The 57671-nt window shown below is 60.4% G+C and carries 50 protein-coding genes, 2 tRNA genes and 4 pseudogenes; 26 read left to right on the top strand and 30 right to left on the bottom strand.

What is annotated here, in order from left to right; translation table 11 throughout:
* Positions 1-107 precede the first annotated feature (107 nt).
* Complete coding sequence (dauA, locus tag ACWNZ1_RS26200) at positions 108-1847, top strand: C4-dicarboxylic acid transporter DauA (protein ID WP_135847127.1); 1740 nt, start codon at positions 108-110, stop codon at positions 1845-1847.
* 74 nt (positions 1848-1921) lie between these two features.
* On the opposite strand, the gene ACWNZ1_RS26195 is transcribed toward dauA, so the two are convergent.
* Positions 1922-2395, bottom strand: coding sequence for a WbuC family cupin fold metalloprotein (locus tag ACWNZ1_RS26195; protein WP_135847128.1), 474 nt, complete (start codon positions 2393-2395; stop codon positions 1922-1924).
* Between the two features lie 3 nt (positions 2396-2398).
* Positions 2399-2956, bottom strand: coding sequence for a hypoxanthine-guanine phosphoribosyltransferase (locus tag ACWNZ1_RS26190; RefSeq protein ID WP_135847129.1), 558 nt, complete (start codon positions 2954-2956; stop codon positions 2399-2401).
* Positions 2957-3132: 176 nt separating this feature from the next.
* Here ACWNZ1_RS26190 and upp point away from each other — a divergent pair, with 176 nt between their 5' ends.
* Entirely contained in the window at positions 3133-3771 is a 639-nt protein-coding gene (gene upp, locus ACWNZ1_RS26185) for a uracil phosphoribosyltransferase (RefSeq protein ID WP_018606486.1), read from the top strand.
* 2 nt (positions 3772-3773) lie between these two features.
* Entirely contained in the window at positions 3774-5048 is a 1275-nt protein-coding gene (locus tag ACWNZ1_RS26180; RefSeq protein ID WP_135847130.1) for a uracil-xanthine permease family protein, read from the top strand.
* 118 nt (positions 5049-5166) lie between these two features.
* Here the strand turns inward: ACWNZ1_RS26180 and hemH are convergent, their stop codons facing one another.
* Positions 5167-6192 carry a ferrochelatase gene (gene hemH / locus ACWNZ1_RS26175; protein WP_256453727.1) on the bottom strand — a complete coding sequence of 342 codons (1026 nt, stop codon included), beginning with the start codon at positions 6190-6192 and terminating at the stop codon, positions 5167-5169.
* A 13-nt stretch (positions 6193-6205) separates the two neighbouring features.
* A complete protein-coding gene (locus tag ACWNZ1_RS26170) occupies positions 6206-7105 on the bottom strand; it encodes a TIGR01777 family oxidoreductase (protein WP_135847132.1) in 900 nt (299 codons plus the stop codon).
* Between the two features lie 196 nt (positions 7106-7301).
* Between ACWNZ1_RS26170 and ACWNZ1_RS26165 the strand changes: the two genes are divergently transcribed.
* The 6 genes from ACWNZ1_RS26165 (at position 7302) to ACWNZ1_RS26140 (ending at position 13031) form a co-directional block, all read left to right on the top strand.
* Complete coding sequence (locus ACWNZ1_RS26165) at positions 7302-8288, top strand: NAD(P)/FAD-dependent oxidoreductase (RefSeq protein ID WP_135847133.1); 987 nt, start codon at positions 7302-7304, stop codon at positions 8286-8288.
* Between the two features lie 176 nt (positions 8289-8464).
* Positions 8465-9427 carry a YbgA family protein gene (locus ACWNZ1_RS26160; RefSeq protein ID WP_256453728.1) on the top strand — a complete coding sequence of 321 codons (963 nt, stop codon included), beginning with the start codon at positions 8465-8467 and terminating at the stop codon, positions 9425-9427.
* Entirely contained in the window at positions 9427-10365 is a 939-nt protein-coding gene (locus ACWNZ1_RS26155) for a MerR family transcriptional regulator (RefSeq protein WP_256453729.1), read from the top strand. Before ACWNZ1_RS26160 ends, ACWNZ1_RS26155 begins: the two co-directional genes overlap by 1 nt.
* A 12-nt stretch (positions 10366-10377) precedes the next feature.
* On the top strand, positions 10378-11811 hold the full coding sequence (phrB, locus tag ACWNZ1_RS26150) for a deoxyribodipyrimidine photo-lyase (protein WP_256453730.1): 1434 nt from the start codon (positions 10378-10380) through the stop codon (positions 11809-11811).
* 112 nt (positions 11812-11923) lie between these two features.
* Positions 11924-12697 carry an SDR family NAD(P)-dependent oxidoreductase gene (locus ACWNZ1_RS26145; RefSeq protein WP_135847137.1) on the top strand — a complete coding sequence of 258 codons (774 nt, stop codon included), beginning with the start codon at positions 11924-11926 and terminating at the stop codon, positions 12695-12697.
* Positions 12698-12725: 28 nt separating this feature from the next.
* A complete protein-coding gene (locus ACWNZ1_RS26140) occupies positions 12726-13031 on the top strand; it encodes a YkgJ family cysteine cluster protein (protein WP_135847138.1) in 306 nt (101 codons plus the stop codon).
* A gap of 117 nt (positions 13032-13148) precedes the next feature.
* On the opposite strand, the gene ACWNZ1_RS26135 is transcribed toward ACWNZ1_RS26140, so the two are convergent.
* The 6 genes from ACWNZ1_RS26135 to hemA form a co-directional block, all read right to left on the bottom strand.
* Positions 13149-13667: an acyloxyacyl hydrolase gene (locus tag ACWNZ1_RS26135; RefSeq protein ID WP_135847139.1), complete on the bottom strand. Its 519-nt coding sequence runs from the start codon at positions 13665-13667 to the stop codon at positions 13149-13151.
* Positions 13668-13782: 115 nt separating this feature from the next.
* Positions 13783-14574: a glutamate racemase gene (murI, locus tag ACWNZ1_RS26130; protein WP_135847140.1), complete on the bottom strand. Its 792-nt coding sequence runs from the start codon at positions 14572-14574 to the stop codon at positions 13783-13785.
* The gene (locus ACWNZ1_RS26125; protein ID WP_135847141.1) at positions 14567-15322 is read right to left on the bottom strand and encodes a molybdopterin-synthase adenylyltransferase MoeB; all 756 of its coding nucleotides are present in this window, start codon (positions 15320-15322) and stop codon (positions 14567-14569) included. Before ACWNZ1_RS26125 ends, murI begins: the two co-directional genes overlap by 8 nt.
* Positions 15316-16146: a peptide chain release factor N(5)-glutamine methyltransferase gene (gene prmC, locus ACWNZ1_RS26120; RefSeq protein ID WP_135847142.1), complete on the bottom strand. Its 831-nt coding sequence runs from the start codon at positions 16144-16146 to the stop codon at positions 15316-15318. Before prmC ends, ACWNZ1_RS26125 begins: the two co-directional genes overlap by 7 nt.
* 14 nt (positions 16147-16160) lie before the next feature.
* Positions 16161-17243, bottom strand: coding sequence for a peptide chain release factor 1 (gene prfA / locus ACWNZ1_RS26115; protein WP_135847143.1), 1083 nt, complete (start codon positions 17241-17243; stop codon positions 16161-16163).
* Complete coding sequence (hemA, locus tag ACWNZ1_RS26110) at positions 17240-18529, bottom strand: glutamyl-tRNA reductase (protein ID WP_135847144.1); 1290 nt, start codon at positions 18527-18529, stop codon at positions 17240-17242. The genes prfA and hemA overlap by 4 nt, the downstream gene beginning before the upstream one ends.
* 173 nt (positions 18530-18702) lie before the next feature.
* Between hemA and ACWNZ1_RS26105 the strand changes: the two genes are divergently transcribed.
* The 8 genes from ACWNZ1_RS26105 (at position 18703) to ychF (ending at position 25624) form a co-directional block, all read left to right on the top strand.
* On the top strand, positions 18703-20427 hold the full coding sequence (locus ACWNZ1_RS26105; protein ID WP_256453731.1) for a tetratricopeptide repeat protein: 1725 nt from the start codon (positions 18703-18705) through the stop codon (positions 20425-20427).
* 4 nt (positions 20428-20431) lie between these two features.
* Positions 20432-21049: a lipoprotein insertase outer membrane protein LolB gene (gene lolB, locus ACWNZ1_RS26100; RefSeq protein ID WP_256453732.1), complete on the top strand. Its 618-nt coding sequence runs from the start codon at positions 20432-20434 to the stop codon at positions 21047-21049.
* Position 21050: 1 nt separating this feature from the next.
* The gene (ispE, locus tag ACWNZ1_RS26095) at positions 21051-21902 is read left to right on the top strand and encodes a 4-(cytidine 5'-diphospho)-2-C-methyl-D-erythritol kinase (protein WP_135847147.1); all 852 of its coding nucleotides are present in this window, start codon (positions 21051-21053) and stop codon (positions 21900-21902) included.
* 37 nt (positions 21903-21939) lie between these two features.
* Positions 21940-22014: transfer RNA gene (locus ACWNZ1_RS26090), tRNA-Gln, on the top strand.
* Positions 22015-22061: 47 nt separating this feature from the next.
* Complete coding sequence (locus ACWNZ1_RS26085; RefSeq protein ID WP_003171603.1) at positions 22062-23003, top strand: ribose-phosphate pyrophosphokinase; 942 nt, start codon at positions 22062-22064, stop codon at positions 23001-23003.
* Between the two features lie 144 nt (positions 23004-23147).
* Positions 23148-23750, top strand: a complete 603-nt coding sequence (locus tag ACWNZ1_RS26080; protein ID WP_135847148.1) for a 50S ribosomal protein L25/general stress protein Ctc — start codon at positions 23148-23150, stop codon at positions 23748-23750.
* A 166-nt stretch (positions 23751-23916) separates the two neighbouring features.
* Positions 23917-24501, top strand: coding sequence for an aminoacyl-tRNA hydrolase (gene pth / locus ACWNZ1_RS26075; RefSeq protein WP_122564708.1), 585 nt, complete (start codon positions 23917-23919; stop codon positions 24499-24501).
* Positions 24502-24523: 22 nt separating this feature from the next.
* Positions 24524-25624 carry a redox-regulated ATPase YchF gene (gene ychF / locus ACWNZ1_RS26070; protein WP_135847149.1) on the top strand — a complete coding sequence of 367 codons (1101 nt, stop codon included), beginning with the start codon at positions 24524-24526 and terminating at the stop codon, positions 25622-25624.
* 81 nt (positions 25625-25705) lie between these two features.
* Here ychF and ACWNZ1_RS26065 read toward each other — a convergent pair whose 3' ends face one another.
* From ACWNZ1_RS26065 to ACWNZ1_RS26020, 10 genes and pseudogenes are all read right to left on the bottom strand, one after another.
* On the bottom strand, positions 25706-26293 hold the full coding sequence (locus tag ACWNZ1_RS26065) for a hypothetical protein (RefSeq protein ID WP_135847150.1): 588 nt from the start codon (positions 26291-26293) through the stop codon (positions 25706-25708).
* Positions 26294-26297: 4 nt separating this feature from the next.
* Positions 26298-26741: a DUF3592 domain-containing protein gene (locus ACWNZ1_RS26060; RefSeq protein WP_135847151.1), complete on the bottom strand. Its 444-nt coding sequence runs from the start codon at positions 26739-26741 to the stop codon at positions 26298-26300.
* 146 nt (positions 26742-26887) lie between these two features.
* Positions 26888-28084: an enoyl-ACP reductase FabV gene (gene fabV / locus ACWNZ1_RS26055; RefSeq protein ID WP_135847152.1), complete on the bottom strand. Its 1197-nt coding sequence runs from the start codon at positions 28082-28084 to the stop codon at positions 26888-26890.
* A gap of 93 nt (positions 28085-28177) precedes the next feature.
* Positions 28178-29215 carry a sensor histidine kinase gene (locus ACWNZ1_RS26050; protein ID WP_265072380.1) on the bottom strand — a complete coding sequence of 346 codons (1038 nt, stop codon included), beginning with the start codon at positions 29213-29215 and terminating at the stop codon, positions 28178-28180.
* A 9-nt stretch (positions 29216-29224) separates the two neighbouring features.
* Positions 29225-30685 (bottom strand): annotated as a pseudogene (locus ACWNZ1_RS26045) (RAD55 family ATPase).
* Positions 30682-31116 (bottom strand): hypothetical protein, encoded by a 435-nt coding sequence (locus ACWNZ1_RS26040; protein WP_238346675.1) that lies wholly within the window; start codon positions 31114-31116, stop codon positions 30682-30684. Before ACWNZ1_RS26040 ends, ACWNZ1_RS26045 begins: the two are co-directional and overlap by 4 nt.
* Before the next feature lie 218 nt (positions 31117-31334).
* Positions 31335-32123, bottom strand: a complete 789-nt coding sequence (locus tag ACWNZ1_RS26035; RefSeq protein WP_456027973.1) for a methyl-accepting chemotaxis protein — start codon at positions 32121-32123, stop codon at positions 31335-31337.
* 111 nt (positions 32124-32234) lie between these two features.
* Positions 32235-33257 (bottom strand): annotated as a pseudogene (locus ACWNZ1_RS26030) (PDC sensor domain-containing protein); the annotation flags it as partial.
* A gap of 796 nt (positions 33258-34053) precedes the next feature.
* Positions 34054-35115 carry an ankyrin repeat domain-containing protein gene (locus tag ACWNZ1_RS26025; protein ID WP_456027971.1) on the bottom strand — a complete coding sequence of 354 codons (1062 nt, stop codon included), beginning with the start codon at positions 35113-35115 and terminating at the stop codon, positions 34054-34056.
* A gap of 79 nt (positions 35116-35194) precedes the next feature.
* Positions 35195-36412 carry an MFS transporter gene (locus ACWNZ1_RS26020; protein WP_135847157.1) on the bottom strand — a complete coding sequence of 406 codons (1218 nt, stop codon included), beginning with the start codon at positions 36410-36412 and terminating at the stop codon, positions 35195-35197.
* 195 nt (positions 36413-36607) lie between these two features.
* On the opposite strand from ACWNZ1_RS26020, the gene ACWNZ1_RS26015 reads away from it, so the two are divergent.
* The 3 genes from ACWNZ1_RS26015 (at position 36608) to ggt (ending at position 41100) form a co-directional block, all read left to right on the top strand.
* On the top strand, positions 36608-38800 hold the full coding sequence (locus ACWNZ1_RS26015) for a methyl-accepting chemotaxis protein (RefSeq protein WP_456027970.1): 2193 nt from the start codon (positions 36608-36610) through the stop codon (positions 38798-38800).
* A 103-nt stretch (positions 38801-38903) separates the two neighbouring features.
* Positions 38904-38980: transfer RNA gene (locus ACWNZ1_RS26010), tRNA-Met, on the top strand.
* A gap of 278 nt (positions 38981-39258) precedes the next feature.
* Complete coding sequence (gene ggt / locus ACWNZ1_RS26005) at positions 39259-41100, top strand: gamma-glutamyltransferase (RefSeq protein ID WP_256453745.1); 1842 nt, start codon at positions 39259-39261, stop codon at positions 41098-41100.
* Here ggt and ACWNZ1_RS26000 read toward each other — a convergent pair.
* The 4 genes and pseudogenes from ACWNZ1_RS26000 to ACWNZ1_RS25985 form a co-directional block, all read right to left on the bottom strand.
* Positions 41082-41315, bottom strand: coding sequence for a helix-turn-helix domain-containing protein (locus tag ACWNZ1_RS26000; RefSeq protein WP_135847167.1), 234 nt, complete (start codon positions 41313-41315; stop codon positions 41082-41084). The two genes, ggt and ACWNZ1_RS26000, sit on opposite strands and share 19 nt — an antisense overlap.
* Before the next feature lie 7 nt (positions 41316-41322).
* Positions 41323-41877 (bottom strand): DUF2975 domain-containing protein, encoded by a 555-nt coding sequence (locus ACWNZ1_RS25995; RefSeq protein ID WP_135847168.1) that lies wholly within the window; start codon positions 41875-41877, stop codon positions 41323-41325.
* An 86-nt stretch (positions 41878-41963) separates the two neighbouring features.
* Positions 41964-42392, bottom strand: a pseudogene (locus tag ACWNZ1_RS25990) (methyl-accepting chemotaxis protein); the annotation flags it as partial.
* Positions 42393-42503: 111 nt separating this feature from the next.
* Positions 42504-43190 (bottom strand): annotated as a pseudogene (locus ACWNZ1_RS25985) (PAS domain-containing protein); the annotation flags it as partial.
* Between the two features lie 316 nt (positions 43191-43506).
* Here ACWNZ1_RS25985 and ACWNZ1_RS25980 point away from each other — a divergent pair.
* Positions 43507-44925 (top strand): short-chain fatty acid transporter, encoded by a 1419-nt coding sequence (locus tag ACWNZ1_RS25980; RefSeq protein ID WP_135847170.1) that lies wholly within the window; start codon positions 43507-43509, stop codon positions 44923-44925.
* A gap of 112 nt (positions 44926-45037) precedes the next feature.
* Positions 45038-46198 (top strand): hypothetical protein, encoded by a 1161-nt coding sequence (locus tag ACWNZ1_RS25975; protein ID WP_135847171.1) that lies wholly within the window; start codon positions 45038-45040, stop codon positions 46196-46198.
* A gap of 67 nt (positions 46199-46265) precedes the next feature.
* On the opposite strand, the gene can is transcribed toward ACWNZ1_RS25975, so the two are convergent.
* Positions 46266-46910 carry a carbonate dehydratase gene (can, locus tag ACWNZ1_RS25970; protein WP_135847172.1) on the bottom strand — a complete coding sequence of 215 codons (645 nt, stop codon included), beginning with the start codon at positions 46908-46910 and terminating at the stop codon, positions 46266-46268.
* Positions 46911-47041: 131 nt separating this feature from the next.
* Between can and ACWNZ1_RS25965 the strand changes: the two genes are divergently transcribed.
* Positions 47042-47446, top strand: a complete 405-nt coding sequence (locus ACWNZ1_RS25965) for a serine kinase/phosphatase (protein ID WP_456027969.1) — start codon at positions 47042-47044, stop codon at positions 47444-47446.
* 55 nt (positions 47447-47501) lie between these two features.
* On the opposite strand, the gene rimI is transcribed toward ACWNZ1_RS25965, so the two are convergent.
* Both rimI and ACWNZ1_RS25955 read right to left on the bottom strand, forming a co-directional pair.
* On the bottom strand, positions 47502-47954 hold the full coding sequence (rimI, locus tag ACWNZ1_RS25960) for a ribosomal protein S18-alanine N-acetyltransferase (RefSeq protein WP_003205585.1): 453 nt from the start codon (positions 47952-47954) through the stop codon (positions 47502-47504).
* On the bottom strand, positions 47947-48726 hold the full coding sequence (locus ACWNZ1_RS25955) for an energy transducer TonB (protein ID WP_256453746.1): 780 nt from the start codon (positions 48724-48726) through the stop codon (positions 47947-47949). The genes rimI and ACWNZ1_RS25955 overlap by 8 nt, the downstream gene beginning before the upstream one ends.
* Positions 48727-48907: 181 nt before the next feature.
* Here ACWNZ1_RS25955 and mksB point away from each other — a divergent pair, with 181 nt between their 5' ends.
* The 3 genes from mksB to mksF are packed head-to-tail and all read left to right on the top strand — an operon-like array spanning position 48908 to position 53716.
* Positions 48908-50188: an Mks condensin complex protein MksB gene (mksB, locus tag ACWNZ1_RS25950; protein ID WP_135847175.1), complete on the top strand. Its 1281-nt coding sequence runs from the start codon at positions 48908-48910 to the stop codon at positions 50186-50188.
* The gene (gene mksE, locus ACWNZ1_RS25945) at positions 50178-50879 is read left to right on the top strand and encodes an Mks condensin complex protein MksE (RefSeq protein WP_135847176.1); all 702 of its coding nucleotides are present in this window, start codon (positions 50178-50180) and stop codon (positions 50877-50879) included. The genes mksB and mksE overlap by 11 nt, the downstream gene beginning before the upstream one ends.
* Positions 50876-53716, top strand: coding sequence for an Mks condensin complex protein MksF (mksF, locus tag ACWNZ1_RS25940; protein ID WP_210640920.1), 2841 nt, complete (start codon positions 50876-50878; stop codon positions 53714-53716). The genes mksE and mksF overlap by 4 nt, the downstream gene beginning before the upstream one ends.
* Before the next feature lie 214 nt (positions 53717-53930).
* On the opposite strand, the gene ACWNZ1_RS25935 is transcribed toward mksF, so the two are convergent.
* Genes ACWNZ1_RS25935 through ACWNZ1_RS25925 form a run of 3 tightly spaced genes read right to left on the bottom strand, consistent with a single transcriptional unit; the run spans position 53931 to position 57496 of the window.
* The gene (locus ACWNZ1_RS25935; protein ID WP_135847178.1) at positions 53931-56234 is read right to left on the bottom strand and encodes a PqiB family protein; all 2304 of its coding nucleotides are present in this window, start codon (positions 56232-56234) and stop codon (positions 53931-53933) included.
* Entirely contained in the window at positions 56227-56850 is a 624-nt protein-coding gene (locus ACWNZ1_RS25930) for a paraquat-inducible protein A (protein WP_135847179.1), read from the bottom strand. Before ACWNZ1_RS25930 ends, ACWNZ1_RS25935 begins: the two co-directional genes overlap by 8 nt.
* Entirely contained in the window at positions 56837-57496 is a 660-nt protein-coding gene (locus ACWNZ1_RS25925; RefSeq protein ID WP_265072383.1) for a paraquat-inducible protein A, read from the bottom strand. Before ACWNZ1_RS25925 ends, ACWNZ1_RS25930 begins: the two co-directional genes overlap by 14 nt.
* Positions 57497-57671: the final 175 nt, after the last annotated feature.

Below are 57671 nucleotides of genomic sequence, written 5' to 3'. Positions count from 1 at the left end.
TTGCACTCGACAGTTCCTACGGTCCTGCGGGAGCAAGCGTCCTTGCCACGGGTTCTGTGTTTGGCAAAGCTCAGGATGTATCCCTTTCTTTCGTGCGTGGAGTGCCCATGTCCTTCTCCGCCCCACCGTTATTCGCCGCTTGGCGCCAAACCTGGCGTGCCGGCTACACCCTTGAGCGCCTGCGCGGCGATCTTGTGGCCGGCCTGACCGTTGGCATTATCGCCATTCCACTGGCCATGGCCCTGGCCATTGCCGTCGGTGTCCCGCCGCAACACGGCTTGTACACGGTATTAGTGGCCGCCCCCTTGATCGCCCTTACCGGTGGCTCGCGCTTCAATGTCAGCGGGCCGACGGCGGCGTTCGTGGTGATCTTGCTGCCCATCACCCAACAATACGGCCTCGGCGGCCTGTTGTTGTGCACCATGCTCGCAGGCCTGATCCTGATCGCCTTGGGATTGATGCGCGCCGGACGGCTGATCCAATACATCCCCTATCCGGTGATCCTTGGTTTTACCGCCGGGATCGGCGTGGTCATCGCCACCTTGCAACTCAAGGATCTGCTGGGGCTGACCACCGTCGGGCAAGCCAAGCACTACATCGAGCAATTGGGCGAATTGATCGTGGCGCTGCCCAGTGCCCGACTCGGCGATGGCATCATCGGCGTCGCGTGCCTGGCGGTGCTGATTGCCTGGCCACGCTGGGTGCCGCGGGTTCCCGGGCATCTGGTGGCCTTGCTGGTCGGGGCGCTACTGGGACTGGCGCTGGAACGCAGCGGATGGCCGGTCGCGACATTGGGCGAGCGCTTCAGCTACGTGGTCGATGGCATCAGCTACCCCGGCATCCCGCCGTTTTTGCCAAGTTTTGACTGGCCATGGAACCTGCCTGACGGCCAGGGCCACCCCCTGGCGCTTTCCTATGACCTGATCCGCCAATTGCTGGGCCCGGCCTTCGCCATTGCCATGCTCGGCGCCATCGAGTCGCTGTTGTGCGCCGTGGTGGCGGACGGCATGACCGGCAGCAAGCACGATCCCAACGCCGAGCTGATCGGCCAAGGCCTGGGCAACGTCGTGGCGCCGCTGTTCGGCGGCATCACCGCCACGGCCGCCATTGCCCGCAGCGCGACCAATGTGCGCAGTGGCGCCTCGTCACCTCTGGCCGCAATCATTCATAGCCTCGTGGTGCTGCTGGCGATGGTGCTGCTGGCGCCATTGTTCAGCTACTTGCCAATGGCGGCCCTGGCGGCGCTACTGGTGATAGTGGCCTGGAACATGAGCGAAGCCGGACACGTGCTGCACACCCTGCGCATCGCCCCGCGCAGCGACGTGCTGGTGCTGCTGACCTGCCTGAGCCTGACTGTCTTGTTCGATATGGTCATGGCCGTCGCCGTCGGCCTGCTGCTGGCCGCCGGGCTGTTCATCAAACGCATGAGCGAGTTGACGGACAGCGCCGAACTGCCGCGCCACTTCCATCAAGCCTTGCTGGACATGCCCGAGCATGTGCGCTGCTACGGGATTCGTGGGCCGCTGTTCTTCGGGGCGGCAGAAAAAGCCCTTGATGTGTTGCGCAAGTTCGATCCGGGGGTGCGGGTGGTGGTGGTGGAAATGAGCGCTGTACCGATGCTGGACATGACCGCGCTGGCTGCTTTTGAAAATATCCTGAAGGATTACCGCAAACAGGGCATCGGCCTGATTCTGGTAGCGACCGCACCACGGGTGCGCCTGAAGTTGCGCCGCGCCGGTATTCATCGCGAGCAGCGCCAATTGGCGTATGTGCAAACCCTGGAGCAGGCGCGGATCAAAAGCGAGCAGTGGCTGGCCGCTAGCAGCGCTCACTCAAAACTGGCCTGATTGATTTGTGGCCACGGCGCTTTTTGTGGCGAGGAGCTTGCTCCCTCGCCACAAAAGCCCAACTGCCGCAGCGGTCAATCGAACTGCGCGCGCATCCAGGCTTGATATTGCGCCGCACCCGCCTCGCCTTCACGGGGCGCCCAGTGGGCCAGTTCACCCTCGCCCACGGGCCGGTAAGGGCCGGCCTTGCATTCGAACATCAGGCTGTCGGCCTCCAGCACCACCAGGCCGTGATACACACCGGCCGGCAGGTCGACACCGAGGCAATCGCCGCCGGCCTGCAGGACGCGCTTGTCCAGCACCGCACCGGCCTCATCAAAAATCAACACCCCGAGCCGGCCCTTGAGCACCAGCAAGGTTTCAGCCTTGTCGGCGCTCAGATGGCGATGCGGCGGGATGTAGGTCGAGGGTTGCAAGCCAACCGCCATGCGATGGCAAGGCTCGTCCATCTGATGAAAATTGTGGTGCTGGCGCCCGCGAGGACTGGCCGCGGCTTTCTCGGCCAATTCAGCGAACAGCACTTGATCCAGAAAGCCCGGCCGAGTCATCGATTACATTCCCTTGACGGCAAAAATACCATTGGCGTTGCGCCAGTAGCCCTTGTAATCCATACCGTAGCCGAAGATGTAGCGGTCAATGCACGGCAGGCCAACGAAGTCGGCTTTCAAGTCAGGACGGGCCTTGCGGTCGTGGTCCTTGTCGATCAGTACGGCAGTGTGCACGGCGCGAGCGCCGGCGTGTTTGCAGAAATCGATGATCGCGCCCAGGGTGTGACCTTCGTCGAGGATGTCGTCGATGATCAGCACGTCGCGGTCGATGAACGAGACTTCCGGCTTGGCTTTCCAGAACAGATCACCGCCGCTGGTTTCATTGCGATAACGGGTGGCGTGCAGGTAGGACGCTTCCAGCGGGAAGTTCAGATAGGTCAGCAGCTTGCCGGAGAAAATCAACCCGCCGTTCATGACGCAGAACACCACTGGGTTGGTCTCGGCCAGTTGGTCGTTGATTTGTGCACCGACACGGGCGATAGCCGCTTCGACTTCGGCTTCGGTGTACAGGCAGTCAGCCTCTCGCATGATTTGACGGATATGCTCGAGATCAGCAGACATGGCGCTCTCCAGGAGAGGTTAAGGGGAGGGAGGGGTTCGGAAAAGCCGGCAAAGGTACGCATCCCGCCCGGCCAGATCAAGCGTTTGTGGACTAACGTTCTGTATTGTCTATAGGACAACACCCTCGGATAGATTAATCTAGGCCGGTTTTTTTGCCCGCCGCCGGAGCCTTCCCCATGCCCATCCTCGAGATCCGCCATCCGCTGATCAGACACAAACTCGGCCTGATGCGCCGCGCCGACATTAGCACGAAGAACTTCCGCGAACTCGCCCAGGAAGTCGGTGCCCTGCTCACTTACGAAGCCACCAAGGACCTGCCGCTGGAGTCCTATGAAATCGACGGCTGGGCCGGTACGGTCCAGGTAGAGAAAATCGCCGGCAAGAAGATCACCGTGGTGCCGATCCTGCGCGCCGGCATCGGCATGCTCGAAGGCGTGCTGAGCCTGATCCCGGGCGCCAAGGTCAGCGCCGTGGGCGTGGCTCGCAACGAGCAGACCCTGCAGGCTCACACCTATCTGGAGAAACTGGTACCGGAAATCGACGAGCGCCTGGCCATGATCATCGACCCGATGCTCGCCACCGGCAGCTCCATGGTCGCCACCATCGACCTGTTGAAAAAAGCCGGCTGCCGGGACATCCGCGCCATGGTGCTGGTCGCCGCCCCCGAAGGCATCAAGGCCGTGCATGACGCTCACCCTGATGTGACCATCTACACCGCCTCCATCGACCAGAAACTCAACGAGCACGGCTACATCATCCCGGGCCTGGGCGACGCCGGCGACAAGATCTTCGGCACCAAGCAGAAGGACGCTTGAGCATGCAGGACGAGTTCAACGATCCGCTCTGGCGCCAGGTACTGTCCGGTGCCCAGATGCTGTTCGTCGCCTTCGGCGCACTGGTCCTGATGCCGCTGATCACGGGGCTGGACCCAAACGTGGCGCTGTTCACCGCAGGCTTGGGAACGATCCTGTTCCAGATCGTCACCCGCCGGCAGGTACCGGTATTCCTGGCATCCAGCTTTGCCTTCATCACCCCGATCATCCTCGCCAAGGACCAGTTCGGCCTGGCGGCGACCATGGGCGGCGTGATGGCGGCCGGTTTCGTCTATACGTTCCTGGGCCTGGCAGTGAAGGTCAAGGGCACCGGGTTCATCGACCGACTGCTGCCGCCGGTGGTCATCGGTCCGGTGATCATTTCCATTGGCCTGGCGATGGCGCCGATTGCCGCGAACATGGCGATGGGCAAGGCCGGCAACGGCACCGAGCTGATTCATTATCAAACCGCGATGATGATTTCGATGCCGGCCCTGCTCACCACCCTGATCGTCGCGGTGTTCGGCAAAGGCATTTTCCGCCTGGTGCCGATTATTTCCGGTGTGCTGGTGGGCTTTGCCATGGCGTTTTATTTTGGTGTGGTGGACACCGCAAAGATCGCCGCCGCACCGTGGTTCGCCCTGCCGAACTTCACCGCGCCGGAGTTCAACTGGCAGGCGATCCTGTTCATCGTGCCGGTGGCCCTGGCGCCGGCCATCGAGCACATCGGCGGGGTGATTGCCGTGGGCAGCGTGACCGGTCGTGACTACCTGAAAAACCCCGGCCTGCATCGCACCCTGTTCGGTGACGGCGTTGCCACCACCGCCGCCGGCCTGTTCGGCGGCCCGCCCAACACCACCTACGCCGAGGTCACTGGCGCGGTGATGCTGACCAAGAACTACAACCCGAAAATCATGACCTGGGCGGCGATCTTCGCCATCAGCCTGGCGTTCATCGGCAAGTTCGGCGCGCTGTTGCAGAGCATCCCGGTGCCGGTGATGGGCGGGATTCTGTGCCTGTTGTTCGGTTCGATCGCGGCGGTGGGCATGAATACGCTGATCCGCCACAAGATCGACCTGGGGGAGGCGCGCAATCTGGTAATCGTCTCGGTGACGCTGGTGTTTGGTATTGGCGGCATGTTGGTGGGTACCGGCAGCGGCCCGGACGACTTCGGCCTCAAAGGCATCGCGTTGTGCGCGGTGGTGGCGATCGCCCTGAACCTGCTGCTGCCGGGCAATGACGGTTGGAAGCAGAAGAAGGCCGATGAGCCGCTTCTGTAAATCAGCCTGAACCTAATGTGGCGAGGGTGCTTGCTCCCGCTGGGTTGCGCAGCAACCCCAAACTTTGCGAGCGCTTCGCACTCGAGCGGGAGCAAGCTCCCTCGCCACAGGTTTTTCCTTATAGCGCTATAGGCGCCCGTTCACATAGCGTACTCAACGCCTTGACCCACTGCGGCTGGTCATTGAGACACGGCACCAGCACCAACTCCTCCCCCCCAGCCTCGCGGAACTGCTCACGCCCGCGATCACCGATTTCCTCCAGAGTCTCGATGCAATCGGCCACGAACGCCGGGCACATCACCAGCACTTTCTTCACGCCGCCCTTGGCCAACTCAGCCAGGCGCACCTCGGTGTACGGCTCGATCCACTTGGCGCGGCCCAGCCGCGACTGAAACGACACCGACCACTGGCCGTCCTTCAACCCCATTTTCTGGGCGAACAGCTCGGCGGTACGAATGCACTGCGCGCGGTAACACGTCGCCATGACCTCCGGCGGTGCGTTCTTGCAGCAATCGGCATCCTTGAAACAATGAAAGCCGGTCGGGTCGAGCTTGGTCAGATGCCGCTCCGGCAAGCCGTGGAAACTCAGCAGCAGATGATCGTAATCTTGCATCAGATACGGTTTGGCGCTGGCGACCAAGGCATCGAGGTACTCCGGCTGATCGTAGAACGGCTGGAGAATCGAGAGCTGCACATTGAGCTTCCTGGCCCGCACCACCCGCTTGGCTTCCTCGATCACCGTGGTCACGGTGCTGTCAGCGAACTGCGGATACAGCGGCGCCAACGTGATGTTCTTGTGACCCTGGCTCGCCAGGCGTACCAACGTCGACTCAATCGACGGCTCGCCATAACGCATCGCCAGCTCCACCGGCCCCTGGGTCCATTGAGCCGTCATGGCCTGCTGCAGCCGACGGCTGAGCACCACCAGCGGCGAACCCTCGTCCCACCAGATCGAGGCATAGGCGTGGGCCGACTGCTCGGGACGCTTGATCAGGATCAGCGACACCAGCAAGCGCCGCACCGGCCATGGCAGGTCAATGACGTACGGGTCCATCAGAAATTGATTGAGGTAGCGGCGCACATCGGCCACCGAGGTGGAAGCAGGCGAACCCAGATTCACCAGAAGCAACGCGTGATCGGTCATGCAACGTCCTATTTCAAAGGCGGCCCGACAAGTCGTCCAGGGCCGCAGGCAAATCAGTAAACCGAAAAGTGAAACCCGCCGCCTGCAATCGCGCTGGCGTGGCCCGCTGACCACCCAGCAACAGCAATGACAACTCTCCCAGGGCAACTTTCAGCACCAATTCCGGCATCGGCACCACGGCAGGTCGATGCAATACCTTCCCCAGGGCCTTGGCAAAATCGCGGTTGCGCACCGGGTTCGGCGCGCAGGCATTATAAGGACCGCTGGCATCAAAGCGGTGCAGGAGAAAATCAATCAGGGCGATTTGATCGTCAATGTGAACCCACGGCATCCACTGCCGACCACTGCCGATACGCCCGCCCAGCCCCAGTTTGAACGGCAGCAACAGCCGCGACAAAAGGCCGCCCTCGGCAGACAGGACCAGGCCAGTACGAATCAGTACCACACGCACGCCCATGGCCTCGGCCCGCTGCGCGGTTTCTTCCCAGGCGATGCATAACTGGCTGGCGAAATCCTCGCTGACCGGTCCCGATTCCTCGGTCAACTCACGCTCACCGCCATCGCCGTACCACCCCACTGCGGAACCTGAAATCATCACCTGCGGTTTTTGCTCGCAACGCTCCATCCACGCCAGCAAATTTTCAGTCAGGGTGATGCGGCTGCTCCATAGCAACAGCTTGCGTTTGTGGCTCCAAGGGCGGTCGCCAATCGGCGCACCCGCGAGGTTGACCACCGCATCCACCGACTCGCCAAGCTCATCGAGCTGGGCAATTGCGCGCACCTGCGCACCGCAGATTTTTGCCACCTCTTCAGGTCGACGACTCCATACCGTCAAGCGATGTCCCTGCTCCAACCAGAGGCGGCAGAGCTGACGTCCGATCAAACCAGTACCGCCGGTCAGCAATATGTGCATGAGATGTTCCTCGCATCGCGTTTTAATCGGCCCACTAGTCTATTTTTATAAGCAGGGATTTTTCGTATCGGGCAGAGTCTGTGTTTAACAATAGGACAACCTGTCCAAATGCGAACGGTGAAACTTATACCAAAAACCCGAATTGTACAGGTTTAAACGACGGCGTAGTCTGTACAGAAAGGTAAACGAGGCCCTCATGACTGTACCTATCGCAATCATCGGCACCGGCATCGCCGGACTCTCAGCCGCCCAGGCCCTGACGGAGGCCGGGCATGTCGTTCAACTCTTCGATAAAAGCCATGGCAGCGGCGGACGTATGTCGAGCAAACGCAGCGATGCCGGCGCGCTCGACATGGGCGCGCAATACTTCACCGCCCGCGATCGCCGTTTTGTCATGGAAGTCCAGCGCTGGCAAGCCAATGGCTGGGCCGCGGAATGGAACCCGCAACTCTATAACTTCCAGGGCGGACAACTGAGCCCTTCGCCAGACGAGCAGACCCGCTGGGTCGGCACCCCGCGCATGAGCGCCATCACCCGCGCCCTGCTCGGCAAGTTGCAAGTGCAGTTCTCTTGCCGAATCACCGAGGTGTACCGGGGCCAGGAACACTGGCACCTGCAAGACGCAGAAGGCTTCACCCATGGCCCCTTCGGCCAGGTGGTGATCGCCACGCCCGCGCCCCAGGCCACCGCATTGCTGGCGGCCGTACCGAAGCTCGCCGGCGTGGCAGCCGGGGTAAAAATGGACCCGACCTGGGCGGTGGCCCTGGCCTTCGAAACACCGCTGGATACGCCCATGGAGGGCTGCTTCGTACAGGACAGCCCACTCGATTGGCTGGCCCGCAACCGCAGCAAACCGGGGCGCGACAGTCAGCTCGACACCTGGGTATTGCACGCCACCAGCGAGTGGAGTCGGCAGCACATCGACCTGTCCAAGGAAGCCGTGATCGAACAGCTTCACGGTGCCTTCGCCGAACTGCTGCACAGCGCCATGCCTGCCCCGAGCTTCAGCGTCGCTCATCGCTGGCTCTATGCCCGCCCTGCTGGCAACCATGAATGGGGCGCCCTGGCCGATGCTGATCTGGGCCTGTATGTCTGTGGCGACTGGTGCCTGTCCGGGCGCGTCGAAGGTGCGTGGCTCAGTGGCCAGGAAGCCGCACGTCGCCTGCACGCCAGCCTGCAGTAGATCGACCACCTAACCTCACCCGCTGCTGTCGAAAGAGACAGCAGCCCATCTGTGAAAAGAACCCTCCAAAGCACTTCCTTGCACAAAACGAATTGACTTGTGCAGGTTCGAACCTATGATGAAAATATTGTACAAAATTAGTTTTCTGTACAGGATTGAGCAATCAGAGGTTCACCATGCCCAACGCAACCGTCACCAAACCGAAAATTGCCATCAGCGCCTGCCTGATGGGTGCTGAAGTTCGCTTTAACGGCGGGCACAAGCAATCGCAGCTGTGCAGCCGCAGCTTGGTCGATTACTTCGATTTCGTGCCGGTGTGCCCGGAAGTCGCCATTGGCCTGGGCATCCCTCGGGAGCCAATCCGGCTGGTGGGCGATGTCGCGCACCCCGAGGCCGTTGGCACGGTAAACCGTGACCTTGACGTGACCCGACCACTGGCCGAATACGGGCAACAGATGGCAGGGGAACTGAGTGACCTCTGCGGCTACATTTTCATGCAGAAATCGCCGTCCTGCGGGCTGGAGCGGGTGAAAGTCTACGACCACAATGGCGTGCCGCAGGACGGCGGTGGACGCGGTATCTATGCCCAGGCCTTTTGCGAACGTCACCCCGACCTGCCAGTGGAGGAAGACGGTCGCCTCAACGACCCGGTGCTGCGGGAGAACTTCCTGACGCGGGTGTTCGCCTATGCCGCCTGGCAACCGTTGCGCCGCCAAGGCCTGACCCGGCGCGACCTGATCAAATTTCACTCGCGCTACAAATACCTGCTGATGGCCCACAACCCGGTGCAGTACAAGGCCCTGGGCAACTTGCTCGGCAGCATGGGCAAGGCCGATGCCAATGAACTGGGCCCGCGCTATTTCAGCGCGCTGATGACGGCCTTGAAAAAATGCGCCACGCGCCGCACCCACACCAATGTGTTGCAGCACCTGAGCGGTTACCTCAAGCGCGCCATCACCGCCGAAGACAAGCAGGAAGTGCAACATCTGATCGGGCAGTATCGCCAGGGCATCGTGCCGCTGGTGGTACCGCTGACCTTGCTCAAGCATCACCTGCGCCAGCACCCCGATCCTTACCTGGCGCAGCAGGTCTACCTGCAACCGCATCCGGAAAACCTCAGCTTGCGCAACGCCATCTGATGAAGAACGAACCCGATTCCAGCGCCAGCGAAGACCTGGGGGCCGATTTCGCAAAAGCCCTGGCGCAGGGCTGGCTCCCCATACGCGAAGTCGCCCGACAAACCGGCGTCAACGCCATCACGTTGCGGGCCTGGGAGCGCCGTTACGGTTTGATCGTGCCGCACCGCACCCCCAAGGGCCATCGACTGTTCAATGCCGAACACGTGCAACGGATCCTGAGCATCCTCACCTGGATCAATCGCGGAGTGGCCGTGAGCAAGATCAAGCCGTTGCTTGATACACCGCCGCCGCCTGCCGAACCGCCAGAAAACGATTGGCAGCGCCAGCGTCAGGCCCTGGTATTGGCGGTGACGCAACTGGCTGAGCGTCAGGTTGATGATCTACTCAATCAGGCCATCGCGCTGTACCCGCCCCGGACCGTCTGCGAGCAGTTGCTGCTGCCGCTGCTCGCTGAGCTGCAATTGCGCTGGCAAGGCCAGCTCGGTGCGCAGCTGGAACGTGTGTTCCTGTACTCCTGGCTGCGCAGCAAATTCGGCAGTCGGATCTACCACAACAACCGTCAGCTACGCGGCGCGCCGTTGCTGCTGGTCAACCATTCGCAGTTGCCCCTGGAACCGCAACTTTGGCTCACGGCCTGGCTGGCCAGCAGCGCCGACTGCCCGGTGGAAGTGTTCGATGGGCCTCTACCGGCGGGCGAACTGGCCCTGGCGGTCGAGCGCCTCAAGGCTCGCGGCGTGCTGCTGTATTCCAGTAACGCCCTGAACCTGTCCCAACTGCCCAAACTGCTGAGCGGTATCGATTGCCCGATCATCATCGCCGGCTCGGCCGCGTCTATTCACCACGCCAGGTTATCCACAAGCGTCTCGATGACTGACGTCACCTGGGCCGAAGACCCGTTATCGGCTCACCGCGAACTGAGCCGCAGAGAACTTCTTTAAATGGAAAACAGCATGCAACTGATCTGGCTGCGCAGCGACTTGCGCGTGCACGACAACACCGCCCTGGCGTCGGCCGCAGCCCGGGGGCCATGCGTAGCGGTGTACTTGCCGAGCCCGGCACAATGGCGTGCCCATGACGATGCACCGTGCAAGATCGATTTCTGGTTGCGCAACCTCGCCTCGCTGGGCGCCGCTCTGGACGCGCTGAATATTCCCCTGCTGATCCGCCCCGCGCCGCTCTGGGATCAGGCATCGCAGGTGCTCCTCAGGCTGTGCGACGAACTGAAGATCAGCGCCGTTCACGTCAACGAAGAATACGGCCTGAACGAAACCCGCCGCGACGCCGAGGTTGCCCAGGCCTTGAGGGGCCAGGCCATCGAGTTTCACAGCCACCTTGACCAGTTGCTGTTCAAGCCCGGCAGCGTGCTGACCAAGACCGGGAATTACTTCCAGGTGTTCAGCCAGTTCCGCAAGGTTTGCTACAACCGCTTGCACTTCTCACTGCCGAGCCTGGTCGCCACACCCGCCCGGCAAGCGCCTACCGGTATCGCCAGTGATCCAATACCGACGCAGGTCGAAGGGTTCACCCTGGCCAGTGAAGCGCTGCGTGCACTTTGGCCCGCCGGTGAAGACGAGGCCCGGCGACGCTTGGACACCTTTGTCGAGCAACACCTCGATGACTACCAGGGTGAACGGGATTTTCCAGCAAGACCGGGCACCAGCCAGATTTCGGCTTATCTGGTGGCCGGCGTAGTTTCACCGCGCCAATGCTTGCACGCGGCGCTGCAAGCCAATCAGGGGGAATTCGAGAGCGGAAGTGTCGGAACAGTGACCTGGATCAATGAATTGCTCTGGCGCGAGTTCTATAAACATATTCTAGTGGGCTATCCACGCGTGTCGCGCTATCGCGCGTTTCGCCCGGAAACCGAAGCGTTGGCCTGGCGCAAGGCCCCCGAGGAACTGGAGGCCTGGAAGCAGGCACGAACTGGCTTGCCCATTATTGATGCGGCCATGCGTCAGTTGCTGGAAACCGGCTGGATGCACAACCGCTTGCGGATGGTGGTGGCGATGTTTCTTACCAAGAACCTGCTGATCGACTGGCGCGAGGGTGAGCGCTTTTTCATGCAACACCTGATCGACGGCGACCTGGCCGCCAATAATGGCGGTTGGCAATGGAGCGCCTCCACCGGCACGGACTCGGCGCCCTGGTTCCGAATCTTCAACCCATTGAGCCAGTCGGAGAAATTCGATCGCGAGGGTTTGTTCATCAAACGCTGGTTGCCTGAACTGAACGATCTCGACAGGCAACAGGTCCATAGCCCAAATACCCAGGGCGGATTGTTTGATCGAGTGGATTACCCCTCTCCGATCGTCGACTTGAGCGAATCCCGGGCGCGCGCACTGTCAGCATTCAGAGATCTCGCGGTGCGAAAAGGCGACGATTGAGAGACTGGGCGATCAGCGAACATGAAATTGCCCCCCGCCAGATGCAATTTCAACCCTGCGGTCATACAGTTCATATCGAACTTGAGCACTGCCCCGTCGTGAGGAGTATGGAATGGCTTTAGAACCACCTACGCGATATTGGCTGACCGGCGCGGGCAATGGAGTCGGCGCGGCCTTGGCCGAAGCGATACTCGAAACGGGTGCGCTCCTGGCCGTCAGCTCGCGGTCGGCGGGGTCATGTGAAGGCCTTTCGGCACGCTATCCAGGCCAAGTACTGGCGGTACCCGGCGATTTGACCGACAGCCAGACCGTGCGTGAGATCGGCGAGCAAATTACCCGCCAATGGGGCGCTCTGGACATCGTCATTCTCAATGCCGGAACCGCTGAATACGTTGATGGCCAGCCCATCGACCATATGATCATCGAACACATCGTACGCAGCAACCTGCTGGCGGCCAGCCTTTGCATCAACGCAGCCTTGCCATTATTGCGCACAGGCAACGAGTCTCATCTGGTGGGGATCGCCAGCCCGGCGACTTACCTGACACCATCGCACACCGGCTCCGGTGAGCGCGGGGTGCGTTATCTATTCGACGCTGCTCGTGTTGACCTGGCCCCCAACGGCGTCGATGTGACGCTGGTTCACTCAGGCGTCGACAACCCATCGCCGAATCTCGACGATTGTTTTCCGGCCCCGCTCCGGTGGACGGCCGAAGCGGCAGCGCATCACGTCCTGACACAGCTCAAAGAACGCCCGCAGGAAGTGGTTCTCCCCGTCGCCACCATGACCGCGCTCTGGCCACTGCCTTCTTCGACCGAGACCGTGCAGGCAGACATCGACTCGTGTCAGGCGAGTAACAAGTGCCCGATCAAGGGACAACCCTGAACAGCCTGGTTGCCTTACACTGCGCGCCATGAAAACCATTCCCCTCCATGAAATTGCCGCTCCGGTCGTCACTTGCTCGACGTGCGCGGCATGCTGCTGCCAGTTGGAAGTGATGCTGATCACCGACACCGGCGTCCCGGAACGTTTTATCGATACGGACGATTGGGGCGGGGAAGTGATGCTGCGGCTCGACGACGGCTGGTGCGCGGCCCTGGATCGCGACAGCATGATGTGCACGATCTACGAAAAACGCCCGCTGATCTGCCGCGAATTCGAGATGGGCGCGCCGGAATGCATTGAGGAACGCTTGGGGATTGCGACGGCGTATCGGTAGGAAATCAACGCGACTTCTGTGGGAGCGGGTTTACTCGCGAAAGCATCGGATCAGCCAACACCGAAGTGCCTGACACCACGCTTTCGCGAGCAAGCCCGCTCCCACAGGGGGCGAGCGTTACAGCGGCATGGTGTAATGCAACGCGTAACTCTCCACTCCGTCGTTGGTCGACTTGATACCCGCATTGGAATAGTGAGTGGCGCGGATGCCCACTTCATGTCCGCCGTTAAAGCGCAGGCCGAAGCCGATGCGATCCTCGAACTGGAAAGCCGTTCCCAGCTTATTGTCTTCAACTTCGGTATCCGCGAACAGCGCAACCCCAACACCCGCCTCGATGTAAGGCTTCACGTTCTGCCCGGAAAACTCATACACGAAGACCGGCGAGAACGACAGGCTGTGGTTACTGGATGTCTTGTCTCCGTCCCAATACGTATAGGCACCGCTCCAGTAGCCGGTCAGGCGCCCCATATCGCTCTGCAACCAGCTTTTGTCCCAATCGAATTGCATCCCCAGGCGATAGGTCATAGTCGAGTCACTGGTCTGGCCGACTCCGAACTCCACACCCGCTGCCTGCGCAGTGTAAGTGTGCCCCAGCAATGCAGCCGCAAGCGCAGCTAAGCAGAATAAACGCTTCATTAGAAACATCCCTTTCCGACGACCTTAGTTAGTTTTTTGTTACAAACAGACAAAGCTATAGAAATCCGCGTTAAAACAGAAGTTCACCCCGTTTTACACATTTTTCACGTTTTCTTTACAGATCGAAGCTTCGCACAACGCCGGAAGAATTCCATAGCATCGGTAGGATATTTCTTAAATGTATCGGATCTGCACTACTCCAGAATTGCGTTTCTCTGGCCGGCCCTTCGGCCAATAGCGCCCGCTCGGCCAGCAGCCGCTGAAGTTGGCGTGCCACGGCGGCGCCGGTGTCAATCAGGCTTATCTGTTCCGGGATCATTTGCTTGAGCAATGGCTTGAGAAACGGATAGTGCGTGCAGCCCAGGATCAGCGTATCGCAGCCGGCAGCCAGCAAGGGATCGACGTAGCCCTGTAGCAGTTGATACACGGCCGGGCTGTGCAAATCACCCGCCTCGATCAGTTCCACCAGCCCCGGGCACGGTTGAGTGATGACCCGCACATCAGTGGCGAAACGGTCGAGCAAGGCGGCGAATTTGGCGCTTTGCAAAGTGCCGGTGGTGGCCAACACACCGACAATGCCGCTGCGGGTGGCGGCGGCCGCAGGCTTGACCGCCGGCTCCATGCCGACGATGGGCCAATGGGGGAAATCGCGCCGCAGATCAGCCACCCCGGCGACCGTCGCGGTATTGCAGGCCACCACCAACGCCTTGGCGCCCTGGCGCTGGAGAAAGTCGGCAATGATCGCGCAGCGCTGTCGGATGAATTCCGGGGTTTTCTCGCCGTAGGGAATATGCCCACAGTCACCCACGTACAACAGCGACTCATTGGGCAGCAACTGACGGATTTCTCCCAGCACCGACAGCCCGCCGACACCCGAATCGAACACGCCGACCGGAGCCTCACTCATGCGGGTCACCACAGACGCTACACCCCGGATCGCGCTTGACCCGCAGCTCACGGAAGCGGGTGCCCAGGGCATCGATCAGCAGCAGGCGCCCTACCAGCGGCTCACCGAAACCGGCCAATAACTTCAAGGCTTCTAGGGCTTGCAGGCTACCCACCAAACCCACCAGTGGCCCGATCACGCCGGCTTCACTGCAGGTCAACTCAGCTTCGCTGCCGTGACCGTAGAGGCAGTGATAGCAAGGACTTTCGGGACGACGTGGATCGAACACCGACAACTGCCCTTCCAGGCGAATCGCCGCCCCACTGACCAGCGGCTTACCCGCCGCGACACACGCGGCGTTCACCGCTTCGCGGGTGGAAAAATTGTCGGAGCAATCGAGCACCACATCCACCGCCGCGACCGCGGCGGCCAAGCTGTCTTCATCCATGGCCGTCGGGTGCGGCACCAGCCGAATCTCGGGGTTGATCGCCGTCAGACGGCGTATCGCCGAATCGACCTTGCTCAGGCCGACGCTGTCGGTGTCGTGAATGATCTGACGCTGCAGGTTGGTCAGGTCGACCGTGTCGAAATCCGCCAGGTGCAACTCGCCGACGCCGGCGGCAGCCAGGTACAACGCCACCGGGGAGCCAAGACCGCCGAGGCCGACGATCAACACACGGCTGTGCTTGAGGCGCAATTGGCCGTCGATATCGACATGCTGCAACAGAATCTGCCGGCTATAGCGCAACAACTCCTGATCGTTCAGCACGGCAGGCGCCCCAGGCTGATGCGCTCATGGCCACCCAAGTCCTTGCGGCTGTGGACTTCAGCAAAGCCTTGGGCCCGCAGCAAATCGCCCACCGCCGCGGCCTGATCGTAACCGTGCTCCAGCATCAACCAGCCGCCCGGTTCGAGGTGCCCCGGCGCCTGGGCAATGATCTCGCGCAAATCATCCAGACCGTCTTGCCCTGCGACCAACGCACTGGCCGGTTCGAAACGCACGTCGCCCTCGGCCAGATGCGGATCGGTGGCGGCGATATAAGGCGGGTTGCTGATGATCAACTCAAAACGCTCGCCGTCCAACGCGCTGAACCAGTGACTGCTCAACACTGTGACGTTGTGCAGGTCCAGGCGCTGGCGATTGCGTTCGGCCAGGGCCACGGCCTCCAGCACGCGGTCGACCGCCGTGACTTTCCAGGCCGGACGCTCGCTGGCCAAGGCCAGGGCAATCGCGCCACTGCCGGTGCCCAGGTCCAGGACCCGGGCCGGTGTGGCCGGCAACAAGGCCAGCGCGGTTTCCACCAGCAGTTCAGTGTCAGGACGCGGGATCAGCGTGTGGGGGGCGACTTCCAGATCGAGTTTCCAGAAGCCCTGCTGCCCGAGGATGTAGGCCACCGGCTCGCCGGAGCGACGCCGGCGCAGGTACTCGGAAAACAGCAGCGCCGCCTCGCTCGGCACAATCCGCTCGGGCCAGGTGTGCAGGAAGCTGCGGGACTTGCCCAGTGCAGCGGCCAGCAGCAACTCGGCATCCAGCCGTGGCGTGGGCGAATCCGGCAACTCGGCGGCGCGTAACAAACTGGCGATGATGGTCATTTATTCACCTGTGCTTACTCGCCAATCGCCGCCAACTGGTCGGCCTGGTATTCGGCCAGCAACGGCTCGATTACCGCATCGACACCACCGGCAAGAATTTCGTCGAGGGAATACAGGGTCAGGTTGACACGATGATCCGTGACCCGGCCCTGGGCGAAGTTGTAGGTACGGATCCGCTCGGAACGATCGCCCGAACCCACCAGGAGTTTGCGTTCGCTGGCGATGGCATTGGCCGCGGCGCTGGTCTGCTGGTCGTTGAGCTTGGCCGACAACCAGGACATGGCCCGCGCCCGGTTCTTGTGCTGGGAGCGTTCTTCCTGGCACTCGACCACGATGCCCGAAGGCAAGTGAGTGATGCGGATCGCCGAGTCAGTCTTGTTGACGTGCTGGCCGCCCGCACCGGAGGAGCGGTAGGTGTCGACCCGCAGGTCCGCCGGGTTGATCTCGATGGCTTCCTGCTCGTCCGGCTCGGGCAATACCGCCACGGTGCAGGCCGAGGTATGGATACGCCCCTGGGATTCGGTGGCTGGTACGCGCTGCACACGGTGGGCGCCGGATTCGAACTTCAGCTTGCCGTAGACGTTGTCACCCTCGACACGGGCGATGACTTCTTTATAGCCACCGTGCTCGCCTTCGTTCTCCGAAAGGATCTCCACGCGCCAGCCGCGACGTTCGGCGTACCGCGAATACATGCGGAACAGGTCGCCGGAAAAAATCGCCGCCTCGTCGCCACCGGTACCGGCACGGATCTCAAGAAATACGTTGCGCCCGTCGTTCGGGTCCTTGGGCAGCAGCATGCGTTGCAGGCTGCTTTCCAGTTCAAGCAGTTGCTCCTTGGCTTCGCGGACTTCCTCGACCGCCATTTCGCGCATGTCCGGATCACTGTCCTTGAGCAGCGCCTGGGCACCTTCGAGGTCACCCTGGACTTTGAGCAACTGTTTATAGGTGGCGACAATCGGCTCGACTTCCGCATATTCCTTGGAATAAGTACGGAATTTATTCTGGTCGGAAATGACTTCGCCATCGCCCAGCAAGGCGGTCAGTTCTTCGAAACGGTCCTGGAGGATGTCCAGTTTATTGAGCAGTGACGCTTTCATTGCGGTTTTTTATCCGAAAAGCTATCCGGTGAGCCCTCACCGAGGGCAAAGAGTTCCTGGGCCATGGCCAGCGCATCGAGGCGGCCTTCGGCGGTCAGCTTCTTGAGCTGAACACTGGGGGCGTGGAGCAATTTGTTGGTCAGGCCGCGGGCCAATTGCACCAGCACCTCTTCGGCATTGCCACCGTTGGCCAGCAGGCGCTGGGCCTTTTGCAGTTCCTCGTCGCGCAGGCGTTCGCTCTGCTGCCGATAGGCCTTGAGCACATCCACCGCCGCCAGTTCGCGCAGGCGCACCATGAAATCGTCGGCGCCGACGGTGATCATCTCTTCCGCCGCCTGGGCCGCGCCTTGCCGGCTCTTGAGGTTCTCGGCGACCACTTCGTGCAGATCATCGACGCTGTAGAGATAAACGTCGTCGAGTTCGCCGACTTCCGGCTCAATGTCCCGGGGGACGGCAATGTCCACCATGAAGATCGGTTTGTGCTTGCGCAGCTTCAGGGCGCTTTCCACCGCACCCTTGCCCAGGATCGGCAATTGGCTGGCGGTGGAACTGATGACGATGTCGCTGTGCACCAGCTCGGCCGGGATGTCCGACAGCAGCACCGCGTGGGCGCCAAACTGCTCGGCCAGGGTACTGGCGCGCTCCAGGGTCCGGTTGGCGACGACGATGCGCTTGACCCCCAGGTCGTGCAGATGGCGGGCAACCAGGGTAATGGTCTCGCCGGCGCCGATCAGCAGCGCCTGGCTGCGTTGCAAATCGCTGAAAATCTGTTTCGCCAGGCTGACGGCGGCAAACGCCACTGACACCGGGTTCTCGCCGATGGCGGTGTCGGTGCGCACCTGCTTGGCGGCGTTGAACGTGGCCTGGAACAGCCGCCCCAGCAGCGGACCGACGGTGCCGGCCTCCCGCGCCACGGCGTAGGCCGACTTCATCTGGCCGAGAATCTGCGGCTCGCCCAGTACCAGCGAATCGAGCCCCGAGGCGACGCGCATCATGTGACGAACGGCCGCATCGTCCTCATGCACATAGGCACTGGCGCGCAGCTCTTCAAGGCTCAGGTTGTGATATTCGGCCAGCCAGCGCAGCACTGAATCGGCCGAAACGTGATCCTGTTCTATATAAAGCTCGCTGCGGTTGCAGGTGGAGAGGATCGCAGCTTCGCGGCTGTCGGTGAGTCGGCAGAGCTGCTGCAGGGCCTCAACCAGCTGCTCAGGCGTAAAGGCCACGCGCTCGCGGACGTCTACTGAAGCAGTCTTGTGGTTAATACCAAGTGCAAGGAAGGCCATTCAAGGTCGCTGATAGTGACGTGAAGCCGGCAATTGTCCTACTTCGCCAGATTCAGAACAACCACTCGATCTCTATCGCTGCGCACCCGCGCCGTAAATCGACGGGGCGGTTATGTTTGACCGAAGGCTTGTGTCATGATGATCCGACCGCAGGTTAGTCGTCCTCTTCCTATATGAATAGATCTTCCGCGTTGCTCCTCGCTTTTGCCTTGCTCAGCGGCTGCCAGTCCATGGCCCCCGTGTCGACGGACGGCACGCCGCCGGTCGAAGACAGCACGCAGGCGCCTGAAAAACCCAAGGTCTACGGCTCGTTCAGCGAAGAAACCATCTTCAGCCTGTTGAGTGCCGAACTGGCGGGCCAGCGCAATCGCTTCGACATTGCGCTGGACAACTACGTGACCCAGGCCATCAACACCCAGGACCCGGGCATCTCCGAGCGGGCGTTTCGCATCGCCGAGTACCTGGGAGCCGACCAGCCCGCACTGGATACCGCGCTGATCTGGGCCAAGAATGCCCCGGACGATCTTGACGCGCAGCGCGCTGCCGCCGTGCAACTGGCGCGGGCCGGACGCTACGACGACTCCATGATGTATATGGAGAAGGTCCTGCTGGGCAAGGGCGACACCCATTTCGACTTCCTTGCGCTGTCCGCCGCCGACACCGACCAGGAAACCCGCAACGGCCTGATGAAAAGCTTCGACCGCCTGTTGCAGCGTCACCCGAACAACGGCCAGCTGATTTTCGGCAAAGCCCTGCTGCTGCAACAGGATGGCGACACCCAGGGCGCCCTCACCCTGCTGGAAGACAACCCACCGGAAGCCGGTGAAGTGGCGCCGATCCTGCTGCGCGCACGCCTGCTGCAAGGCTTGAACCGCGGCGACGAAGCGCTGCCGCTGCTGGAAAAAAGCATCAAGAAGTACCCGGACGACAAACGCCTGCGCCTCACCTACGCCCGCATGCTGGTGGAAAACAACCGCATGGACGACGCCAAGGTGGAGTTCTCCAGCCTGGTCCAGCAGTACCCGGAAGACGACGAGCTGCGCTATTCCCTGGCGCTGGTTTGCCTGGAAGCCAAGGCCTGGGACGAGGCCAAGGGTTATCTGGAAGACCTGATCGCTCGGGAGAGCCATGTCGACTCGGCTCACCTGAACCTGGGGCGCATCGCTGAAGAGCGCAACGACCCCGAGACCGCGTTGATCGAGTATGCCCAGGTCGGCCCGGGCAACGACTATCTGCCGGCGCAATTGCGCCAGGCCGATATCCTGATGAGCAACGGCAAGACCGCTGAGGCCCAGAGCCGCCTCGCCGTACAGCGCGACTCCCAGCCGGACTACGGCATCCAGCTGTACCTGATCGAAGCCGAAACCCTGTCGGCCAACAATCAGGGCGACAAAGCCTGGAACGTGTTGCAACAAGCCTTGAAGCAGTACCCGGACGATCTGAACCTGCTGTACACCCGTGCGATGCTGGCGGAAAAGCGCAATGACCTGGCCCAGATGGAAAAAGACCTGCGCCTGATCATCCAGCGTGACCCGGACAACGCCATGGCCCTCAACGCCCTGGGCTACACCTTGTCGGATCGCACCACCCGCTACGACGAAGCCAAGGTGCTGATCGAGCAGGCCCACCAGCTCAATCCGGAAGACCCGGCGGTGCTCGACAGCCTCGGCTGGGTGAACTTCCGGCTGGGCAACCTCGATGAAGCCGAACGCCTGTTGCGCCAAGCCCTGGAGCGTTTCCCCGATCAGGAGGTCGCCGCTCACCTGGGCGAGGTCCTATGGGCCAACGGCAAACAACGCGAAGCCCGGCAGATCTGGAGCAAGTTCCTCAAGGACCAGCCCGACAGTCCCATTTTGCGCAGCACCATCAAACGCCTGACCGGATCAGAGACCCTTTAAGATTATGTTTTTGCGCCATTTCATCGTGTTCAGCTTTATCGCCCTGCTCGCCGGTTGCGCGGGCTTCGGCGCCCGTGAATCCGTCCAGGGCCACGGCAACCCGGCCCAGTGGCGTGAACACAAGCAACAACTGAGCGGCCTCGACGGCTGGCAAATCGACGGCAAGATCGGCATTCGCGCACCGAAGGATTCAGGCAGCGGCACGTTGTTCTGGTTGCAACGCCAGGACTACTACGACATTCGCCTGTCAGGGCCTCTGGGTCGCGGTGCGGCCCGCCTGACCGGCCGGCCGGGCCAGGTCTCGCTGGAAGTCGCCAACCAGGGCCGCTACGAGGCGCCCACCCCAGAAGCGCTGCTCGAAGAACAACTGGGCTGGAAATTGCCGGTATCCCATCTGACCTGGTGGGTTCGCGGGCTACCTGCACCGGACAGCAAAAGCCGCCTGACCCTCGACGCCGACAGCCGCCTGTCCAACCTGGAACAGGATGACTGGCAGATCGAATACTTAAGCTATGCCCAGCAGAACGGCTACTGGCTGCCCGAACGCATCAAACTGCACGGCAGCAATCTCGACGTCACGCTGGTGATCAAGCAATGGCAGCCGCGCAAGCTGGGGCAATGACATGACCGCTCCACGCCTGACCCTGCCCTCCCCGGCCAAGCTCAACCTGATGCTGCACATCCTCGGGCGTCGCCCGGACGGTTATCACGAGCTGCAGACGATTTTTCAGTTTCTGGACTACGGCGACGAAATCACCTTTGCCGTGCGCGACGACGGCGTGATTCGCCTGCACACCGAATTCGACGGCGTGCCCCACGACAGCAATCTGATCGTCAAGGCCGCGAAAAAACTCCAGGAACAATCCGCTTGTTCGCTGGGCATCGATATCTGGATCGAAAAAATCCTGCCCATGGGCGGCGGTATCGGTGGCGGCAGTTCGAATGCGGCGACGACTTTACTCGGGCTCAACCACCTCTGGCAGCTGGGCTGGGACACGGATCGCCTGGCTGCGCTGGGCCTGACACTAGGCGCCGACGTGCCGGTTTTCGTGCGTGGCCACGCCGCTTTTGCCGAGGGCGTCGGGGAAAAACTCACCCCGGTGGACCCCGAGGAACCCTGGTACTTGGTACTGGTGCCGCAAGTATCTGTAAGTACAGCAGAAATTTTTTCAGATCCGCTGTTGACACGTAACTCTCCTCCCATTAAAGTGCGCCCCGTTCCCAAGGGAAACAGTCGAAATGACTGCTTACCGGTGGTAGCAAGGCGTTATCCAGATGTTCGTAACGCATTGAATTTGTTAGGTAAATTTACCGAAGCAAAACTCACCGGAACTGGAAGTTGTGTGTTTGGGGGCTTCCCAAGCAAAGCTGAAGCTGATAAAGTCTCGGCCCTTCTGACAGAGACCCTTACAGGGTTTGTAGCAAAAGGAAGCAACGTTTCGATGTTGCATCGCAAGCTGCAAAGCCTGCTCTAAAAGGAATCGAGTGCTGGGCACTCGCAGCAACAGATACAGGGGCGTCGCCAAGCGGTAAGGCAGCAGGTTTTGATCCTGCCATGCGTTGGTTCGAATCCAGCCGCCCCTGCCATTTTCCTATACTCATCCAGGTATACCCTCAGCCTTCAGGTACTGCGCGTGTCCAAGATGATGGTCTTTACGGGGAACGCTAACCCCGATCTGGCTCGGCGTGTCGTACGTCAGCTGCATATCCCTCTCGGTGACATCTCTGTCGGTAAGTTCTCCGACGGCGAAATCACTGCCGAGATCAATGAAAACGTTCGCGGTAAAGACGTTTTCATTATTCAGCCGACTTGCGCTCCGACCAACGATAACCTGATGGAACTCGTCGTGATGGCTGATGCCTTCCGCCGTTCCTCGGCTACTCGTATCACTGCTGTTATTCCTTACTTTGGTTATGCCCGTCAGGATCGCCGTCCGCGTTCCGCACGTGTGGCTATCAGCGCGAAAGTCGTGGCTGACATGCTTACCGTAGTCGGCATCGATCGTGTACTCACGGTTGACTTGCATGCTGACCAGATTCAGGGCTTCTTCGATATTCCCGTGGATAACATCTACGGCTCCCCAGTCCTGGTGGATGATATTGAAGATCAGCGCTTCGAAAACCTGATGATCGTGTCCCCGGACATTGGTGGCGTCGTGCGTGCACGGGCCGTTGCCAAATCCCTGGGCGTGGATCTGGGTATCATCGACAAACGCCGTGAGAAAGCCAATCACTCCGAAGTGATGCACATCATCGGCGACGTCGAAGGGCGTACCTGTATTCTGGTCGACGACATGGTCGATACCGCCGGCACCCTGTGCCACGCGGCCAAGGCCCTGAAAGAGCATGGCGCTGCCAAGGTCTTTGCCTACTGCACACACCCTGTGTTGTCGGGTCGGGCAATCGAAAACATTGAAAATTCCGTGCTGGACGAACTGGTGGTGACCAACACCATCCCGTTGTCCGCAGCAGCACAAGCCTGTGCGCGTATCCGTCAACTGGATATCGCACCGGTTGTTGCCGAAGCGGTTCGCCGCATCAGCAATGAAGAATCGATCAGCGCGATGTTCCGCTAAGGGCCCTGCCCTTGCCGTGACATCTCGTTGACGAAAAGCGCCCCGCCCCGGCATTCACTGCCGGGGCGGGGCTTTTTTGCCCATATCGCCTTTAGCGCTGGTCGCAAGCGCTGGGGGTGAATGTGGTTACTTTGGAGATACAACATGAACGAATTTACCCTGAATGCTGAAGTGCGTTCCGACCTGGGGAAAGGTGCGAGCCGCCGCCTGCGTCGTCTCGCAAGCCTGGTTCCAGCTGTAGTCTACGGTGGCGAGAAAGCCCCTGAGTCCATCAGCATGCTGGCCAAAGAAGTTGCCAAGCTGCTCGAAAACGAAGCGGCTTACAGCCACATCATCGAGCTGAACGTTGGTGGCACCAAGCAAAACGTCGTGATCAAAGCCCTGCAACGTCACCCGGCCAAAGGCCACGTGATGCACGCTGACTTCGTACGCGTAGTCGCTGGCCAGAAACTGACCGCTATCGTGCCTGTGCACTTCGTTGGCGAAGCTGCTCCGATCAAGAAAGGCGGCGAAATTTCGCACGTTGTTTCGGAAATCGAAGTGACCTGCCTGCCGAAAGACCTGCCTGAATTCATCGAAGTCGACCTGGCTGACGCCGAAGTTGGCACGATCATTCACCTGTCCGACCTCAAGGCTCCTAAAGGCGTTGAGTTTGTTGCTCTGGCACACGGCGATGACAAGGCTGTTGCCAACGTCCACGCTCCACGTGTTGCTCCAGAAGCTACTGAAGAAGGCGCTGCAGAGTAATTTCACTCTGTCGCCGGAGTGACCGGAAACATCGCGGACTGGAACGTAGCGAAACAGCGGGCGAGAACGCGAAGTTTACTTAACGGTAGATCCGCACTTTTCGTCCACTGTCGCCATACCGTTTGAGCGCGACGTTGTTATCCACACTCCAGGAAGGGCCCCTATCGTGACTGCCATTAAACTGATCGTTGGCCTGGGAAATCCAGGCGCCGAATACGAACAGACCCGGCATAACGCAGGGGCCCTTTTTGTTGAGCGCATCGCGCACGCACAAGGCGTCAGCCTGGCGGCCGATCGCAAATATTTCGGCCTGACCGGGCGCTTCTCGCATCAGGGTCAGGATGTTCGTCTGTTGATTCCCACCACCTACATGAACCGCAGCGGCCAGGCCGTGGCGGCATTGGCCGGTTTCTTTCGCATAACGCCTGAAGAAATCCTGGTGGCCCACGACGAACTCGACCTGCCTCCGGGCGTCGCCAAGCTCAAGCAGGGCGGCGGCCATGGCGGTCACAACGGGTTGCGCGACATCATCGCGCAACTGGGTAATCAGAATACCTTTCACCGCCTGCGGCTCGGCATCGGCCACCCGGGCGTTGCCAGTATGGTTTCAAACTTTGTCCTGGGTCGTGCGCCTCGCGCCGAACAGGAAAAACTCGATGCCAGCATCGACTTTGCCCTCGGCGTGCTGCCGGATATCCTCGCCGGGGAATGGAACCGTGCGATGAAAAACCTGCACAGCCAGAAGGCCTGACACTTATCCGAGGGGAAACACCATGGGATTCAATTGCGGCATCGTCGGCCTGCCTAACGTCGGCAAGTCCACCCTGTTCAACGCCCTGACCAAATCCGGTATCGCGGCTGAGAACTTCCCCTTCTGCACCATCGAGCCGAACACCGGCATCGTGCCGATGCCCGACCCACGCCTGGACGCCCTGGCGGCCATCGTGATCCCGGAGCGCGTGCTGCCAACCACCATGGAGTTCGTCGACATCGCCGGCCTGGTAGCCGGGGCCTCGAAAGGTGAAGGCCTGGGCAACAAGTTCCTGGCCAACATTCGTGAAACCGATGCCATCGCCCACGTGGTCCGCTGCTTCGAAGACGAGAACGTGATTCACGTCTCCAACAGCGTCGACCCGAAACGCGATATCGAGATCATCGACCTGGAACTGATCTTCGCCGACCTCGACAGCTGCGAGAAGCAACTGCAAAAAGTCGCTCGCAATGCCAAGGGTGGCGACAAAGACGCCGTCGCCCAGAAAGCCCTGCTCGAGCAGTTGATCGCCCACTTCACCTTGGGCAAGCCGGCACGCAGCCTGATCAAGAACATGGGCGTCGATGAGAAGCAGATCGTTCGCGGCTTCCACCTGCTGACCACCAAGCCGGTCATGTACATTGCCAACGTTGCCGAAGATGGCTTCGAGAACAATCCACTGCTGGACGTGGTAAAAGCCATCGCCGAAGAAGAAGGCGCCATAGTGGTACCGGTCTGCAACAAGATCGAAGCGGAAATCGCCGAGCTCGAAGACGGCGAAGAGAAGGACATGTTCCTCGAGGCCCTGGGCCTGGAAGAACCTGGCCTGAACCGCGTGATCCGCGCCGGCTATGAAATGCTCAACCTGCAGACGTACTTCACCGCTGGCGTAAAAGAAGTCCGCGCCTGGACCGTTCGCGTCGGTGCCACCGCGCCACAAGCCGCGGCCGTGATCCATACCGACTTCGAAAAAGGCTTCATCCGCGCCGAAGTCATCGCCTATGACGATTTCATCCAGTACAAGGGTGAAGCTGGCGCCAAGGAAGCCGGTAAATGGCGTCTGGAAGGCAAGGAATACATCGTCAAGGATGGCGACGTGATGCACTTCCGCTTCAACGTCTGACGTTGTTGGTAGCATAGAAAAAGCCGCGTTGATTCGCGGCTTTTTCGTGTGTGGGCGAGCCTGCTTCGCAAATAAACACGTCTAGAACAGATAGCCGATGTAGATCGCCCCGCCACCACCGGCCTGCACACCAGCGTTCATGCCGGCCATGACCAGCGCACCCTTGGCCGAGCGCGCCAACTGCCGGTTGACCGTGGTGGACGCAATGAGCGCGGTCGCCGGATTGGAGCTCAGCGCCACCGACAACGCCAGCAACTTGGGATCAAGCCCGAACAGCAGCGCCGTGGCAGAACCGCCGACCACCAGGCCGCCTCCCACTTCGGTATACATGCAAGGGCCGGTGATATCGTCACTGGTCAGGTCGCGACTGGCCAAGGCGTCGCTGACAAACACTTTGCCGAAGCTGGGAAAAGCCTCTGCCGCGCCGACGCCAGCCACGCTCTTGCCCTTGATCTGGATATTGATCTTGCCAAAACGCGGCAGCCGCGCACCAAATCCGGCCCCCACCCCGACGCCGCCATAGCGGTAGCTGACGTCCTCACCTTGGGGCGAACGCAGGGTGATCGAACCACCACTGCCCGCCACCATGACCACGGTCAGGCCGCCACCACTGGCGGTTTGGTACTGCCAGCGACTTTCATTGAGCGGAATTGGGATGTTGTAGCTCATACGTTCAAAATCCTTTATGTGAATGAACCGCACCGTGACCGCGCTGACGAATGACTTTTGCCAGACCAGCCAGGGTAAACATCAGGCCGAGGCACCCCAGCAGCCCGGCAGGCCCCCAAAGCGCACCCGGATCATCAACGATAGCGCTGCCGACCGGACGCTCGGGCAAGTAATGCACGCGTACCGTCTGCCCCTGCCGATAGCCGAAGATTATGCCGCCTTGGGGATAAGAGATTTTTTCGCCAGTGCCGGTGGTGAAGGCGATCTCAGGATGCGAACCGCCGGCATTCAAGTGGCTGACAGTGCCTTCAGCGGTCTGTGCGCGGGCGAGAAACTCGCGGCGGTCAAGCGTGAGATTGACGGCAATGCCCAACAGGACGATACCAATCAGGGCAAACAGCAGGCCCAGCAGTATCTTCCCGATGTTTGACGGGGTGTCGTTAGCCATGGTTTGCCTCGGCGTTCGTCCATGAAAGAGGGACGGCAGGATAACAAAGAAGCTTCGTTATGCCACATCCCCGGCAAAATGATTGATGATCAGGAGAAGCCGCTGCCTCTTGCATTGCGCGTCAAGGCAGCTTCCAGACTGATGGCCTATGCCTGGACCAGATTGGCAATCTTCACGTCTGGATCGACGTCAGCCTCATAGTCCACCCCTTCGATCCCGAAGCCGAAGAGACGCAGGAACTCCGCTTTGTAACCGACAAAGTCAGTCAGCTCATAAAGGTTATCCGTGCTGACCTGATCCCAGAGCTGCTTGACGCGGTCCTGGACTTCGGGAGCCAGCTCCTTGTAGTCCGCGCGCAGGCGTCCTTCCTCGTCCATCACTGGAGATTGGCTGTACAAGCTGTCCTTGTAGAGCCCATGGACCTGTTCGATACAACCCTCGTGCGTGCCCTGTGCCTTCATGACTTTAAACAGCAATGACAGGTACAGCGGCATGATCGGGATCGCTGAACTGGCCTGAGTCACCACCGCTTTCAATACCGAGACCCGCGCATCGCCCCCCAGAACAGCCAATCGTTCACGAATGCCAAGGACTTTCTGATCCAGGTCCTTCTTGGCCGCGCCAATAGAGCCATTCCAGTAGATGTCATGCGTCAGCTTTTCGCCCAGGTAGGTGAACGCAGTCGTTTTCGCCCCATCAGCCAGAACACCCGCTTCGTGCAGGGCATCGATCCACATCTGCCAGTCTTCGCCACCCATCACGGCCACCGTGCCATCGATCTCGCTTTGGGTCGCCGGCTCCAGGGTGGTGTCCTTGACCACTTCTTTGTCCGTATCCACACCCTTCAAGGTCACGGCCTTGTCGAGTGGCTTGAGGGTAGAGCTCAGTACGGCACCAGTCTTGGGGTGCGTGCGGCGTGGCGCGGCCAGGCTGTACACAACGAGGTCGACCTTGCCAAAGTCGCGTTTGATGACGTCGATGGTCTGCTGTTTGATCTCATCGGAAAAAGCGTCGCCGTTGATGCTCTTGGCGTAGAGGCCCTCGGACTCGGCAAACGAGTGAAAGGCCGCAGTGTTGTACCAGCCGGCGGTGCCGAGCTTGCCTGCATCACTTCCACGTTCAAAAAACACACCGAGCGTCTTGGCGCCACAACCAAAAGCGGCGGTGATCCGCGCAGCAAGGCCGTAACCGGTCGATGCGCCGATCACGAGTACGTTCTTTGGCCCATCAGCGATGGGGCCTTGTGCGCTAACGTAGTCGATCTGACTCTTGACGTTGGCTTCGCAGCCAGTGGGGTGGGTCGTCACACAGACAAAGCCACGAACGCGCGGTTTGATGATCATAAAGGGACCTGCCTCTTCCAGGATGTAGAGTGCCAACACTGGCTATAAAGTCGTAGACGCCAGGAAAGTTGAAGCGTCACGGTGAATGTTCCTTTACGTGGTTTGATTCACCAACGGCAACCTCACCACGAACTCACTCCCCTGGCCATCCCCCGCGCTCTTGCCGGTCACGGTGCCGCCATGGCTTTCGACCAACTCGCGTACCACCGTCAGACCAATGCCCAGGCCAGCGCCATTGAAACCGACGGCGTGAACGTCCTGCACAAACGGCTCGAAAATGAACGGCAGTGCCTTGGCCGAGATGCCTATGCCGCTATCGCGGAGACTGATCTCCACTCTGCCGACCTCGACGGTGGCCGAAAGCCTGATCGTGCCGCCAGCGGGTGTGTACTTGGCGGCATTGCCCAGCAAGTTGTCAAAAATCTGAGCGAGCCGCACCGAGTCACCGTTGACCGATAATGCACACTCGGGTAATTCGGCGCTGAAGTGCAGGTTGCCAGAGAGCATGACCGGCCGACAGTTGTCGATGGACTCATGAATGATCTGAACGATATCGACCATCTGGCAATCGAGGCGAAACTTACCGGTCTTGACCCGAGAGACGTCGAGCAAGTCTTCGACCAACCGAGACATGTGCCGCACCTGGCTTTCGATCACTTTCTGCATGCGCGGCAGCTCCTCACTGGGCACCCGTGCCAGTCGGCCGGCAATCATGCTGATGGGGGTCAGGGGATTGCGCAGTTCATGGGCCACCAGGGCGAGGACGCTACGCTGGCGCTCCAGCGCGCGTTCGGCCGAGGCCTTCAGATGTTGCGCGCTGAGGGCGGCGATGACCAATAGCTCATTGGCTTCGCGCATATCCAGATACAGCTGTTGTTGTTCTACTCCCTGCGTGTTTTTTGGCTTTTCAGCCTCGGACTGGGCCGACAGGATCGCCAGGACCAACTGCTGATTGGCCTCGATCAACTGCTCGATCTGCTGCTTATCGGCCAGTTGAGTGCTGGCGTCGCGCAGCTCCTTCTGCAACGCCGCCAGCACCGCCCGCGCCTCGACGGTTTTCTGGCCAAGCAGGAACAGCTCGCGAGCGACCGTGGCCTTCGCTTGCTCATTCTTGCCATTGCCCTCATCCATGATCGTGACTCATCCCGCGCCGTGGCCGGAACGTCGCAAGGTAGGCCGGCCGCCGAGCAACCCCTCCTGATCCGGCAACATTTCGCCGATCTGTAAACCGTTGTCGTCGATGCGATAAAGGCGTAGCTCATCGGAGTGGGCACTGGCCCGCACCTTGACCACGGCCATGATGCGCAATAAACGGCTCTGCACTTCAATGTAGCGCTGAACGATGATGGCGTCGGTGAGAAACGCTGTGCCGTAAGGACTGAAACGCAGATCGGTGTAGCGGTCCTCCAGCTCCGAAGTCAGCAATACCGTGACACCGGCGCTGGTCAACGCCGTGACCATGCGCGACAGCGACTCGCGAAAGTCCTCGCGAAAGGTAGGCGCCAGCACCAGTTCGAAGCCCGACAGCGAATCAATGACCACCCGGGTCGCTTTCAGGCGGGCGATCTCGCCCAGCAGCAAGTGCACGATTTCGTCGATGGACAGGTCCGGCGCGCGGCTATCCACCAGCCCGACTTTTCCACATTGAATCAAGTGGGTGAGCGTGGCGTTCTGGGAGTGATTGGGACGCTGTTCAAACACCGCGATCACGCCGGTCTCACCGTTGCGCGCGCCTTCGGCGAGAAAGGACGCCGCCAGAATGCTTTTACCCGAACCGGACGGGCCCGCCACTAACAAGGAATACCCGCGCGGCAGACCACCGCCGAGCATGTCATCGAGCTGCGGTACACCCATTGCCAGGCGCTTGATGGGAAATTCCATCGACGTTTCGCTCGGGTTGAAGGGAGCGGGGGCAAATACCTTGATTCCTGACGCGGCGATACGGAAGGTGTGCAGTCCCGGCAGCGTCGGCTGGCCGCGCATCTTCATGATTTCCATCTTGCGCACCATGGAGTTGCGCTGAACGCTCTGGCGCAGCCAGATCAGCCCATCGGCGACGGTGAAAATCGGGTTGGTATCGGTTTCGGTGAAATATTCGCCGATCAAAAACGTCGTGGCCTGCCAGGTGGTCATCAGCATGCCCAACTGCTGGACGAACTGCGGCAAGTTGTTATTGGGGTTGTCCTGGGTCTGGCTGGCCAGCACCACCGAACGGAACGAGTCAACGAACACCAGCGCCGGGGAGTGAGCCTCCACCTCGCTGACAATGCGTCGCAGCACTTCGTCCAGATCCCCGGCCAGGGTGTCGTCAGCCAGGTTGACCTAACGGATCGATTGATTGATCGCCTCGTTGTCAAAGAAGTCGAACTGCTGTTGATAACGCAGCATCTTCAGCGGCGGCTCGCCCAACACAGTAAAAAACAGCGCGGGACGCTCTGGGGTCGCCAGGGCAAACATCATCTGGTGCGCGAGGGTGGTCTTGCCGCAACCGGGGGGGCCGGCGATCAGGTTGAACGAAAACTCCGGCAACCCTCCACCCAAGACCTCGTCCAGTCCTGGCACGCCGGTGGCCAAGCGGTTGATAGTCACTTTGGTGCTCATGGCGAATTTTCCTGCGAAGGGGTGTCGCTCAAAGAAGGTTCCCACACGCCACGAAGCAAACGTGCGGTGAGCGAGGGCCCGATCAGCGTAGTCAGTAACTCGTAGAATATAGTCAGCAACATTTCACCGAAAAACAGCGCATCGGCTTCGCTTTGCTCAACGAGTACAGATTTAAGGGCAGTCAGAGCCAGGCCAGGCGGCACCTTGTCGCAGATGCTGGCCAGGCGCGGATAAGTGGATGCGCACAGGTGCAGGCTGCGGCGATAAAGCGCCGCAACCCCTTGTGGACCGATGACGGGCGTAAGAGCAGCCTCTATATCCTGCAGAATTGAAATGATCGCGTGGGCGGTCTTTGCAATGTCAGCGTTGGGGCCAACGCGGTGCGCCAGAGAAGCTACGATCTGACGGCTCTCTTCGCTTAGCGTGGACATAGCTAACTGATATCTGATGGGTAGACATCGATAGTACACCCTCAAGCCGGTTATCGAGACCCTATTGGGCAAAGCAATGCAATTGCGATCATTTACCGTCAGTGAATAAACCCAGCCCGGATGATCGTCCAGACTGAAAAATCCCCGGCATCACTCGCGGATCCGGGGATTTGCGCAATAACGCTCCAGGCGGGCGCCTGGAGCTGGCTGGAAAACAACTAAGCTCTTTTGACTTTGAAACGTCCCAGCACGCGCTGCATCAGCGAGGCTCGCTCCGAAAGGTCCTTGGCCGCCACCGCGCACTCTTGCGAGTTTGACTGGTTTTTCTGCGTCACTTCATCGATCTGCTCCAAGCCGATGCTAGCCTGCTGCAAGCCCGAAGCCTGCTCGCTGGAAGCTTGGTAAATCAGCGAAACCAGGTTGGAAACCGCGCTGGTTCCAGTGACGATGTTTTTCAGCGATTCGGCGGTCCGGCCGGCGATGATCATGCCGCGTTGCGTCTTGCTCGATGAGTCGGCGATCAAGGCCGCCGTCTGCTGGGCGGCCTCGGCGCTGCGGGCGGCCAAGCTGCGCACTTCGTCTGCGACCACGGCAAAACCACGCCCAAGCTCACCCGCCCGGGCGGCTTCGATGGCCGCGTTCAACGCCAACAGATTGGTTTGTGCGGCAATATTGTCGATGGTGGTGATGATCGCGGTGATGTCCTTGCCCGAGTTGTCGATTTCGGCCATGGCGGCAATCAGCTCGCTCATCAATTTATCGCTCTCCCCCGCATCGGCACGGGATGCCTGGGATTGCTCGTCGGCCTTCTTGGCGTTGGCGGCGTTGTCCCGGGTCTGCGCGGCCATTTGCGTCATCACCGCGCTGATTTCGGTAATGGACGACGCGGAATTCGACGCGCCATCGGACAATGACTGGCTCAGATCAGTGACCTGCGCCGAGCTGCCGGTAATCTGCGTGGCGCTGGTCTGCACCTCGGAAATCAGCTGGTTCAGGTTGCTGACCATCTTCTCCAGTGACTTGCCCAGGGTATCGTGGGGCGAAGACAAGCGGACCTCCAGGTCCAGGTCTCCTTCAGAAATGCGCTCGGCCACACGAACCTGTCGTTGCAGGCTTTCGGACATGTCGTTAAGAGCCGCAGACAATTGCCCGACTTCATCCTCGGATTTCTGCACCAGGCGACGAGAAAAATCGCCCAGGCTGATGTTGGCGGCCAAGGCCGCGGCCTCGCGAATCGGCCCGACGATTTTCGCGGCGGCATACCACAGGGCGGCCAGGGCCAACAGGGAAATGACCATCCCCACCGACACTTGCCAGATGCTGTTATTGATACTGCGCGCCTGCAGCTCCTGCTCCAGGGCAATCGCCTGGCTCATGACCACGGCCTTGGGCAGACGGATCAACACCGCCCAGGGCTTGCCTGTGCGACCCAGCGTAATGGGCATCAGCACTTCAATATGCTGGGTTTGTGGATTGAGCAGGCCATTGCCACGACCGCTCTGGATGTCGCGCAGTACGTTTTCCCAGGACTCAGGCAACAACGCCTTGATGGGTTGGCCAATCAAGTCAGTACGCTGGCTGTCCGCAACCACCAGGCCCTGGTTACTCAGGATCGTCACCGTGCCTTTGCCACCGTAGAGCTCGGCAGACATCTGCTCACTGAGCTTCTGGATAAAGGCAATATCGAAATCCGCCCCGACCACACCATAGAACTTGCCATTGGCGACGATCGGAACCGACAAAGTGGTCAGCCAGACGTTTTTACCCTGGACCACATAAGGAATGGGGTCCAGCACGCTTTCCTTCAGGGTATCGCGCGGGCCGCTGTACCAGCCGCCCTTAGGCACGCCGTTGGGGTGACGATCCGGGGAGTCGTACTCGACCAACGGCTGCACCGCGACATGGCCACCGGCGCTGCGGGTCCAATAAGGGGTGAAGCGCCCGGTCAGTGGATTATTGCCATCCTGGGCATTGCGAAACGCCTGATCCTGCCCGTCCAGCGCATCCGGTTCCCAGCAGGAATAGGTACCGTTGAAATCAGGGTTATCCTTGAGGACGCTGAGCAATACCGTATTGACCTGCTCCCGGCCCAATGCCAGGGGGCTTTGCGTGACTTTGCTGGCGGCAAAGGCATTGGCCATGGTGCGGGCCGCATCCAGGGCATTTTGCAACTTGGCCTGGATGGCGTTGGCCCGCGACTCGGCCAGGTTTTGAATTTCCCGGATCGTTGATTTTTCAACCAGTGCGCTGACCTCGGTCGCGACATATTGCTCATTGGCCCGAGCCGTGAAGAGCCCATATACAACCAGGCTGATGGATGAAACAAACAGGCATATGCCTGCCGTGACACAAATTCGTGCCTGCAATGATCTGAATTTCATATCGTCCCCTGCCTGATTCTTTTTGTTGCCAACGTTAAAGAGCGAAAGCCTCTAACTTTTGCACGACGCGGCGAATAACAATCAATCCGCGCTGTTTACGCGGCCCACGAGGCAATCGCCTTGAAAGGGCATGGCGGTACAGCTGCTTTATAAGTATTTGAAACGTGGTGGGTTGGGGCGTAAATCCAGCTCTATTCGCCTGGAAAGCAATAGAGGTATTCAAGTCAGGAACCGAAGGCCTTATGTGCCAGGACAATAAGGGCGATAGGTGGAAAGAATGTGAAAACCTGCTTTTCCAGTAACCACAGGGTCACCCTTGATAATGCCGCAGAATCCATTCAGACCAATAACCACAACAGCAAATTAACACGCTCTGGTTTTATACAAAATCAAACTTAGGCGTTATACAAAACAGTACTTTAGTCGTAACTCACCAAAGACCCGACATGCGGATGAAAGTACCCGCGATTGATGTGTACACCGTGCGGAACCGAGAGGATCTGTGGCGCGCGCGGCATCACGCCAGGCTATTTGATCCTGGGGAAGCGCCGTCGCACTATCGGCTGTAGGAGGGTATCGCCAATGGCAATGGCTGCGGGTTGGCGATGACCCAGCGCACGGCCAACTCACAGAGGCGCTCGGTCTGCCCGGCGTTATCGTTACCCCCCCGCAGAATGGCAGCCAGCGCCCGCGCTTCAGCGAGTTCGGCCGCAGGCAGGGGCACGGCGGCGCCCACGTGGTTAAGCAGAGCCGCCAACATCGCTTTGAAATCCGCGTCCCAGTTGGCCGAGCCGTTGTGGTGAATCTCTCGGGAGATACGGCCACTGATGCGGATCACCTCACCCTGCACCGTCGCTGCGGCGCCAGAGGATGGCACCAGCATCTCCCACAGTTGCTGATGCTGATCAGGCCAGCCACTGGCCGTTACGACGATAGCGGCCTGACCGTCGTGAACCTTGCGGGAGGCAACGGGAGTAACGTCGAAAAGACGATAAAGATTGGCCAGGGCCGCGTCCGTTGCCTCGAGGTAGTCCGGGTTGAAGGAGGCCCGGTGAAACTCGAATTCACGGCCGATGCGCTGCACCTCAGCGAGCATGCCGTCATCGGGTTGCAGCCCTGCCGCAAGCAGAATCTGGGCGATTTTCGCAGTGGCCTCGATATCGGCATTGCGGCTAGTCGCCAGGGCAATATGCAGCACACCCTGTCCCTGCCGACTCTTGGCATCGACATTGGCGCCTCGACGGATCAGGGCTGCGATGGCCTCGGCTTTGTGACTGTTGGCCGCGGCATGCAGTGGTGTATAGCCCTGGTAATCCTGCGCCTCGATATCGGCTCCCAAATCCAGTAGCAGATCGACACCGCCAATCCAACTCGAACTGCGATGGTGCAGGGGCGTTCGTTGGTAAGTGTCACGGGCATTAATGTCGGCGCCCTGCTCCACCAGCCAGCGGGCCAGTTCGTCGGGGCAGTTGTAGAAGCCCAGCGCAGAGCTCTTGCTGTAACCGCCGGTGGCTTCAAGCTCGCATTCATCGAACACGGCGACCAGCTCGGCAAACGAAGCCTGCTCCAGCAACTGACCGAAATCCTTCGGCAGTGTCTTGCGTTTACGCTTACCCATGGCGAAGGTCACCGTTCTGATCCAAAGATTCTTCAGCCTAAAATTACATAGTCATTGGTCACGGCCATCCGAATGGAGATCAGACTTTTCTGGTCCTCGGCAAGAATATCGCCAACACCCCAAACAACGGCAGGAACGAGCACAACCAATACACGTACTCGATGCCACGGATGTCCGCCAGATGCCCCAGGAGCGCGGCGCCAATCCCGCCAAAACCGAACATCAACCCAAAGAATACGCCGGCGATCATCCCGACATTGCCCGGCACCAGCTCCTGGGCGTACACCACGATGGCCGAGAATGCCGAAGCCAGGATAAAGCCGATGACCACGCTGAGGATGCTGGTCCACAGCAGGTCAACGTGGGGCAGGATCAAGGTGAACGGCGCCACGCCCAGGATCGAGAACCAGATCACCGCCTTGCGCCCGATCCTGTCTCCAATGGGGCCGCCGAAGAAGGTTCCCGCCGCCACCGCACCGAGGAACAGGAACAGGTGCAACTGCGAAGACGCCACTGACAGGTCGAACTTTTCGATCAGGTAGAAGGTGAAGTAGCTGGTGAAACTGGCCATGTAGAAGTACTTGGAAAACACCAGCAGCCCCAGCACTACCAGCGCACTCAAGACCCGCCCTTTGGATAAACCGTGAGTAGCCGCCTGGCCTTGCTTGAGCTTGAACAGGTTCAGGTGGTTGGCGTACCAGCGGCTGATGCGGTACAGCACGAACAGCGCAAACAGTGCGAACAACCCGAACCAGGCCACATTGCCTTGCCCGTAGGGAATGATGATCGCGGCCGCCAGCAAAGGGCCGAAGGCAGAGCCGGCGTTCCCGCCGACCTGGAACGTCGACTGTGCCAGCCCATAACGGCCGCCCGAGGCCAGTCGTGCGACCCGCGAGGCTTCCGGGTGAAAGGTCGATGAGCCGATGCCGATCAGCGCGGCGGCCAACAGAATCAAAGGGAAACTGCCGACCATGGACATCATCACGATACCGATCAGCGTGCACACTGTTCCGGCCGGCAGCAGCCAGGGCTTGGGATGCCGGTCGGTGTGATAGCCGACCCAGGGCTGCAGCAACGAAGCCGTCAGTTGGAAGGTCAGTGTGATCAAGCCAACCTGGGTGAACGTCAGGCCATAGCTTTCCTTGAGCATCGGATAGATCGACGGCAGCACCGCCTGGATCAGGTCGTTGATCAGGTGCGCCAGCGCCACGGCACCGATGATCCGCATGACCAGGGGACTGCTTTGCGCTGGGGCGGGAATAGACGGGGTGTCCGCCTGGGTATTGCTCAGAGCCATGGGATTTTCCATACGACAGATGGGTGCACACGGGCAGGTGCGTCAATGTGCCATTTTTCGGTGCAGCACGGCTATCCCCTTAGCTTGCTATCGAACTAGAAAATTGTCGGAAACCAAGGTGATAGCGCAACGCCATGGTCTGAATCTTGCCTTGTTAATGGTCTATAACGCGGCCTCTTACAAAGGGGACCGAGAATGGGAAGTTTCGCTACAGAGCTGGCCTACCGAGCCGATTTGGACAAACTTTCGAGGCCTTTTAAAAGGGCACCTGTTTCTGCACTGTGTAGAAACGCACAAAAACAGTGCAAAGGTGTTCAGGGGAGTATGGGCATGCAGGCTTTTCTATCACCGGGCATCGGATTGCTGGGACGTTTCGGCTTCGCCCGTAAATTCCAGCTGTTGTTCCTGCTTTTCATCCTGCCACTCATGGGCAGCCTATGGCTGATCGGCCAGGACTATCGCGACAAACTCAGCCTGATTTCCGGGGAGCGCGCCGGGGTACGCCAGTTGCTGGCCCTGGATAACCTGGACAACCTGATCACCGCCCAGCGCAACCGCGCGGCCCGTTGGCGCGCCACCGAAACCAATCGACAACCGACTCCGGCAACCCTGGCCGCGATGGCGGCTTTCGATGCTGTGCAACCGGCCCTCAACCAGGCCGCCGTCGACCTGGGCACCACCTTGCAAACCGAGGGCGCCGAAGCCGACACCATCGCCCGCTATCAAACCCTGCAAACCAGCCTCAACGGCCTGGATTCGAAGAACCTGGGCGCCGTGGGCTGGTGGCCAGACGGTTACGATCGTTTCACCACGGCCCTGAGCGCACTGCAAGCCTTGCGCGAGCAAATGGTCATGGACAACCGCCTGACCCTCGCCTCCTGGTTGGAGACGTATTTGCTGACGCAGATTTCCACCCAACAGACACCGGACCTGATTGAACGGGTTGGCCGCCTGGCCAGCGTCGGCCAAGCCTCCGTGGTGTCGGGCCAGTTCACTTTGCAGAGCCGTCTGCAACTGCGGGACCTGCGCAGCCGTATCGGGGACGCCCGGGACCAGTTGGTCAAAACCGGGGCATTGCTGGAAACACGCCTGCCCAGCGAGCTGCAAACCTGGGCCGGACAATTCCAAGGCAGCCTCAAGCACCTGGATGCGGGCCTGAAAGTACTGGATGACGGCGTGTTTGGCGGCTCCATCAATCTCAAGCCGGAAGACTTCGAGAAACACATGGATGCCCTCCTGGCCAACCTGGCCACCTTGCGACAACAGTCGCTGGTGGCATTGGACAGCCGACTGGACCACTACCACGGCTCGGCGATCCGTCAATTCACGCTGGTGGCAACAGTGCTTGGCTGCCTGTTACTGGCCGCACTGTACCTCTTCATCTGCCTGCAAGCGTCGATCCGCCGCAGTGCCAGCGGCATCACCCTGCTGGCCGAAGCCCTGCGTGACGGCAATCTCAGCTTACAAGTGCCGGTACAGGGGCGCGACGAACTGGCGGCCATCAGCACCGCCCTCAACGTCGCCGTGGTACAGCTGCGCAACAGCCTGCTGGGGGTGGACCACGAAACGTTGCAGTTGAGCAATGCCGTACGCACCCTTAACACTCACTCCAGCGGTGCCCTGGACGAAGTCGAAGCCCAGCAGATGCAGATCAGCCAGATTGCTGCCGCCGCGACACAACTGGCCGCCACGTCTCAAGGGGTGGCGAGAAGTTGTGAACAGGCTTCTGACAGCGCCCAACAGACCCGGCGCATCGCCACCGACAGCAGCCGCGACAGCCAACGCACCACGGCGAGCATCCAGCAGCTCAACCAGCGACTCAACGAAACCGCCGCCGCACTGGGCCGGGTCAGCGAACAGGGGCAGCAGATTCAATTGGTGGTCGATACCATCCGTGGCGTGGCCGAGCAGACCAACCTACTGGCCCTCAACGCCGCCATCGAAGCCGCTCGCGCCGGGGAACAAGGACGTGGTTTTGCGGTGGTGGCCGATGAAGTACGCAGCCTGTCGCAACGCACCCAGTCCTCCACGCAACAGATTGCCGGCACCGTCGACAGCCTGCGGGCCACGGTCAACGAAGCGGTCAGCCTGATGGAAGCCGCCTGCGGCCAGGCCCAGACCGACGCCCAAGCCGTCACCGGCCTTGGCGAACGCCTGGCAGAAATCGCCAGCGCCGTGCAAAGCGTCACCGACACCCTGGCGCAAATCGCTACCGCGGTGGATGAGCAAGCCAGCACGGCCGACGAGGTCAGCGGCAATATCCAGCAGGTCGATCAAGCGGCCATGCGCTTGCTCGATGGCGCACGGGCCGTGAACCTGGCGGCGGATACCCTGAGCAAGGGAAGCCAGGCCTTGAGTGCCAATACGGGGAGATTTCAACTCGGTTGACGGACATTTGCAGCGAGGATTGATAAGCGGTTGAAAGCGTAGAGAAATATTTCAGATTTACGCTTGACACATCTTCGTTACCGGCGAATAATGCGCGCCACTTGGCTACATAGCTCAGTTGGTTAGAGCATAGCATTCATAATGCTGGGGTCCGGGGTTCAAGTCCCTGTGTAGCCACCAAGTACTAAAAACGGCTTATCGAAAGATAAGCCGTTTTTTTATGCCTCGAAAATAGCGCCTGCTCCCTCAGGTTTGTTCGTTCCACCGTGGCGAGGGAGCTTGCTCCCGCTGGACTGAGCAGCAGCCCCTTTTTTTGAACGCTGGGCACTCAAGCACCCTCGCCACAGTGCAGACAGGCAAGCCGGAAATTTAGGCGGCCAGCCTCGTGCTGATTTGCGCCCCACGCCTCGCGTCGCTACAGTCGGTTCTATCTCCCTGGCCCACGGATGGAGCGACACATGTTTACAGATCTGAAACCCAATCTTCATCGCCTGTCAGCTGTTTCGCTGTTGGCTGTCGCTCTGACGCTCACTGCCTGTAAGGCTCCACCCTCCTCCTCCTCCACACCGGCACTGCCCGCCCCACCGGAAATCGCGGCCGGCTACCGCGCCGATCTACAGTCCCGCCACGCCGACAAGCACATGGCTGCCGCGGCCAACCCGTTGGCGGCTGAGGCCGGGCGGGAGATGTTGCGACGTGGCGGCTCAGCCATCGACGCAGCCATTGCGATGCAGGCGGTGCTGACCCTGGTGGAGCCGCAATCCTCTGGCATCGGCGGGGGGGCGTTCATTGTGTTGTGGGACGGCAAGGCTGTGCGCACCTATGACGGTCGCGAAACGGCACCGGCTGGCTCCACCGAAAGACTTTTCCTGCAGGCTGACGGCAAACCCATGCCGTTTACTGCCGCACAGATCGGCGGTCGTTCCGTGGGTACACCGGGGGTGTTGCGCGGACTGGAACTGGCCCATCGCAAACATGGCCGTCTCGAATGGGCGACGCTGTTCGAGCCGGCCATCGCGCTGGCGGAGCAGGGCTTCGCGATCTCTCCCAGGCTGCATGCCTTGATCGCGTCCGACCCGTCGTTGCCGGGCTCGCCAGACATGGCGGCCTACTTCCTCAATGCCGATGGCAGCCCAAAGGCGGTCGGCACCGTGCTGAAAAACCCGGCATTGGCCGGCGTGCTCAAGCGCATCGCCCACGAAGGTCCCGATGCCTTGTACAAAGGGCCGGTTGCCGAGGAGATCGTCGCCAAGGTGCAGGGCCACGCCAACCCCGGCAGTCTTTCGCTGGCGGACCTCCAGGGCTACACCGCACGGGAGCGGCCAGCGCTATGCACCGACTACAAGCGCTGGCAAATCTGCGGCATGCCACCACCGTCTTCGGGCGGGGTTGCCGTGGCGCAGATCCTCGGGACGTTGCAGGCCCTCGAACAGCGCGACAGCAACGCGGCCCTTGCGCCCTTGAAGCCCCTCAAGACCGCTAAACCCGCCGGCATTGAACCCGCCCCCGAAGCGGTGCACCTGATCGCCGAAGCCGAGCGCCTGGCCTATGCCGACCGCGCCCAATACATTGCCGATCCAAATTTTGTAGCCGTGCCGCTCAAAGGCCTGGTCGATCAGGGTTACCTTGCCAGCCGCGCCAGCCTGATCGGCCCTCGCAGCATGGGTGTCGCCAAGCCCGGCACACCACCGGGCATCCAGGTGGCCTATGCCCCGGACCGTTCACCCCTGCGTATTTCCACCTCGCAAGTGGTGGCCGTGGATGACCAGGGTGGCGCGGTGTCCATGACCACGACGGTGGAATCGGCGTTCGGCTCACACTTGATGGTCCAGGGCTTCATGCTCAATAACCAGATGACCGACTTCTCGTTCATCCCCGAAGAGAATGGGCAAAAAGTCGCCAACCGCGTCGAGCCTGGCAAACGCCCACGTTCGTCCATGGCACCGACGCTGATCTTCGATCATCAGGGTAGACTCCTGGCCGCTGTCGGCTCCCCCGGCGGCTCGCAAATCATCGAATACGTCGCCAAGTCAGTCATTGGCCTTCTGGATTGGGGCCTGGACCCGCAAACCGCCATCAACCTCCCCAACTTCGGCAGCCGCAACGGCCCCACCGAACTGGAACAGGGCCAGTTCAGCCCGGCGTTGATCCAGGCATTGAAGGATAAAGGCCACACCGTGAGCGAAATCGACATGAACAGTGGCACCCAGGCAATCGTCCGGGTGCGTGACGGGCAAGGAAAAGTGTCACTGGCTGGCGGGGCGGACCCACGGCGCGAGGGTCAAGCACTGGGGGATTGATCAATCTCGCTCTGGGGTTGATAGACCAGCAGATCGGCTGGCTGACATTGCAGATAGCTGCAAATGGCTTCGAGGGTCGCCAGCCGTATACCCTTGACCTTTCCTTGCTTGAGCAAGGAAAGGTTGGCTTCGGTAATACCTATGGCCGCGGCAAGATCCTTGGACTTGACCTTGCGCATCGCCAGCATTACATCCAGTTGAATAACGATAGGCATGAGTATCTCAAACAAAAGTTCGGTTTTCTGAGTCGACTTCACTGGCCTGGGACAGTATCCGGGCAATGATCGCAATACAGGCCGCAAGAAACAAAGCGACAAAAGACGGGGCGGTAATGCTGAGGGTAAGCAATCGCTGGCCGACCGGCGCATTGATCGTCACCAGCAGGCTGAGAAACGGTTCACACAGGAAATCCAGCAGCACCCATAGCGCAACCGCGCGCCCCGCCTTTCCCAGATAAACCGCTGCTTCGCTGGAAAAGTATTGGCCCTGGGCATACCGCTTGAACAACTGCCGCAGGTTGGCTAGCCCAGACGCCAGGACCAGCAAAGGAATACTCGATAAAAAGATCCCGCCAAGGCATTGCCAGCCAGTCAACTCCATCGCCCCGTCAGACAGGCTCGACAGCTGCCGCTCGGTCAGGGAAAACCCCAGGCCATATTGCGACGCCACCCCAGGAAACAGCCAGGCTGCGGCGTTGATGGCCATCATCGCGACAATGAAAACAAGCGTTATGGCAGCCATGCGCTGGCTGTACAGGGCAAGACGATTCGAATGCATGTGAGGCTCCAATAGAACAAGAGGAGCCCAAAACATAGCGGTAAAATTATCGCAAAACAATAATTAATATGTAAAAAACGATAAAATCAGGTCGACAATTGATTGGCGAACTGACTCACCGCATCAACCACTTTCTTCGCCCCATCCTGAATCTCGACAATTACCGTCCCCGCTTCGGCTGCCAGGGCCAGGCCCTGTTCAGCCTGGTGCTGACCGTCGGTCATCAGCGCTACGGCATTGCGGGCCATGTCCTGGTTCTGGCGAACCACGCTGACGATTTCATCGGTTGCCTGGCTGGTTCGCGACGCCAGTTGCCGCACTTCATCGGCCACTACGGCGAAACCTCGGCCCTGCTCTCCCGCCCGGGCCGCTTCGATGGCCGCGTTGAGCGCCAGCAGGTTGGTCTGTTCGGCGATGCCGCTGATGGTCTTGACGATGGTACCGATCACCTGGGATTGCTCATTCAGCGCCTCGATCCCTTCGCCGGCAGTCTGCATGTGCCGGGCCAAGTCGTGCATCACATCCACCGCCTGAGTCACGACCGTAGTGCCGCGCTGGGCGCAACTGTCCGTTTGCAATGAGGTGCTGTAGGCAATGTTGGCCGCTTCGGCGACGGCTTTTTCCTGGTTGACCTGGTCAGTGATGTTGGTAGCGAACTTGACCACTTTATACAGGCGCTCGTTGGCATCGAGCACCGGGTTGTAGGAGGCTTCCAGCCAGACCTCACGGCCATTGGCGTCGATACGCTTGAAGCGGCCGGCCACGAACTCGCCGCTGTTCAGGCGCTGCCAGAACTGCTGGTAGGCCGCGCTGTTGTATTCTTCAGGCTCGCAAAACAGGCGATGGTGCTTACCCTTGATCTGCGCCAGGCTGTAACCCATGGCGTTGAGGAAGCGGTCATTGGCCGTCAACACGTGACCGCCGAGGTCGAACTCAATCACCGCCGTTGAACGCACCAACGCACCGATGAGGTTTTCATGCTCGCGAGACCCCTCGATGGTGCGGGTCAGGTCACTGGAATACATTGAAAAATAGCGGACTCGCCCATCAGCTGCCCGCACTGGCTGAAGGATCGAACGCAACCAGGCTTCCTGGCCATTGCCTCGCAACAGGCGCACGGCACCCGAGAAGTGTTCCCCACGGGTCAGCGCCGACTTGAAGCGAATCTGGAACTCGTTGGATTTCAAATACGCCGGGACAAGTTCTTCGACAGGCCGGCCAATCAAGTCCTGGCTCTTGTAGTGCATTTCGTCGAGAAAATTCTGATTGACCGTTTGCACCCGCCCGTCGGCATCCAACGTGAGCGCCAGCATTTCGCGGTCCAGGCTTTCTTTCACTTGCATGAGGCTGGACAGTTCTTGACGAAGAGCCGACAGCTCCTGCTTCAAGCGTTTGTTGAACATGGGCAAGCTCCGGCAGGCAGGAGAATTTAAAAATAGCTTGTTCTCTTGCCATCGGCCCGGTGATTTGTTTCTAAAGAGCACCACTGGTCGGCCTGGAAATTAATCGTGTGCCCCCTCGAACCCTGATGAACCTTCCATGGTCACTGGATTGTTCTACTGTTGGCCCCTGGCTGCTGAAGCCCTTGCCACTACCAATACCCATAACCATAAAAACGAGGTAATTGCCGTGACCACCGACATCCAAGACAGTCGCTCCGCCCGCTTCGCCTTGCGCTGCTCCAGTTTTGCCGAGCGCTGGTTTCCCGACTCGTGGGTCTTCGCCGCGTTGGCGGTGCTGGTGGTCGCACTGGCGACGCAACTGATCGGCGCCACCCCCATAGCCGCCGCCATGGCGTTCGGCGATGGTTTCTGGAGCCTGATCCCGTTCACCATGCAAATGGCCTTCGTGGTGATCGGTGGTTATGTGGTCGCCAGTTCGCCGCCGGCCGTCAAGTTGATCGATCGTCTGGCGCGTATCCCGAAGAACGGCCGCTCCGCCGTGGCCTGGGTAGCGCTGATCTCCATGGTCGCGTCGTTGCTCAACTGGGGCCTGTCGCTGGTGTTTGGCGGTCTGTTGGTGCGGGCCCTGGCCCGTCGCACCGATCTTAAGATGGACTATCGCGCCGCCGGCGCCGCCGCCTACCTTGGCCTGGGCGCTGTCTGGGCCCTGGGGCTGTCTTCGTCGGCTGCGCAATTGCAGGCCAATCCGGCCAGCCTGCCGCCGTCGATCCTGTCGATCACCGGGGTCATTCCGTTCACCCAGACCATCTTCCTCTGGCAGTCCGGGGTGATGCTGCTGGCGTTGATCGTGATCTCATTGATCGTCGCCTACGCCACCGCTCCCGGCCCGAACAGCGCCCGTGACGCCGCCGCCTGCGGCATCGACCCCAGTTTCAGCATGCCGGCGCTGCAGCCACGCACCCGCCCGGGAGAATGGCTGGAACACAGCCCGCTGCTGACCATCGCCTTGGTGCTACTCGCCGCTGGCTGGCTGTTCCATGAGTTCTCGACTAAACCGGCGATCAGCGCCATTTCCGGGCTCAACACTTACAACTTCCTGTTCCTGATGCTCGGGGCGCTCCTGCACTGGCGACCGCGCAGTTTTCTCGATGCGGTGGCCCGTGCGGTGCCCACCACCACGGGCGTATTGATCCAATTCCCGCTGTACGGTTCGATCGCCGCCTTGTTGACCACGGTCAAGGGCAGCGACGCCCAGACGCTGGCCCACCACATCTCGACCTTTTTCGTACAGATCGCCTCCCATGACACCTACGCCCTGTTGATGGGCGTCTACTCGGCGGTATTGGGTTTCTTCATTCCTTCGGGCGGCGGCAAATGGATCATCGAAGCGCCCTACGTCATGCAGGTGGCCAACGACCTGAACTACCACTTGGGCTGGGCGGTGCAGATCTATAACGCCGCCGAAGCGCTGCCGAACCTCATCAACCCGTTCTACATGCTCCCGCTGTTGGGGGTGTTGGGGTTAAAGGCCAGGGACTTGATCGGTTTCTCCTTCGTGCAGTTACTGGTGCATACGCCGCTGGTGCTGGCGCTGCTGTGGGCGCTGGGGACGACGTTGAGCTATTTGCCGCCAGTGATGCCATAAAGCCATAAAAAAGGGCCGATATTTCCGTCGGCCCACTTTTTCTTCGGCTCGGTCTGTTTCAGTATGGCTACGCCCTGTTTCGAGGGGTTCACACGCTGAAAAGGATCTGAGCATGTCCAAACTCGCCGTACTTTCTTTTGCCGCCCTGGCCTTCAGTGCCGCCACCCACGCCGCCGACATCGATGTACAGCTTGGCAGCACCGAACGAGTCACCCGCCTCTTCGCTTATCCCAACAACTGCAACGTGATTTGCTTTCGCGACTGGACCCTGGAACAGACCGTGGAGCATTACCTGACCCAAAGCGTCCAGCGCGACGGTTACAGCACGGCCAAGGTCAGCGTCAAACGCGACAACGATAAAGTCTATGCCCACATCAGCGGCGTGCCAAAGGACTATGGCCAACCGCTGAAGGCACTGCTCGACGCGGGGGACCTGGCGTACAACGGCGCCAGCAAACTCAACACCGACAAGAAATGGTCCTACAACTGGTACCTGTTCCTGCCGTTGGGCATGGCCCTGGAGAACCGCAAGAGTGTCGAGCTGTTGCACTTCCCACCGGATTACTCCCTGACCCAGGCCCAGGATTACCTGGAGTCGGCCACCACCGACCGCTGGGCCACGCTGCTGACCGTCAACGGCATTGCCGCTGACCAGACGCCCGCCTACCAGACCATCATCGATATCGCGCCAATCGCGGCCCCGTCCAATGCTGGCAGTACGCTGGAAGGACTCTACGATTATTTCAACGACTACCAGACCACCATGGTCAAGGAGGTCACTCAGGGCACAAGCGGGGCCGCGTTGCCGATGGTGGCTTTCGGCGCTCCTGTGAGGAACTGGATCAAGACCCAGTACGGCCAGACCGTGGGCGTGCTTGGCCTGGCAACCATCACCCCGGCCGCGGGGACCAAGGTTCCGGTGCTGGGCTCCAACCACCCAAGCTATATCTGGTACGCCGCTGACAAGGACAACTACGACGGTGACGAAGCCAAGGCAGATGCCGCCGGCTTGAAAGTCATGGGTCAGGACCTGAGTGCCGCGTGCTGGCAGGCCGGTATGGGCAGCAAGCCGGGCACCGATCCGAGCACCCTGCTGAACCAATGCACCCAGACTTGGCAGGTGACGCAAAAAGAGCAGACTTGCGAGTTGTTCTACACCTCGATTCGCAACCTCTCCCCGGCTGACGCGGAGAAAAAATGCGAAACGCCGGCGATCAAGTCGCAACTGCCGCAACTGAAGGTGCCAATGCCGTTGCCGGCTGAGGCGGTGTAAACCTCAGAATGTCCCGCGTCAGCCTAGGCTGACGCGGGACAACTCATAGGCCTTGAGACGATGGCGCTCAGGGCGCGTCGACCGGGCGCAAGCGATACTGCGGCGGCAATTGCTCGAAACCACTGATCGTGGTGTCCAGGCTTTTCCAGCGCCCGTCCTTGATGCCGTAGATACAGCCATGAATCGACAGACTCTGCCCACGGTGCCAGGCGTTCTGCACGATGCTGGTATGGCCGACGTTAGCCACCTGCTGGATCACGTTGAGTTCGCACAGACGGTCTACGCGCTCTTCTTCGGTGGGCAGCTTGGCCAACACTTCGCGGTTCTCGTAGTACAAGTCGCGAATCGAACGCAGCCAACCGTCGATCAGGCCCAGTTGGCGGTCCTGCATCGAGGCACGCACACCGCCACAGCCGTAATGGCCGGTGACCAGGATGTGTTTGACCTTGAGCACGTCCACCGCGTACTGGATCACCGACAGGCAGTTGAGGTCAGTGTGCAGCACCACGTTGGCCACATTGCGGTGTACGAACAGATCCCCCGGCAGCATGCCGACGATCTCGTTGGCCGGCACCCGGGCATCGGAACAGCCGATCCACAGATACTCCGGGGTTTGCTGACGGGCCAGCTTGGCGAAGAAGTCAGGATCCTCCTGCTTGATCGCATCGGCCCAGCGCGCGTTGTTATCAATCAGATCTTGTAATTCGTTCATGCTTCTAGCCCTCGAGAATAGTGCGCAACTTTGACAGTCGACCGCCTGTCGAGGTCACTTCAATGATGCCGTTGGAATTCTCGGCACGGCTGCGGGTCCACCCAGTAAGGCCCACAGTATGAGGAATTGCCATGAATGATTCACGACGTCCCTTTGATGCGGTGCAACCGGAGCCCATCGACGACAACGAAGACCGCATGGGCTCGCTGCATGAGCTGAAATTCGACGAGGATGAGCCCAGCGCGAAAATCGGCGACGAACTGCCGGACAACGAACGCGAACAGTTGATGCCACCGGAACGTGTGCGCGAAGCGGGTATGACAGGAGCTTCGACGGAGGATCACGAACCAACCGACGACGACATGAGCCCGGAAACACTTATCCGCGAAGACGGTGCCCGGGACGCCCACGAAGCCGGCGACGACGAACGGGCGGACTGGGACCTGAGCGTGGTGGATGAAAATGATATTGGCGGGGGCGACGGGCTGGATGAGGCGGAAATGGCAAATATCGATCCGTTGGATGGCAAGCGGTAAGCGCCGATAGGGCTGACGCCATCGCGAGCAAGCTCGCTCCCACAGGGGGTGGCGTTCAGTCGACCAGCGTGCAAGCCATGACCACCGCATCTTCACGCCCGCCCACCGCCGGGTAGTAATCCCGGCGCCGGCCAATTTCATTGAAGCCATAGCGCTCATACAGCCGGAACGCCGTGCGGTTGCTGTCACGCACTTCCAGAAAACACTCCCGGGCCTCGGCCTTGTAGGCAATGGACATGAGGTGTTCCAGCAGACGCAGGCCCAGGCCACGGCCCTGGTTTTCCGGTTTGACGGTGATATTGAGCAGGTGCGCCTCATCCAGGATGATCTGCACCACGCCATGGCCCACTTGCTGCTGGCCTTCGAACATCAGCCAGATCTGGTATTTGCCCAGTCCGTCGAGAAATATCCCTCGGGTCCAGGGGTGACTGTAGGCCGCGTATTCAATTTTCAGCACAGCGTCGAGGTCCGCCTCGGTCATCGGGCGGAACGATACAGCGTCACTCATTCGATTCTTTCCAGCGCGCCATCAGCCGGCGCATGGCTTGCCAGACATCAGCCTTGCGCTGTGGCGTGTCCATTAACAGTTCCAGCCCGGGCAACGCCCAGGCCGAGCCCAGGCCTTCGACCTGCAATTCGCGATTGAACGCTTCGGCATCCGCCTCGCCGGCAAACTTCACCGCCGGCAGGCCGATCAGCCACAAACACGCACAGGGTTCATCTTCGAGCCGCGCCGAAACAAAACCCTGAACGAAATCCCGCGCCGCTTCCGGCCCCTGGTCCATGGTGCCGCGGGACAACAGCGGCCAACGCACCGGCTCACCGATAATCTGCGGGCTGTCCGGCAGGCCGGCGGCGCGTAGCATGTCCTTGAGCAGCAGGTAGGCCGGATCGCGACTCTGGAAGGGGTCGCCCGTGGGCAGTTCCACCAGCAACAAGCAACGCCCGGCCCGCAGCAACTGCAGGGCGAAACGCGGCGGCGCGACGTAGGGTGCCTTGACTGGCGCCTCCACAGCGTCTTCCACCGGTTTGGCGTTGGTGCGGGTCGAGGCCAGGCTCGGACGCGGAACCTCGACTTTCGGCCGCTCGACCACGGGCGCCACCGGCTCGGCAACCGTTGCGGCCACGGGCGCGGTCACGACCGGCGCAATGTACTCGGGCTCGGGCATGTCCAGCAGCTCGGGCCGCGATGGGGCGGCGAACGGTAATTCGGTACGCGGCAGCCAGTTGACCACCTGCATGGCGCTCAGATAGGCGCGGCGACGGGACTCGATAAGCAAAGGTCGGCCACTTGTGGATAACTGAAAGTGGGAGGGATTCTACCGCCCTTCGACGCGGATCGCTTCCCTGTTGAGCCAATAGTTGATCGATACCACACGACAGTCCGTCTCAGGGGTGAATCGCAAGCGGCCCGATGCAGTACAATCGCCGCTTTTAATTGCCAACCCGACGGCCATTGCGATGATCGAACCCAAGCGCGTCTTGCGCGCCCTCGCCGAACACTGGGCATTGCTGGAACCTTTGTGCGAGCACTTCGACCAGGGCACCCTGAGCCTCAACGAATTGCGTTCACAGCTGGCCGCCCAACAACTGGACAGCACGCCCCAGGACATCACCAGCCTGCTGGACGTGTGGATCCGCCTGGACATCCTCGTGCCAGTGGCGAAAAGCCCGAATCGCTTCGAGCTCAACGCCCAGATCCACGACTTCCTCGCTTACCTGCGCCGCGAACACCGTCTGGGCCTGTGCCTGGAGATCGAAGCCTACCTGCGTCACCTTGAGCGCCTGGCCGGCTACATACAGGACGCCTTCGATATACGCGACGGCAACGACCTGGCCCGTCAGCTGCGCCTGCTGGACATGCGCGTGCGCGACGTCCTCAAGAAACTCGCCAACGATGAACAGGCCCTGGTGGCCGTGGCCGAACGGGCCAAGACCAGCGACCGGCAGATCCCCCTGCGTCAGCGCTACGCCGAAGTGCTGGCGACCTGGGACGAATACGTCGAACCGATGATCCAACTGGTGAACGCCGACGGTGCGTTCGAGCAAGGCGTGCGCAAGGTCGAGAACGTGCTGTTGCGCATGCTCACCGAACAGCAGCGCCTCGGCCACCTGGTGGACGATGACATGCTGCTGCGCACCCACGCGCGCATCCTCGAAATGCAGACCAGTGCCCAACTGACCTTGCGCCATGCCCGCGAACTGCTCCTGCCACTGCGCGAAGAGGCCCGCCGCCACAACGCCGTGACCCGTGGCGCCGCCCTGGCCCTGGCGGCTATTCGGCGCAAAGGCATCGATGCCGTGCCGCAGGCCGCCATGCCGTTGTTCACCCGGCCGCAAAGCACCTTCCTGGGCAGTGCGAGCCAAGTCGAAGCCTATGTCTACGCCCTGGCCCGTTTCGAGCCAAAGCCGACGCGCTTCCCCAAGTCCCACAAGACCCACAAGGGCGGCGAGGCGCCGCGGGCACCACGCACGGTGCGCGAGATGGTCGAGCGTTGCGAAGACGCCCTGCCGATGCCGGACTTGATGACCTGGCTGCTGGAGCAGGAACCGGACGGCGCCACCGACGAATTGCTGTACTGGTTCTCGCGCCTGTCGCGGGAAAAACGCTTCAAGCGCGAGCGTCTGGAACGCCGCGACTACCACACTCACGAGCATCAGGTCAGCCTGCGCTCCTTCGCCCTGCTCTCGGCCCGCGACAACGCCGCCGAGGATTCTGCGAGCATCCCCCATGCATCTTGATCTATCCGAACTGTCCCAGCTGGCGCCGATCTTTCGCGAGCTGTTCAAGGGTTACCACGTCAGCCGCCGCGACCCGGAACTGTACGCGCAACTGTCGAACTTCCAGGACCAGTACCGCACGCTGTTCAAAGCCCTGGGTTTTGAGCTGGTGTGCGACACCCGTGGCTTCTATTACTTTGTGCCAGACCTCGCTGCCGCCGCAGTGAACAAGACCGCCCAGCGCCTGGCGCTGTTCACATTCATCCTGGTCGAGCACCTGGCCGACCAGGGCCGCGACCCGATCGCCGTGCTCGACGGTGGTAGCCTGGGCCGCGATGAACTGCCCTCACTGCTGGACAAGTACCGCGACCTGTTCATCCAGGCCGAAGTGCAGACCCAGGAAGAGCTGGAGGAAAAAATCATGCGGCGCATGACCCAACTGGGTTTTGCCGGCGAGGAAAACGGTGTGTACCGCTTCCTGCCACCGATGCACCGTTTCCTCGACGTCTGCCTGTCGGTCCAGCAGGACCGCGACCTGGCCGCCAGCCTGCACAGCGTGCTGCCGTTGCCCGTGCCGGTGCTGATCGACGAAGACAGCGACGAGAAGCTGCTGCAAACCGATGATCCGCTGGACCTCAGCCCCTTTGATGCCGAGAGCGAAGAAGACGCACTGGCCCGCGCCATTGCCGAAGAACAGGAGACCGACGCATGAGCAAGGAACGCTACGGCATCCGCCGCTTTGCCCTTTTGAACACCGCAGGCTACAGCCTCGGCCTGTTCCCGCTGGAAGAACCGCTGTCGGTGTACGGCGCGAACAACCTCGGTAAATCCGCTTCGATCAACGCCCTGCAGTTCCCGATCCTGGCACGCATGTCGGACATGAGCTTCGGCAAGTACAGCCTGGAACAATCCCGGCGTTTCTACTTTGCCTCGGACACCAGCTACATCCTGGTGGAAGTCGCCCTGCCCCACGGCCCACACGTGATCGGCGTGGTCGGTCGCGGCCCCGGCGGCGGTTTCGGTCACCAGTTCTTTGCCTACGCCGGCAAACTGGACCTGGCCCACTACCAGAAAGACGACACCTGCCTGCGTCAGAAAGAACTGTTCACCAACCTGGAGCGCGAAGGCCTCAAAGCCTACGAGCTCAAGCCCGATGAACTGCGGCGGTTGTTGGTAGGCGGTCATACGTCCATCCCGCTGGACCTGACGCTGATCCCGCTGCGCTCCACCAGCGAGCAAAGCCTCAAGACCTTCCGCGCGCTGTTCATCAACCTGCTGCACATGCGCGAAATCACTGCGGCCAAGCTCAAGCAACTGTTCCTCGATGCCTTCGAGCACAGCCTGCGCTCCGGTAGCGTGGATTACATTGCGGCGTGCGAAGAAGCCTTCCGCGACGTACGACGCATGGAGCAGGACTACAACTCCCTGGTCGCCGCCGGCCCGCTAGTGGAAGCCCTGGCCAATGGCGTGAAGCAGCGCGACATTCTGCGCGGCAAACTGCATCGCCTGTCGCCATTGCTCGACTCGTTGCTCGGCACCTGGTCGGACTACGCCAGTGCGCGCAAGGAAGAGCTGACCATCCAGGCCGAACACTACCGCAACGAACAGGATTCGCTGCAGAACGACCAGCGCGGCGGCACTCAGGAACTGATGCGCCTGGAGCGGGAAATCAGCGGCATCCAGCGCTGGATCGGCGAGCTGTCGGTGCTCAAGAACCGCTTTGCCCTGGTGGATGACGTCAAGGTCCTGGAGCAGCAACTGCTCGCGGCCAAGGACGCCCACGACGAACTGGCCGGTGCCCTGGCCCAGTCGCGGCAGTTCAGCGCCGAAGACCTGGAAGAGCGCCTGCGGGATCTGGAAAAACGCCTGAAGTCGGTCAAGCAGCAACTCGACCACGCCGACAACAACAGCTACGCCCGCCTGCGCGAAGAGTTCTCGCAGCAGGACGTCGAACGCCTGATGCGCCTGTTCAACAGCGCCCTGTTCAGCCTGCCACTGGGCGAACACGGCATCGCGCTGGACGAGAACGGCGAGTGGGTCAAATCCATGGAGCTGATCCTCGACGGCTTCAAGGGTGAACGTTTCGAAGTACCGGGCCTGTCCATCGACCTGTCCCACATCGAGCCGCCAGCCCTGCAAGCCCTGGCTGACCGCGCCGCGCTGCGCGACCAGAAAGAGCGCCTGGAAAAAGAACTCAAGCAGCTCAAGACCCAGCAAGCCGTGGCCGCCGACCGCGCCGCGAGCAAGACCCAGACCGAAGCCCTGTACCAGCAGGTGCTGGATGCGCAAAAAGCCTTGGAAGACTTCCGCCGCAGCCAGACCCTGAGTGCCGAAGAAGGCGAGAAACTCGAACAACTGGCGCAAATGGAAGCCGCCCAGGACGAACTCAAGCGCTCCAGCGATGCCTTCACCGAGCGCGTCCAGCAACTGTCCGCCAAGTTGCAACTGGTGGGCCGGCAGATCGCCGACATGGAAGCCAAGCAACGCACCCTCGACGATGCCTTGCGCCGTCGCCAATTGCTGCCGGCAGACCTGCCGTTCGGCACGCCGTTCATGGACCCGGTAGACGATTCCATGGACAACCTGCTGCCGTTGCTCAATGACTACCAGGACAGTTGGCAAGGCCTGCTGCGGGTCGACGGCCAGATCGAAGCGCTGTATGCCCAAGTGCGTCTCAAGGGCGTGGCCAAGTTCGACAGCGAAGACGACATGGAACGGCGCCTGCAACTGTTGATCAACGCCTATGCCCACCGCACTGACGAGGCCCTGACCCTGGGCAAGGCACGGCGTGCGGCCGTGACTGACATCGCCCGGACCCTGCGCAACATCCGCAGCGACTACGACAGCCTCGAACATCAATTGGCGCTGTTCAACCGCGAGATCAACAAACGTCAGGTGTCCAACCTGCAGAGTTTCCGGATCGTCCTGGCGCCGAACAAGGAAGCGCTCAAGCACATCGACCAGATCATCCACAGCGCCGGCCAGTACGAAGAAGGCGAGACGCTGTCGGTGTTCGATCTCAGCCAGAGCGCCGAGCAGGACAACAAGAACGAAGAAGCCAAGGAATACCTGGCGCGGCTGGTGGCGGCGAACCACAACCAGCTCGGTCTCAAGGACTTGTTCGAACTGGCCTTCGAGATCACCAAGGTCAACGGTCAGCCCGTGATCCACACCGACATCGATGGCGCAGCGTCCAATGGCACCACCATGACCATCAAGGCGCTGACCAACATGTATTTGTTGCTGCACCTGATGGACCGCGAACAGGCCGGCCGCGTGCGCCTGCCGTACTACCTCGACGAAGCGGCGGACATCGACGAGAAAAACCAGGCGGCTCTGCTGGAAACCAGTCTGCAACTGGGCTTTGTGCCGATCCTGGCCAGTGTGAAACCGCAAGTCTGCGCCAGTGTCGCCATCGACCTGGAAGGCGGCAGCGGTCCGAACGGCATCTACATCGACGAAGCGGACTGGAAATACATCCGTCGTCACGATGCGGTGAGGGCCACGGTGAATGTACAGGCCGATGAGCCGGAGCTGGATCCGGTGTGATGTGAAAAGCCGGAAATGAAAAGGCCGCGATCCAAATGGATCGCGGCCTTTTTTTTCATTGCGCTATTTTTGAGTCTTCAGCGCTACTGATGGCCTCATCGCGAGCAAGCTCGCTCCCACATTGGATTAGCGTCGTGCTTGATCTCTATGAACAACACTGCCCCCTGTGGGAGCGAGCTTGCTCGCGATGGCGTCAGTACAGGCGACGCTATTGTTACTTACCGAGGCTGATCTTCGGCGCCCAGGTCAGCCACTCATCTTCAAACTTGTCGAACAGCGGGAAGGTCTGCTGCGGCCGCGCCGGACTGCCCATTCTCTCGCCATCCGGCGTTGCGAAGGCAATGCCACCCTGGATCAGCGTTTCCAAAGATTCAGTTCGTACCGTCGCCCCTTTGAACAGACCGAAGTCCAGACCAAAGCCACTGGTATTCCAGAATCGCGTACCGCTACGCACCAACGGCGCATATTTTGGCTCGATCAGGACATGGATCAGCACCCGGTCCGCCGTCTGGCCCAGCTCATAACCGGTGACCTTGCCCACGGTTATCTCTCGGTAGGTCACCGGTACGCCAGTCTTCAACGAACCACGGCGAGCCGCGCTCAGTACCAGGCTCAAACCTGCTTCGGGCGCAGCGCTTTCCGGAGGGCTGGCCAGGGCCACGAAGCTTTTCTGCGGCCCGAGGTTTTTCGCCGAGGGCTGCACTTCGATGTACTGCCCGGTCACCAGCGTCTCCAGGTTGGAAGTCTTGATCAGCCCCAGCTCAGGCTTGACCACCCAGAACTGCGAACCCACCCGGGCAATGCGCTCTGGCACTTCGGTGATCCGCGCAGTGAGCAGTACCGATTGCAGATCGCCGCTGAGGTCCACATCCTCGATCTTGCCCACATCCAGCCCCTTGAAGCGGATCGGCGTACCGCTGTGCAAACCGTCGGCGCGGTCGACTTTGATCGTCACCACGGTGCCATTCTGTTGCGCGGCTTCGCGGTCCTCAAACAAGCGGAACCGGGGGATGCGCCTTTTCAACGGTACATTGGGCTCCGGCGTCTCGAAGGAAATCCCCCCGGCCATCAGGCTCTGCAAGGATTCACTCTTGACCTGGATCCCGCCTGTCAAACCACCGGTGAGAGTAATGCCGCTGGCGTTCCAGAACCGCGTCGAGCCGTTGACCAGCCCTTCGTATTCCTTCTCGATATGCACACCAATGATCAGCTGCTTTTTCTTGCGGGAGAACTGGTAGCTCTGCACCGACCCGACCTTGACCTGTTTGTAGAGGATTGGACTGCCAACCTCCAGCGATCCGAGGTTCTCGGTGAGCAAGACCAGGTGCAGGCCCGGTGAACGCAAGTCCAGCGGCGGCGCCTTCGCCCTGGCTTCGAATTCCCGTTGCGGCGCACCGCCCTTATCGCCTGGCCGGACGGCAATGTAGTTACCCTTGACCAGCGCCTCCAGACCGGTGATACCCGCCAGGGAGATCGACGGCTTGACGACCCAGAACTGAGTGCCGGTCACCAGATAGTCTTCAGCCAATGGGTCCAGAGTCAATTCAGCAGTAGCACTGGACAGGTCCGAGTCAACTTTGAGGGTCTTCAGGCTGCCAACCTGGATGCCTTTGTACATCACTGGCGTACGACCGGCTTGCAACCCTTCGAAGTCACTGAGTTTGACCTTCACCCGGATGCCGGCAGCCGCCGCGTCAAAGTCTTCGTAAAGACGAAACGGCAGGCTTGGGTCCGTTGGCGGACTGTCCTTGCGGCTTTCCGGCGTGGCGAAGGCAATCCCCCCGGCCACGATACTGGCCAACGACTCGCTGCGCACTTTGACGCCTGACAGGTTGGCATCGATGCTGATGCCGCTGGCGTTCCAGAAACGCGTGTGCTTGCGTACCAGGTTGGCATAGGTCGGCTCGATGAAGACTTTGACTTCAACCTTGCTCTGGTCCTCCGACAACAGGTAACTCTTCACCTGGCCGACCTGAATCTGTTTGTAGAACACCGGGCTGCCACGGTCGAGCGAGCCCAGTCGGTCAGCCTTGAGGGTCAGGTGCAAACCTGGCTTGGAGTCCGACAGTGGCGGCTCTTCGGCCAGGGCTTTGAATTTACGGGTCGACTCCCCTTCACCCGGGCTGATAGCCACGTAATTACCCGACACCAGCGTTTCCAGGCCGGTGATCCCCGCCAGGCTCACGCTCGGCTTGACCAGCCAGAAACGCGTTCCGGTCTTGAGGTATTGCTCGACATCCTTGTTCATTTCGATGGTCGCGACCACTCCCTTGGAGCTGCCTTCGTCATCCAGCGTGAGGGCCTTCACTTTGCCGACCGGCATGCCTTTGTAGACAACTTCAGTCTTGTTGAGCTGAATGCCTTCACCGCTCTCAAAGCGCACGCTGATCTGGATTCCGGTATCGGTATAAGCCCTCCAGCCGAGCCAGCCACCGATGATCAAGGCAATCAGCGGCAAGACCCAGATGGCTGACCAGTTCGAAGCCGGTCGGGTTTTAGCGGTAGGCAAATCAGTCATGGTCGTCATCCGACTCCGTGTTATCCCAAATCAGTCGGGGATCAAAGGTTACTGCGGCAATCATTGTCAAAATCACTACGCTGGCAAACGCAATCGCGCCGAGACCGGCTTCGACACTGGCAAGCCGACCGAAATTCACCACAGCCACCAAAATGGCGATCACGAAAATATCCAGCATCGACCAGCGGCCAATGAACTCAATAAAGCGATACATGAGGATACGTTGCTGTGCAGACATGGGCTGGTGCCGCTGCACGGAAAACAGTAACAAGGCGATGCCCACCAGTTTGAAAGTGGGTACGACGATACTGGCGATGAACACCACCGCGGCGATAGGAATCATGCCGTGTTGTACCAACTCGATGACCCCGGACATGATGGTACTCGGAGCACCTTGGCCCAGCGAGTTGATGGTCATGATCGGTAACATGTTGGCCGGAATGTAGAGAATCGCCGCCGTGATCAACAATGCCCAGGTGCGCATCAAGCTGTTCGGGCGACGGGGATGAACCAGTGCGCCACAACGGGTACAGGTTTGTTGGTCAGCGTCCGCATCCTGCCGGTTCAACTCATGGCATTCAGTACAGATCAGAATGCCTGCATCAATCGCCCGCATGGGCATCCTCTCCTGATAACGCTTGCCAGATCTGATGTGGCGACATGACCACCTCCAGCCAGACCTGGACCAGCAACAAACTGACAAAGCACACCAGGCCAAGGCCTACGGTAATCGCTGCCATATCCGCTAACTTGACGATGGCTACCAGTACGCCCATGAGGTAGACCTCGAGCATTCCCCAGTCTCGCAAATGGTGATAAATGCGGTACAGCAACAGACCGTAACTACGGCCTATATTGAAGCGAATGGTCAGCAGCACAGCCAGCTGGCAAAGCAGCTTGAGCAACGGAATGCCCATGCTGCATAGGAACACCACCACCGATACGCCCTGCATGCCAGTATTGAACAGACCGATCACACCACTCCAGACGGTGTCCTGGGAGGACTGCCCGAGCAAATTGAGTTGCATGATGGGTAAGAAGTTTGCCGGCACATATAACAGCAGAGCGGCGATGACCAAGGCAAGACTGCGTTCGACCACATTGTGCCGATGGGCGTAGAGCTCATACCCGCAACGGGGGCACTCGGCTTTTTCGCCGTGGGCCAGTTGCGGCTTGCGCATCAACAGGTCGCACTCATGGCACGCCACCAGATCATCCAGAGGTAAATCTGACAATCGATGAGTGTCTGACGGATCGGACATAAAAGAGCTCTGGCTCAGCTAAGTTGGGGCTATTCTAGTGCTGTAACTCGAAAATAACTGTGCAAATTTATCAAGCTTTCGCACACGCTTTTCTTGCAGGCAAAACAAAACCCCTACCTGCATCAGCAGATAGGGGTTTCGGAATTTAATCTTGACGATGACCTACTCTCACATG

The sequence above is a fragment of the Pseudomonas sp. CFBP 5748 genome (assembly GCF_053850495.1).
The sequence above is the reverse complement of the archived record's forward strand: the minus strand, read 5'-3'. Positions and strand labels throughout refer to the sequence as shown.

Bases quoted from the DNA above. Each gene is read 5' to 3' on its own strand.
- dauA (WP_135847127.1), top strand. From the start codon at position 108: ATGTCCTTCTCCGCCCCACCGTTATTCGCCGCTTGGCGCCAAACCTGG.
- hemH (WP_256453727.1), bottom strand. From the start codon at position 6,192: ATGACCGATCACGCGTTGCTTCTGGTGAATCTGGGTTCGCCTGCTTCC.
- prmC (WP_135847142.1), bottom strand. From the start codon at position 16,146: ATGACCATCATCGCCAGTTTGTTACGCGCCGCCGAGTTGCCGGATTCG.
- ACWNZ1_RS26165 (WP_135847133.1), top strand. From the start codon at position 7,302: ATGACTGTACCTATCGCAATCATCGGCACCGGCATCGCCGGACTCTCA.
- lolB (WP_256453732.1), top strand. From the start codon at position 20,432: ATGTTTTTGCGCCATTTCATCGTGTTCAGCTTTATCGCCCTGCTCGCC.
- ACWNZ1_RS26035 (WP_456027973.1), bottom strand. From the start codon at position 32,123: ATGGTCAGCAACCTGAACCAGCTGATTTCCGAGGTGCAGACCAGCGCC.
- ACWNZ1_RS26195 (WP_135847128.1), bottom strand. From the start codon at position 2,395: ATGACTCGGCCGGGCTTTCTGGATCAAGTGCTGTTCGCTGAATTGGCC.
- ACWNZ1_RS25995 (WP_135847168.1), bottom strand. From the start codon at position 41,877: ATGCATTCGAATCGTCTTGCCCTGTACAGCCAGCGCATGGCTGCCATA.
- ispE (WP_135847147.1), top strand. From the start codon at position 21,051: ATGACCGCTCCACGCCTGACCCTGCCCTCCCCGGCCAAGCTCAACCTG.
- ACWNZ1_RS26135 (WP_135847139.1), bottom strand. From the start codon at position 13,667: ATGAAGCGTTTATTCTGCTTAGCTGCGCTTGCGGCTGCATTGCTGGGG.
- ACWNZ1_RS26060 (WP_135847151.1), bottom strand. From the start codon at position 26,741: ATGGCTAACGACACCCCGTCAAACATCGGGAAGATACTGCTGGGCCTG.
- fabV (WP_135847152.1), bottom strand. From the start codon at position 28,084: ATGATCATCAAACCGCGCGTTCGTGGCTTTGTCTGTGTGACGACCCAC.
- ACWNZ1_RS26155 (WP_256453729.1), top strand. From the start codon at position 9,427: ATGAAGAACGAACCCGATTCCAGCGCCAGCGAAGACCTGGGGGCCGAT.
- ACWNZ1_RS26170 (WP_135847132.1), bottom strand. From the start codon at position 7,105: ATGCACATATTGCTGACCGGCGGTACTGGTTTGATCGGACGTCAGCTC.
- ACWNZ1_RS26180 (WP_135847130.1), top strand. From the start codon at position 3,774: ATGCAGGACGAGTTCAACGATCCGCTCTGGCGCCAGGTACTGTCCGGT.
- mksF (WP_210640920.1), top strand. From the start codon at position 50,876: ATGAGCAAGGAACGCTACGGCATCCGCCGCTTTGCCCTTTTGAACACC.
- ACWNZ1_RS26000 (WP_135847167.1), bottom strand. From the start codon at position 41,315: ATGCCTATCGTTATTCAACTGGATGTAATGCTGGCGATGCGCAAGGTC.
- hemA (WP_135847144.1), bottom strand. From the start codon at position 18,529: ATGGCCTTCCTTGCACTTGGTATTAACCACAAGACTGCTTCAGTAGAC.
- ACWNZ1_RS26080 (WP_135847148.1), top strand. From the start codon at position 23,148: ATGAACGAATTTACCCTGAATGCTGAAGTGCGTTCCGACCTGGGGAAA.
- can (WP_135847172.1), bottom strand. From the start codon at position 46,910: ATGAACGAATTACAAGATCTGATTGATAACAACGCGCGCTGGGCCGAT.
- ACWNZ1_RS25935 (WP_135847178.1), bottom strand. From the start codon at position 56,234: ATGACTGATTTGCCTACCGCTAAAACCCGACCGGCTTCGAACTGGTCA.
- ACWNZ1_RS26140 (WP_135847138.1), top strand. From the start codon at position 12,726: ATGAAAACCATTCCCCTCCATGAAATTGCCGCTCCGGTCGTCACTTGC.
- rimI (WP_003205585.1), bottom strand. From the start codon at position 47,954: ATGAGTGACGCTGTATCGTTCCGCCCGATGACCGAGGCGGACCTCGAC.
- ACWNZ1_RS25975 (WP_135847171.1), top strand. From the start codon at position 45,038: ATGTCCAAACTCGCCGTACTTTCTTTTGCCGCCCTGGCCTTCAGTGCC.
- mksB (WP_135847175.1), top strand. From the start codon at position 48,908: ATGATCGAACCCAAGCGCGTCTTGCGCGCCCTCGCCGAACACTGGGCA.
- prfA (WP_135847143.1), bottom strand. From the start codon at position 17,243: ATGAAAGCGTCACTGCTCAATAAACTGGACATCCTCCAGGACCGTTTC.
- ACWNZ1_RS26040 (WP_238346675.1), bottom strand. From the start codon at position 31,116: ATGTCCACGCTAAGCGAAGAGAGCCGTCAGATCGTAGCTTCTCTGGCG.
- ACWNZ1_RS26025 (WP_456027971.1), bottom strand. From the start codon at position 35,115: ATGGGTAAGCGTAAACGCAAGACACTGCCGAAGGATTTCGGTCAGTTG.
- ACWNZ1_RS26050 (WP_265072380.1), bottom strand. From the start codon at position 29,215: ATGGATGAGGGCAATGGCAAGAATGAGCAAGCGAAGGCCACGGTCGCT.
- ACWNZ1_RS25965 (WP_456027969.1), top strand. From the start codon at position 47,042: ATGAATGATTCACGACGTCCCTTTGATGCGGTGCAACCGGAGCCCATC.
- ACWNZ1_RS26160 (WP_256453728.1), top strand. From the start codon at position 8,465: ATGCCCAACGCAACCGTCACCAAACCGAAAATTGCCATCAGCGCCTGC.
- ACWNZ1_RS26015 (WP_456027970.1), top strand. From the start codon at position 36,608: ATGGGAAGTTTCGCTACAGAGCTGGCCTACCGAGCCGATTTGGACAAA.
- ACWNZ1_RS26065 (WP_135847150.1), bottom strand. From the start codon at position 26,293: ATGAGCTACAACATCCCAATTCCGCTCAATGAAAGTCGCTGGCAGTAC.
- upp (WP_018606486.1), top strand. From the start codon at position 3,133: ATGCCCATCCTCGAGATCCGCCATCCGCTGATCAGACACAAACTCGGC.
- ACWNZ1_RS25930 (WP_135847179.1), bottom strand. From the start codon at position 56,850: ATGCGGGCGATTGATGCAGGCATTCTGATCTGTACTGAATGCCATGAG.
- ACWNZ1_RS25925 (WP_265072383.1), bottom strand. From the start codon at position 57,496: ATGTCCGATCCGTCAGACACTCATCGATTGTCAGATTTACCTCTGGAT.
- ACWNZ1_RS26105 (WP_256453731.1), top strand. From the start codon at position 18,703: ATGAATAGATCTTCCGCGTTGCTCCTCGCTTTTGCCTTGCTCAGCGGC.
- phrB (WP_256453730.1), top strand. From the start codon at position 10,378: ATGCAACTGATCTGGCTGCGCAGCGACTTGCGCGTGCACGACAACACC.
- ACWNZ1_RS26020 (WP_135847157.1), bottom strand. From the start codon at position 36,412: ATGGCTCTGAGCAATACCCAGGCGGACACCCCGTCTATTCCCGCCCCA.
- mksE (WP_135847176.1), top strand. From the start codon at position 50,178: ATGCATCTTGATCTATCCGAACTGTCCCAGCTGGCGCCGATCTTTCGC.
- ACWNZ1_RS26145 (WP_135847137.1), top strand. From the start codon at position 11,924: ATGGCTTTAGAACCACCTACGCGATATTGGCTGACCGGCGCGGGCAAT.
- murI (WP_135847140.1), bottom strand. From the start codon at position 14,574: ATGAGTGAGGCTCCGGTCGGCGTGTTCGATTCGGGTGTCGGCGGGCTG.
- ggt (WP_256453745.1), top strand. From the start codon at position 39,259: ATGTTTACAGATCTGAAACCCAATCTTCATCGCCTGTCAGCTGTTTCG.
- ychF (WP_135847149.1), top strand. From the start codon at position 24,524: ATGGGATTCAATTGCGGCATCGTCGGCCTGCCTAACGTCGGCAAGTCC.
- ACWNZ1_RS26190 (WP_135847129.1), bottom strand. From the start codon at position 2,956: ATGTCTGCTGATCTCGAGCATATCCGTCAAATCATGCGAGAGGCTGAC.